The following is a 57009-nucleotide window of genomic DNA, read 5'->3' on the forward strand; positions in this document are numbered from 1 at the left end:
TTTGCGTTCGCTGTATAGTTTTGAAACAACAAGCCTGAGGGTTTGTTAGTTAATTACATATGTATAAAAGAGACCCCTCATGGGGTCTCTTTTGTTTTAATCGCTGATTATGCATTCTTCTCAAGAGCTATCGGCTCTGCTGTGTTCTTATGGCGCGCGTTGGTGAATGCTCTAAAGGCTAAGAAGACCTCATGAAATATAATCGGCGCATCAGGGTGTTGAAAATCTGTGAGAGTGCGTATGCTTTCTTGTTATCTTAGGAGCATGGAGACTTTACAATCTGCCCCAGACCCGAAGGATTTGACGCTATCGATAGATGAGAGGCGTGAACTTATCGTCTGGGCGGCAGATTGTATGTATCGGATACTGCCTATTTTCGAGAAGCAGTATCCTGCTGATCCTCGGCTTCAGCAGGGGCTTGCTGCGGTCGCTGAGTTTAACCGCGGTGCATTATCTGTTGGAACTATGCGTCAACACGCCTTGTTCTGCCATGCTACGGCTCGGGACTGTGAGACCCCGTCTGCGCAAGCCGTAGCTAGAGCCTGCGGACACGCGATTGCCATAGCTCATATGGGTGCCCATGCACGCAATATTGAGCGATATACTCGCAAAGTGCTTTCGGGAGAACCTTTGACCGAAGAGCTCGAATGGCAACGGTCACATATTCCTGCTCGATTCTTCAGCTATGTTTTTGCGCGCTAAGCAGCGTATACCACACGTAGAATTTCGAAAGCCAGAGAAGTCCTTTTTACCGGTCTGTGATAGCGTGCCTGAGGCTTCATCACGGGAATACTAATACCAATCGTTGCACATTCTTCTGAACGAGTTTCTGGAACGTTTACTGTATCAAGTACCGACGAATACCTGTTCTCGCGTTAGAGTGAATGTATGGAGTATCCGCTTTTTTCAGACCGACAGCAGGAACCGTATCTGGGAGACGACACCTCAAAATACCGGACGGTGGCGCTCACCGCCGAGGTTAAGCTGCCTTTAGCGGAACTATGGCTGGCGTGCACCGAGTATATCCATCTGTGGTGGCCGCGGGAGCTTCTGCGGGACGAAGAAAGCTATCTGGAGCTTACGGATACAGTTCTTACCGAAGAAGACCCGCAGGGGTATGTAACAACTCTTGCTGAGGTAATCTACTATGAGCCCGAGGACGTGTTGGGCTTTTTGCCTCTGCCCGATACTAAACTGCATCAGCTTCTACGTGATGACAGCGGGTTTAGCCTACTTTTCGACGAAGACGGCGCAGAATCTTCGCTTATGGAAATCACCTCTGGTTTAGCGAAACCCCGTGAACTTGCGGCTGAGTACGACGAGCTGGGTGTTTATACGATCCAACGTTATGGCGCAGAACTTATTTTGAAGGCGTGCGCCCGATTCTTTGGGGCTGAACTTCGAGCAGAGTCTCTTGTATCGGGTATGCTTGACAGCTATGAGCGCTAGGCATGCCGTATCGGAACGAGGCACCGCAGAAAGTAAGTACAAGAGGCTGAACACGATATTACCGTTCATCGCTCTTTGTCGATTGGGCAGTGGCTGAACCTGCTGGCAATCCCGATCTTGGGGCAGCTGATTCAAACTGTTTTCTTCGCTGCTGGTGTTCGGTTTCTTCTCATGGTTTGCTTCTGTGGCGGTTACCGACCAAACCATCGAGCTGTGAGTAGGAACCAAGCCCGAACATCTGAAAATTTTAGACCTTGAAGTCAACTACAACGCGGTCATGCTTAAGGTGACGATGATCGTTGCGGTATTCTCTGGGCTGAGCTTTGTGGCGACGACCAGCAGCGACGGTCGGCACGCGCTTGACTTCTTAGAACCGATGGTGCTGCGTCTGCGAAAAATCCTGATAATTCGAGATATATACTCTCCATTTTCAGGTACGGGCGCCGAAGAGACACTGGAGGGCTATGAACTGTGGTCCGCATCGGCGCAAGAAGATAGTACAGAGCCCGTTGCATCTATCGATAAGGAGACGGTGAAGGATAATGGACTCGAAGAAGCCACTGAATCCGGGAGTACAGACTCATCCGGAGGTGAAGATAGGTTCACAGCGCCTCGATCACAATGCCGCCAAAACGGGCATTCTTTGCCTCGCAGGTTATTCCATCAACGTAGCAGGTTGAACTGGAGTAGGTTTCTTGCAGCCCGGTATTGGCGTAATATCCGTAAAATCCGCCAAGTAGCGTTAAGCGTTATACCCGAGCTATTGGGAGTCGGCAGCGCCTGTATATCGTAGAAAACGACCGGGCGGCCAGACCGGTCAGTCACCCGTGCAGAACATTCGGGACAGAGCGAGCGAGGATAATATTCTAAAGTCTTCATGGGCTTGGAACAAACGGGGCATGCAATTTCCATGAATGGTGGCTTGACCATGGCGAATATCCTTCGGGTGGTTAGGTGACAATGTAGACACGTTGGAGGGGAATATTCCCACTGCTTTTATCTTAGAGGTGTGTATCCAAGGTGAAAATGGTGTACGCCAAATAGGACATAGGCAGGGCGCAAAGGTCTGAAAACCCCGTAAACCTAGCTAAGTTATTTCAACGTACGTAAGATGTTCTTATGACACGTTTTACGACCGACCACCTCAAAACATTCGTCACGGTCATCGAATACGGTACCTTTGATGCTGCTGCCGACGTTCTTGGGGTTAGCCCCTCCGCAATATCACAGCGTGTAAAAACAATGGAACAGCTGGCCGGTAAAGTCCTGCTGCAGCGCACCAACCCGGTGACTCCGACGGCTTCTGGACAGAGCGTGTTACGTATTGCCCGGCAAAGTGAATTTCTGCAGCTTGAGCTGGAACGAGAACTCATGGGTGAGGGCGGATTCCAGACAGTCTCTATAGCCCTGAACGCCGATTCTTTAGCAACGTGGTTTTTGGAGGCCATACGCACGCTCGCTCAGGAGGACGAAATTTTCTGTGACCTGCGGCGTGAAGGCGAATTTCATTCCTCAGCCCTTCTGCGTACTGGGGAAGTTATGGCCGCCATAACCTCACAGCCCGGAAAAATCCCCGGATGCTCGGTAGATTACCTGGGCGTGGCGCGTTACTGGTGTGTGGCATCGCCAGCGTATGTGGATCGTTACCTTCCGGGGTTCCCCGCGAAGACTACCCGTGATGATCTGAACCGGGCACCCGTGGTGGAATACGATCGTAAAGACTTTGTGCAGGATGCTGCACGCGCTCTGATTGAGGAAGACCTAAAACTGTCCAGAGCCGAATTCGAACAGAGCCCAACGCTCTATATTCCTTCGTCACCGGACTATGCGCAGGCGGTCTATGAGGGTATTGCGTGGGGTCTGCTGCCGGAGGCACAGTGTAGCGAATATTTCGCCGCCCAAACACTTGTGAAACTTGCTCAGAAGCCCGTGGAGTTCCCACTGTACTGGCAGCACTGGAATATCAACTCGCCCGTTCTGGAAAAAGTTAGCCGTCGGGTTGCTGATGCGGCCCATAAAGGGCTTTTGGATTCATGACAGATAGCTGGGGTGAACGACATCAAACGCACCGCACTCACTGCTGTATCGCACGGATTCACCCTGTGGCTCATAACGCTCAACTTCGTGGCGGTATTCTACTGGTTATGACTTTACTTCCACGATCGCCTTGGCAACATTCCTGGTGGTGTTGGCGCTGTTGCAGATTATGTGGCGGCCTTTATTTGCTACGTTGATGACAGTACATTGCTGCTACACAAACCATTGTTTTTACCAGCTCTTTAAAACCTCAATCGACTAGTATATATGCTTATATTGGAATATTTGCATATATAGATCTTGGCAGCGTTTTCTACTGCACGTCGTATCTACGAAGCGCGCTAGAATCTTGTTCGCTGGGTACTGTTCTACGTCATCTTTGCGCTCTGTACAGGGATTCTCGGGTGTATACCCCCGTATATGACACAGCATGTGGAACAACTCAAAGAAAGCGCATGCCGCAGACCGACCCATGCAGCACACAGCGCTGACCCAGACGATGGTGGAGCTGATCGTCATGATCGTATTCGTGCGGATTCTGCAGCCCCTGCGCGAAGAACCAGTCGCAGAGCCTCAGCACGATTAAAAGCAAGAAGAACGCGGCGGGCGCATCCCAGGGATACGGCACCGCCTCGCTTATACGTGATCTAGCGGAAGAAAAGAGTCGCCAGCCAGAATAACGCCGCAGCGACGATAAACCCGATCAACGCCCAGCGGCGCAGCCTTGTCTCCACGCGGGCGGCACGAATATCCGCACGTTTTGAAATATCCTCGGTACTCCGCATGGGATCGGAGGTAGAGCCATGCGGGGCATCCTGAGATTCTTGAGGCGAAGGAGACCCATCTGATTCGGACATAGCCCTAACCTAACGCCACCGAGTCATCATGACCATACCCACCATCATGGCACCCACGCCAATAGTCACATTCCACATGCCAATACCGGGCACAGGAAGTCGACCCTCAAAAATGTAATACGCAATAATCCAGAGAATACCCAGCGCAACGAGCGAAAACATTACCACTCGATACCACAGGGGAGTACCCTCTCTCTGTGTTCCGCTCGTTTCCATCTCGCGAGCGACCTCCAACAGACGGAGCTCGCTCGCATCTTCTTCAACGGCCTTAGCCGATTTCTTGTCTTGTGACTTCTTTGACTTAGTATTGGCAGTCTTTTTCGACTTTTTCGCAGCCGACTTAGGGGACATATTTTCCTCCGCCTCAGATGTATGGGTAACCTTATGTAGTACGTTAAAAACTATCTTTGCAGACTCGCGGGATGATTTCACCTTTCACCGGCGTTGTCATTAAAGAAAGTGTAATGACTGGGACGGTAACATCCCGCTATGGAGGACACCCAAAACTATGGCGCATGCATCCGCGAAAGCGCATCAGGCAGTTCAGCCTCATAAATCTATTCTGCGGTGGACCATCCAAATCACGGGTGAGCTTCTGATCACCGTTGGTCTTGTGCTGCTGCTCTTTGTCGTGTGGCAGCTCTGGTGGACCAATATAGACGCAAACCGTTCACAGTCCCAAGCCGTCGATTCCCTGACGCACGAGTTCAGCTCTGCCGCGCCAGTCGAACAGTGGGATCCCCAAAATCCACCGGAGCCTGAAGCCGAACCCGAACACGGAAAAGGATTCGGGGTTGTCTACATTCCCCGGTTTGGTGCAGACTACCAGCGCCCCACCGCGCAGGGTACCAGCGCAGACGTGATCGATACCCTCGGTTTGGGACACTACGACGGAACCGCCATGCCGGGTGGCGTGGGCAACTTCGCGCTTGCAGGGCACCGGCAGACACGCGGGGCAGTGCTCGACTATATCGACCAGCTGCAGGTGGGCGATCACATTTATGTGCGCACCAAAGACGGCTACTACACCTACACCGTGTACGAGCATGTGATTGTGCAGCCTGACAATATTGAGGTGATCGAGCCGGTTCCGAGCAAGCCCGGACAAGAGCCCACGGAGCGCATTATGACGCTCACGACCTGCCACCCGCGTTACGGTGACACAGAACGTTATATTGTGCATGCCCGTTTTGAATCCTGGCAGCCTAACTCTGCTGGCGCGCCTGCGGAAATTGCCCAAGCAGCCCAGAACCCCGCCTAACCCGAGAGGATATAACATGTACGGTTGGATTTTTCGTCATCTTCCCGGACCTCTATGGGTTCGCATTATCATTGCTATTCTGCTTATCGCCGTGATCGTATACGCCCTCATGGAATTCGTGTTTCCGAATTTTGCCGAGTACGGTCCGTTCAACTTTGACGTTACCATCAACCATTAGCGGCGCTTGCCAAAGGAGAAGCCATGACCCGCATCCTGGTTATCGATAATTACGATAGTTTCGTGTTCACCCTCGTCGGATATCTGCAGCAGCTCGGAGCCGAAACAACCGTAATCCGCAATGACGAGTACGACCTTGATACCGTTCTCACAATGGCTGCCGAGTACGACGGCCTGCTGATCTCTCCGGGGCCGGGTGCGCCTGCAGAAGCCGGGGTCATTATCGATACCATTCGCTGGGCTGCGCAGACCCATAAACCCCTGCTTGGCGTGTGTCTGGGGCATCAAGCTATCGCGGAGGCGTTTGGCGGTACCGTCACGCACGCCCCCGAGCTGATGCACGGCAAGACTTCAACCCTGGTCCACGAGAACGACTCGGTGTTCAAAGGCGTACCGAGCCCCTTCACTGCGACTCGTTACCATTCACTGGCGGTTGTCCCAGAGACTATGCCTGAGGTCTTGGAAACCACCTCGACGACTGAGAGCGGCATTATTATGGGGCTGCGGCACCGGGATGCGCCTATGCATGGCGTGCAGTTCCACCCGGAATCCGTGCTTACCGAGAGCGGTTATCTGATGCTGGGTAATTGGCTGGAAGAAACGGGGCTTGAGGGGGCCGCTGAGCGTGCCAAATCGTTGTCCCCACTAATTGCCTAGCGGGCAGCGGTAAAGGCGCCTGACAGACCCAAGTAGGTCTGTCAGGCGCCTTCTCTATGTGTGCGGTACAGCCGAAGAAATATATGTGGGGCGTGCTTTAGATTCAAAATCTAAAGCACGCCCCACATATATGACCAGGATTTACCTGAGCAAACCAGCCTTACCTTTCTTCTTTCTCCTCATTTTCCTTGCCGTTTTGTACGGCCTTGGATGAAGGAGCAGCGGCACTTGGCGTTGCAGAAGGTACAGGAGCGTTGCCCTGCTGGCCCTGTTGGCCTTGCTGCTGTTGATTCTGCTGCTGATTGCCCTGCTGGCGCTGAGTGTTGTTGTTATTATTCGTCGACGGGGTAGTCGCACGCGGTGAGGCAGATGCGGTCGCCGCCGGGGCAGCCGCCACACGAATAGTAACAGTGCTGTTCTGGGCCACCAGAGTACCCGCAGCGGAGCTCTGAGAAATCACCGTATTCGGTGCCGCAGAGCTTGTCTGAACGGTCTCAATATTGGTGTTGAGCAGAACATCGGACGCAGTCAGAGCTTCAATAGCCTGATCCTTTGTCAGACCCACGAGCGAAGGAACCTTGACCTTACCGGAGGACAGCACCAGGTTCACGTTGCTGCCAGCCTCGATCGTGGTCTTACCGTTGGCATCGGTTTCAGCCTTCTCAGGCTCCAGAGAAACTACCATACCGGCGGGAACGGATGCGCTCTCAACGGTGCTGACGCGACCATCCTTAAGGCCGAGCTCCTTCAGAGCGTTGCGCACATAGGCTTCGCTCTGACCCTGCAGGTTATCGGGCAGGGTTACACGCTCGGGACCATTCGAGTAAGTTAGCGATACGGTAGAACCCTTAGCCGCCTTCGTACCCTCGCCGGGGCTGACACTAATAACATCGCCCTTCTTCACGTTCTCGGAGTATGCCCCGCGGCTCTCCACGGCAAAGCCAGCATTGCGCAGCTGGTTCTCGGCATCGTCCTTCGACTGGTTCATCACGGTAGGAATAGCGACCTGCGGAACTTCATTGAGCTTGCTCTGGTAGTACAGGAACGAGCCGATACCCAGCAGAAGCGATGCTGCAATAGCAAGACCAACGAGGAAACGAACCCAGGTTCGCTTACGGGGTTGCTCGGCGGGAAGGAACTCTTCCTCTTCAACAAATTCTTCTCCGCCGTACTCATCGTCATCAAAGAAACCGTTGAGGTTCGCATCTTCTACAGGAGTCGAAACCTGCGGCATGGTCGTGGTGTAGGCATCGAAATCAACCTCACCCGTACCGGTGCCTGCCGCACCTGCCGCGGGAGCCTCAAGAGGCGCAAAAGCGGTGGTCATGGAGTCATCGGGAACCTGTTGCGGCATACCGCCGCCAACCTGCAGACCCGCTCCCTGACGGATCGCCTGCGAAAACTCATCGGCGGTCTGGTAACGATCATCCGGGTTCTTGGCAAGACCTCGAAGAATAACTTCATCAAGCTCAGGGGGTACGCTCAGCGGACTAAAGGTACTCGGTGCGGCGGGAGTCTCGGTAAGATGCTTCGCCGCCAAATCGACGTTAGTTTCCGCATCGAAGGGGGAACGTCCAGCAACCATTTCATACAGTACGCATGCTGCCGAATAAAGGTCGCTTCTCGCATCAACTTCTTTACCACTGACCTGCTCGGGAGACATGTAGCGTGCGCTACCCATCACCACGTTGGCCTTTGTCAGAGCCTCGCCAGCCTCTTCAATAGCTCGGGCGATGCCGAAGTCCATCACCTTAATCTGACCCGGCTGCCCCTTCGCGGCGTCTTCCTCGGTTCGGGGAAGCACCATAATATTCGCGGGCTTAATATCGCGGTGGATAATACCCATCGAATGACTGTATTTTAGAGCGCTCAAAAGCTGCTCTGCGTACCCCACCGCATCACGCACGGGAATGTACCCGCCCGACGACAGGACGCTGCGCAGCGTCCTGCCATCAACGTATTCCATAACGATGTACGGGATCTTAGCCTCGTCATCGTCGACGGCATCATCAACACCGTATCCGCTGTTGGGATCTGACGGGGAATAAGCGCCCGTGTCGTACACCGCAACGATACCGGGGTTGTTCAGGGATGCGACAGCCTCCGCCTCACGTTTAAACCGTGAACGGAAGGTTTTGTCTTGGGCCTGCTCCGGGCGCAGGATCTTCATCGCGACCTTACGACCGAGACGAGTATCCTCCGCCGCGTATACGGTAGCCATCGCACCGGTACCGATAACATCGAGTACCTTATAACGGCCATCTACCGTTTCAGGAACCAACAGGTCCATACGTTCTCCTGGGGTAAAAATAGTTTTTGATGTGAGTGGACTCAGACACTAACGCCCAGTACGAGGACTAGAAGAAGTCGACGCGCCTGAAGGCGTAGCTGCGGATGGCGACGAGTCAGAATCCGTCCTCGTACCTGAAGACTCATTAGCTACATACATCTCTACCTTACTAGGAACTGACACTTTAGTGCCAGAAGAAGGGCTGGTGCGCAGCACCGTACCGGGCTGTGCAGTGTCCGAATGCTCGAAGTGAAGGTTCACGTCAACACCAAGCGAGGTAATCGTCCGAGAAGCCTCTTCGTAGTTCTTCCCATCAACATTAGGTAGGGTCGCGCCCCTGGAACCGCTTGAATAACGCACGGTAATGGTGCTGCCTTCGTCTACCGAACCAGCCGGTGAAATCGACAGAACGGTGTTGGCTGGCTCTTCAGACTCAACACTTTCAGTCCTGGGCGAAAGACCCAGGTTCTTCAGGTCATTGACGACATCCTGAAGGGGGCGACCCTCGTAGCTGCGTGCCTGCAGGTTAATTTTCTGCTTCTGAGTACTGCTTGCAGCCGAGGACTCCTCGCTCGGGGTGGCTACCGTGACGGTACCTTCCGCAGAGCTGGGTGTTGCCGAGCTGGTGGTATTCGTATCAGGGGTTGCACGGCTGTTGGCCGCCCAGACAGCCCAGAGGATACCGAGAATAAGCACAAGTGCCGCCACAATAGCGACGATCCATACCCAGTTGCGTTTCTTCGGACCCTGTTGTGCCGTACGTGCGGCCGCAGCCTTTGACCCGGGCTCAGGAATCGGAGCGGTCGAAGGACCGGGCGTGAAGTGCGACCCAGATCCGAACTTCGGAGCGGCGGATGCCGAAATAGGCTCGGCGATCAGGGAGGTCTGGGCAGTATCCAGATTCTCCGGCAAGAACGCCTCCAGCGTGGGTACGGCCTTAATCGCCGCAGGAATATCACGACGGCGAATAGCATCAATAGCGGATGCCAGCGCGGTAGCATCCTTAGGACGCTCCGCAGGATCCTTAGCAAGCAGGCACATAATCAAGGCGCGGGCGGGCGCCGGGATGCTCTCCGGCAGCGGCGGTGGCGGATCGTTCACCTGGGCTAGAGCAATCGCGATCTGTGATTCACCCGTGAACGGTCGGTGACCAACCAGGCATTCGTACCCGATAATACCCAGCGAATACATATCGGAGGACGGGGTTGCAGGTTGACCGGTTGCCTGTTCGGGCGCCAAATACTGGGCTGTACCCATCACCTGCCCGGTAGCGGTCAGCGGAACCTGGTTCGCAAGCCTAGCAATACCGAAGTCGGTAACCTTCACCCGGTCATCCGGGGTGATCATCAGGTTACCGGGCTTCACATCGCGGTGCACGAGGCCCTGAGCGTGCGCAGCAGCCAACGCGCGAGCCGTCTGCGCAATAAAGTTCAGGATGCGATCCGGCGGCAGCGTGCCGTCGCGCTCGATGATGCTCGACAGCGGCTCGCCCGGAACCAACTCCATCACCAGGTATGCAGAGTTATCCTCTTCACCGTAATCGAACATATTGGCAACGCCGGGGTGGTTCAGAAGCGCGGTATGGCGTGCCTCCGCACGGAAACGCTCCAAGAACCCGGGGTCACCCGTATACTCCTCTTTCAGGATTTTAACGGCGACGGTGCGTCCGAGAACCTTGTCGCGAGCTTTCCAGACCTCACCCATACCGCCGATAGCGATACGTTCGGTTAGGGTGTAGCGCCCGCCCAAGGTGATATCAGCCGAAGGCCTCACTTGTTCAACACCGCCTCAAAAAGTTGTTTACCTGCATTTGTCGAAAGCTGGGAACCGGTTGTTGCATCCATATCCTCATAGACCACCGCAATGGCGATCTGAGGATCATCGGCGGGTGCAAACCCGGTAAACCAAGAGTTATTCAAACCACCCGTAGTTTCTGCGGTACCGGTCTTACCAGCAACCTTATACCCGGGCACGCCTGCGTTACGGGCAATACCGTTATCCACAGAGTTCACCATCCATTGTTTCACCTGATCGGCGACTTTAGTAGAAGTTGAGGTGCGCAACTTCTCGGGTGAGAACTCGTAGAGCACGCTCAAGTTACTGGTTTTGACAGAACGAATCATGTTGGGCTTCATCTGCACACCGCCGTTAGCGATCGCAGCAGAAGTCATCGCCACCTGCAGCGGGGTGGTGCGTACATCGTACTGACCCACGGATGCCTGCGCCAGCTGGCTCTGCGACATACCCTTCGGGAAGCTCGACTTAGCCACCGCCAGCGGAATCTTCAAATCCTGACCATAACCAAAGTTTTCGGCAGTCCTAGAGATCCTATCTTCACCCAAATCCATTGCGATCTGCGCAAAAGGAGTGTTGCAGGACTGCGCCATAGCCCATTCAATCGTAGCCTTGGTGCGTCCTCCACACTGACCACCCGCATAGTTCGGAAGCGACACATTGGTTCCCGGAAGGGGAAGCTGTGCGGGGTTATCGATCGTGGAGTTCGCATCATATTTGCCGGACTCCAGAGCCGCGACGGCATCAATAATTTTGAAGGTTGAGCCGGGTGAATAGGTGTTACCCGCAATAGCACGGTTGTAAAGCGGGTTATTCGGATTCGAGTTCAGTTCCTCATAGTTGCTGACTACCGTGGACCCATCGTGGGATGCGAGCGTATTCGGGTCATATGAGGGAGACGAGGCCATCGCCAAGATTTCGCCAGTCTTGGGGTTAATCGCCACAATAGAACCCTTACGGCCCTGAAGCAGGTTGTTAGCAAGCTCCTGAAGCTTAGAATCCACGGTGAGCTCGACGCTCGCACCGCGTGCCGAAGAACCCGAGAAGAGCTGAGCAACACGATCGTAGAACTGGCTGTCGGAAGTACCCGAAAGCTCCTTGTCCATAGCGGACTCGACACCGGTAGAACCGTACACTGACGAGAAATAACCAGTCAGCGCCGCATACTTTTCCGGCTCAGAGTACACGCGTTGATAGTTATACTCATCATCCGATTTCACCGACGAGGCGATTTCGGTTCCATCGACCACGATAGAGCCACGGTTGGCACCATAGTTATCGTACAGAGAACGCGAGTTCCACGGGTTATCTTTGAGAGATTCGGTGTCGAAGAATTGGATATAGCTCAACGTACCCATGAGCAGGATAAAAACGCAACCTGCGGCCATCCACATGCGGCGAATTGCCCTATCCATTGCGGTCACCTCCTGCTTGTTGAGTTGAAATACGGGCGAGAACGCTGGTTGCGCCCTCAGATTCATAGCTGTAGTCTTCGTGGTCGATACTTTCGGGAACGTCGAACCCGACCACGACGTGAGGCGCTCGCGCGGTATGCGAAATCGAAAGCCACAACGCCACGATAATCCAGTTAGCCACCAGGGATGAACCACCGGCAGACATAAACGGTGTGGTCAAACCGGTCAGCGGAATTAACCGGGTTACACCGCCAACCACCACGAAGAGCTGAAGCACCATAACCGTGGAAAGGCCCGCCGCCAAGAGCTTGCCGAAACCGTCACGAGTGCCCAACGCCGCGCGGTAGCCACGCGAGATGAGGATGAGGAACATCATCAAAATAGCGCCCAGGCCGATCAGACCGAGTTCCTCACCGAGAGAAGTAATAATCATGTCCGAGTTAGCGAACGGCACCAAAGAGGTAAGGCCCTGACCCCATCCACGGCCAAAGAGACCGCCGTAGGACAGACCGAAAATACCCTGAAGGATCTGACCGGAACCACCGCTGGAGGACATATAGACCTCGGGATCAAAGGCGTGCATCCAGCCATAGATACGGGCGTGCACGTGAGAAATGGAGTTGTAGGCGAAGTATCCGCCAACCACCACGCCGACACCGCCGACTACAAGCCAGGAAATCTTGCCGGTCGAGAGGTACAGCATCGCCATGAACAGCCCGAAGAACAGGATTGCAGAACCCAGATCCTTCTGGAAAACCAACACGCCGATGCTGACCATCCAGGCCAAGAAAATTGGGGTCAAATCGCGCAGACGCGGCAGATTGATGGGCCCCAGACGCTTACCCGCGGTGAGAATCAAATCGCGGTGTGTGGACAGGTAGCCCGCAAAGAAGATTGCCAGGGTAATCTTTGCAATTTCGCCGGGCTGGAAGGTACGCCCGCCGAGCCTGATCCAAATCCGTGCGCCGTTGATTTCGGTACCAAGGCCGGGGATAAGCGGCATGATAAGCAGGATGAAGGAGAGCACCAGCGAAATATAGGTAATCTTACGCAGCACTCGGTGATCCCGCAGGAAGTACAGCACAACGGAGCAGAGGATCATTGAGAAGCCCGTCCAGAACAGCTGGGACTCGCCCACTGGGGCCTTCTGCATGGCGGGATCCTTGTCGATGCGGAAAATCATCGCCAGCCCGATTCCGTTGAGCGCCACAACAAGCGGCAGAATAAACGGATCGGCGTAACGCGCCCGGAACTGAAGCACCAGATGCGCGATGAGCGCGCACACGCCCAGCACCACGGTACCTTGAATCCACGGGTTCTTCCCCATATCCCACGCCGTTTCGGGGTCAATCAGGTACATGGAAAATGAGCCGATGCCGACCGCAACCACGAGCAGAACAAGCTCAATCAGGCGACGCGAACGGGGTATGTGTGCATCACGCAATAGCCTAGCCACGATTACCACCTTCCGTTGCTGAAGTTTTTTGACCTGTCTGCGCGCCGGACGAAGCCGCACCGGAAGGCTGTGTATTCCGGTCATCCTGCAGATTCACCTGAGCCTGCATACGGTTTACGATAACCCGTGCATCGTCAAGATTATCCGCGTGAATCGTATTCTTCAAAAGCGTGCGGGTATGTTCGGGCAGCTGTGAAGTTTCCACTTCGCTTTCCTCGACCACATGGGAGAGATGGATTGGCCCCAACGACTGCGGAACTCCGTTATAGACGGCGACCTTACCGTTATTTTCGCCAACGTAGTAGCGGCCCTCAACCCATTTCAGCCCGCTCCAACCCGCAATGAGCGCCAGCACAAGGATTACGGCTGCACTCACCAGCAGAATCGGGCGCCGACGGCGTCGAATTGGGTCCGCCAGAAGCTCTTCAAGCTCGTCCGGCAGCTTTGCGGGTTCCTCGGTGCTCATCGGTACGCGCTGCGCCAACGAGGCTCGATGCTCCAGGGTGCGGCTCGTCACCGCCGGAATACGCCCGGTCTCTGTTGCTACGGATGCGCTGCCCACCAGCTGATGTGGGCGAGAGCCAAGCTCGTGGCGCAAAATCGCGGCATTTGTGCGGGCAAAGTACACCGCATCCTGATCGCTTGCGTCGCCGTCGTGGGGGAAGGAATCTGTGAGGTCACGGGCGCGGCGGAACTTCTTGAGCGCGCGGTCGTGATCGGACAGACCCTCTTCGGCGTTTACTTCCTCGGTGATTTCCTCAAGCTCAGAGGTTGTCAGTGAGGTATCGATCTCGCCGGTCTCTGGCAGGGCAGAAGGACCTACAGGTTCGTCGGCGGGAAGCTCCTCACGATCGATAACCTGTACAACCACGACCGTCACGTTATCGGGTGCGCCGCCGTCGAGAGTCATCTGGATAAGAACGTCCGCGATCTCACCCAGATCATCGGTGGAACGCATGACGGCTTCGATCTCTTCATCAGAGACCACCGCCTCTAAACCATCGGAAGCAAGCACCCAGCGCTCACCGGGAATGGCTTCTAAAGTCTGCAGTTCAAGCTCGGGAGAGGCATCGACGTCGCCAAGCACGCGCATAATCACGTTGCGGTGCGGGTGATTCTCTGCCTCTTCGGGAGTGATGCGGCCCTCGTTGAGAAGACGCTGCACGAAGGTGTGATCGGTGGAAATCTGCTCGAAACCGCCGTCTTCATCGGCACGTAAACGATAGGCTCGCGAGTCGCCAATATGGGCCATCTCGATCTTTTCGCCGTCCACCAGCAGAGCGGTACAGGTGGTACCCATACCCGCAAGGCGCTGATCACTGGTTGCCAGATCATTGATAATGGCGTTGGCACTTTGGATTTCGTCGGCGAGGTATATGCCGCCGGTACCGTCAAAGTCGGGGTGGTCCAAAGGGGTCAGGTTCAAAACGGCGGTAGCGGATGCGACGTCACCACCGACGTGCCCGCCCATGCCGTCAGCAACAACAGCAAGATAACGCCCACCGTACCCGGAGTCGTCATTCTTGCTGCGTTTCACGCCCGTATCGGAACGGGCTTCAAAGCGAAAGGCTATCTTCAACGATTACCCCCTCAGCTGCATAGTCGTTCCGCCCACACGGAAATCGACACCCGGCTCAATAGCGGTAGCGCGGGTCAGCTTTTGGTTGTTTACGAATGTGCCGTTGGTTGAGCCCAAATCCTCCAAGAACCAGCGAGAACCCTGTGGGAACAGACGGGCATGGCGACCGGAGGCGTAATCGTCCTGCAACGAAACCTCAATATCATTGGCGCGACCGATAGTAACCGGGGAGTCACCCAACTGCATCATAGCTCCCGCCTGCACTCCCTTGGTGATCACCAAGCGGGAAGGACGTGCAGGAGGAGCTGCAATATGCTGCGGTTGCGGCTGCGAGTCTGCGGCAGATTCTATGGGTACGGAGCGGAAGTTCTTGCCCAGCCCCAAATCGCGGCGGGCGGCTGCCACCACGAAAAACACAAAGAACCAGAGCAACCCCAAAAACGCAAAGCGCAGTATGGTTACAGTTAGCTCGGATGCCATTAACGTATACCTCCAGAGGCAATTGAGCGGAAGAGAACTCGGGCTCCGCCCAACTGTAACACCGCTCCATCTTGGAGAACGGTAGGGGTTTTCAGCGGAAAACCATTCAGCCGGGTTCCATTGGTTGAGCCCAAGTCGGTGGCAACATAGTTGCCTCCCTGGCGGGAAATCTGTAGGTGGCGGCGCGAAATACCCTTGTCAGCCAGCCGCACGGATGCGTCGGAGCCGCGACCGATGACGAGAGGTGCCCCAGAAAGCTCATACCGCTGCCCGTTAATATCCACAAAAGCATGATGCGCCGCAGCACGTTGCTGCTGCGGAGGATTCTGCGGGGAACGCGGTTTCGGTGCGGACGCGGCGGGTGCCTGCTGTTGCTGCTGAGGCTGTTCCGTGCGGCGCGGCGGAGTAGCCCGCGGTTTTGTAATTCTGGTCGGCAGACCGGTATCACGAGCCGGGGCAACGGGGGCGTAGTCGGAGGCGCCGTGGGCGGCACCGGCGGGAGGAACATAGTTCGTCGCGCCCGAGGGAGGGGCCTGGAACGCCTCAAAACTGGGCACAACCTCGAACTCGTCGGCTTCGAGATCGGCAATAGGGCTGAAGGTAATACGTACAGCCCCAATCAGTGAATACCCCTGCGCACGCGCATGTGAAATAGCAAGATTGCACAGCTCAACCGCGAATGGGTTGCCCCACTCTCGCACGCGCGAAAAATCGGCGCTCGAAAAGCGAACGTTGAAGATATTTGGTGCCATCGTGTGACCGCCCTGGTCCACATATGAGGCATCATCCATCGACGTGCGAATACGGTTAGCTACATCAGCCTTTGCGAAGGTGCCAAAGCCTTTAGAAAAGCCGACGGTACGACCGATGCCTTGCTCCAGTCGTTCCAACTTATCAAATAACTTCATTGCCTCCTCCTTTATGGCTCGGGCCGGATGTCACCCCTGGCATCCCGTGGTTGGGAACCCGAAGGGTTCAGTCTAGCTTTTGTAGCTGTGCATTTGCTGTGTCAGGTGTGAGTGCACACACCCAACTCTATTCTAGGGGATAGTGTGACTACCATGCCGATAATATACTTTTTACTCGTAAAATATAGACTCGAAAACCCCAAATGTTGCCGACACAACAAAAATCCCCGGCTCATCAGAACCGGGGATTGCTGGTGCGCGAGGGGGGAGTTGAACCCCCACGCCCTCACGGGCACACGGACCTGAACCGTGCGCGTCTGCCTATTCCGCCACTCGCGCAAGTGTCATACGACTCAAAGAGTCGCAGGCAACATATAGAACTATACAGGCTCCGTAACAGACCGTCCACTTCGGTATTCGTGAACTTACTCACCGAAGGTTGAAATTGTCATAGGATATGTTATCTTCCTTCGTCGTGAGGGCGCGAGGCGGTATCGGTCTGGTTCGCGGCGGCCGCATCCTTTTTCTCGCGATGCACGCGCAAAAACCACGCCAGTGCACCAAAATAGGGGAGCACCAGAATGAACAGAAGCCATTTGAGCTTCTGAATCTCGTTGAAGTAGGGGCTGCGATGCACCGTAAAAATGCAGTACAGCACCGAAGCAATCCAGATAAAAATCAGGGCAAGCACTGTGTACTGGTAGATTGCCTGCGCCGTCGGATTCTGAAAAAGCACAAGAGGAAACACCGAAAAACCTAAAGTCAGCACGTCTTTAGTATGCCAGAGGATACGCCAAGCGCCCGAGAACATAAAATTTATGTCCTCGGGCGCTGCGGGGAGAGTTATCTAGGTGAACCGTTATACATTCGCAGCCTTCTTGGCGCGTTTGGCCGCAGCCGCCGCATCACGCTCAGCCCAGAACTCGCGGGTGGTCACCTCATCGGTGCCGTCCCAAGCCGCAAGATTCTTAATCTCAGGCATATCGGATGCCTTGAAAATAGGCTCCACACCGGATTTGCGCTGCCGCTCGTAGTTCTTGAGCACCGCAACGACCTTCGGCGAAAGCCACACCACCGCAATCAGGTTCACGATCACCATGCCCGCGTTGAGCATATCCGCTGTGGTCCACACCAGCTTCAGCGATGCGATTGCCCCGAAGAATACGAAGCCCAGTACCATCAGACGGAACGCCGTCAACGCCCCGGGCTTTTCAGTCACGAAGCGAATATTCGATTCGCCGTAATAGTAGTTGCCGATGACCGATGAGAAGGCGAAGAGGAAAATCGCGATGGTTAGGAAGTGGGTGGCCCAGGTGCCGAGTTGGTGGGCAAGCGCATCCTGAGTCAGTCCAGCACCGCGGGTATTATCGCCGCCATAGGTTGGGTTTGACAAGAGCACGATAAACGCAGTGACAGAGCAGACCAGCATCGTATCGAAATACACGCCCAAAGCCTGTACGTAGCCCTGCTTTGCGGGGTGCGAAATAGTTGCGGTTGCACCCGCGTTCGGGGCGGTACCCATGCCGGCCTCGTTCGAGAGCAGACCGCGCTTCATGCCCCAAATAACGGTGCCCATCGTGCCGCCCACTACGAACTCGCGCAGACCGAAAGCACCCTGGAAAATCATGAGCAGAACGTTCGGGATTTCGCCCACATTGAGCACAACCACGAACAGTCCCAGCAGCATGTACAGAACCGCCATGAACGGCACCATAAACTCGGTGACCGTAGAAATGGTGCGGATACCGCCGAAGATAATCGCAGCCGTCAGTGCGGCAACGAAAAGGCCTACCACGATGCGGAAACCCATATTCTCGGTACCGGAAATACCGATATTCAGGGAGTTCGCACCAGCTTCCACGATCGCATTGGTTTGTACCGCGCAGAACACAAAACTATAAGTTAGCACGATAAAGCCCACGAAAATCAGGCCCAGCCAGCGTGCATTCAGGCCGCGCTGCATATAGTAGGCAGGACCACCAATATAGGAATCCTTGCCGCGCTCCTTATACAGCTGGCCCAGCAGGGATTCGGCGAAAGCGGATGCGCCGCCCACGGCAGCAATGACCCACATCCAAAATACGGCGCCGGGACCACCCATTGCAATAGCGACCGCTACGCCAGCAATATTGCCGGTGCCCACGCGGGATGCCGCCGAAACGGTGAACGCGCGGAATGAGGAAATGCTCTTGCTCCCATCGGCCTCGTGACCGGACGGGTCGGTGAGTACGCGCAGCATCTCGGGCAGGGAACGCCACTGCACGGCGCGGGTGCGGATCGTCAAGAACAGGCCCACGACAATCAAGGCAACGAACAGAAAGTTTTCCCATATCCAGCTTTGAATGCTGTCAACCACGCTGGTCGCACCAGCGGTAGAGGCGTTAATGTCCTGAATAAAATTTACAAGTGAGTCCACAGGTTTTCTCTTTCGTCACGGCATAGAAGCGTAATAGGGATAGCAACTATGCGGGCATGAAGGCGCGAAGGTGCAAACCGGGTAGACCGCACGCCAGGGAAAGAAATTCCCTTTAGAAATTACAGGTACTTATTGTTCCGTTGATGAAGGGTTTACGGCAATCTCATTGGGGGTCTTGTCCACATTTGTAACGAATAATTAATATAGCCGGAACACGGGTGATACTCCGTTTGACAAGCAAAAACATCAAAAAGTTATGACTGAACCACAATTCATATCAAACATCGTTTAATAGACATAAAAACACTCTCTAGTGGAGAAAATGAATCTTTGACTACATGCTACTTCACGGGTTTAACAAACGGGAAAGAAAGCACCCCGCGAATCTGGGTCTGCGCCATGAGCATCGCCAAGCGATCAATGCCGATGCCCAACCCGCCCGTCGGGACAAGCCCGGTCTCAAGGGCGTACAGAAAATCCTCATCAATCTGCATGGCTTCCGGGTCTCCCGCTGCAGCCTTGAGAGACTGCTCGGTCAGGCGGCGGCGCTGTTCTAAAGCATCCGTCATCTCGGAATAGGCGGTTCCCATCTCCATACCGTTAATCACCAAATCCCAGCGTTCCACCAAGTGCGGCTTGGTGCGATGCGCACCCGCCAGGGGAGAGGTCTCCACCGGAAAATCCGTATAAAACGTGGGGAACACAGTTTTTGACTCTACCAGCTCACCATAAAGCTCCTCAAGAATGGCACCCGCGCCCATGTCATCACGCACATGAATCTGATGCTCATGCGCCAGCTCAAGCAAAGTCTCAAAATCTGTTTCACTCGAAATATCGCGCCCCAGCGCACGCGAAAGGGCCTCGCATACCGAAACTGCCCGCCACTCACCCGAGACATCCGTGAGAGTACGCTCGGTACTGCCCTTCTCGCCCAGCGGAAGTACCTCAGAACCATAGACGGCCCGGGCGGCATTCTTGATGAGCGTTTCGGTAAGCTTGCGCATGACCGTGTAATCTGCGTAAGGCTTATAAGCCTCCAACACCGTGAACTCCGGGTTATGGGTGGCGTCCGCGCCTTCGTTGCGAAAATCCCGCCCTAACTCATAAACAGCGCCCAAACCGCCAACCACCAGGCGTTTAAGATACAGCTCAGGCGCAATGCGAAGCGTCAAATCCGCACCATAGGCGTTAATAAAGGTTTTGAAAGGGCGTGCGCTCGCACCGCCATGAATAGTATTCAGAATCGGGGTCTCAACCTCGGTGAACCCTGCATCATCGAGCGTGCGGCGAATGGCAGTGATCAGTGAGGAGCGCATCCGAAGGTTTTCAAGCTGCTGCGGATGCACCAACAGGTCGGTCGAGCGTTTGCGGATGCGCGCCTCCGGATCATTCAACGCCCCGTACGGAATGGGGTGTAGACACTTCGCCGCCATCTGCCAGCCGTGCACAATGACGGATGCGGTCCCGGTGCGGCTAACCCCCGCCGTGCCGGTCACAAGCAGAATATCGCCCGTATCAACGGCGGATTTGAGAAGCCGAAACTCGCGCTCGCTCACAAGGCTGCGCTCGGCGATAATCTGTACCTGTTTGCCTTCCTCAGACAGGGTCAGGAAGATAACCCCGCCGTGGTTGCGGATAAACCGCACTCTGCCCGACAGGGTAAACTCCCCGCTTGGAAGCGTATGGTCACTCAGCCCATCGTGCACCTGCACCGTCGAATACTCGCATGTAGCCCCCAGTGGGTACGGGTTCATACCGGCATCCCGAAGCATCTGCAGGTGACGAATACGGTGCTTGGTCTGATCGCTGAAGCGGTGTTCGGGGGCCTGCGCCTCGCCCGGATGCATACGCTCGATCTCGTGAACTCGCGCGATCTGGTCTTCAGTCAGGCGGTGCACTTCATGGCGCTGTTTACGTGCCGAAAAATCGGGCAGGAAGCCCTCGGCAACCCCAGCCGCTGCCGCAACGTTCAGAAAGGCCAGCGTCGGTTCCGCAACCATATAGCGCGGCATCCACTCCGGGGCGAACTTGAGGTTGAAGCGGTACAGTCTCTCCAACTGAAGGAACCTGTCTAAAACCCCCAGCGACCGAGAAGCGAACCTGCTCCAAGCATTAGCACCGAACTGATCTGCGTTCTCATACACATGGCGGAACATAGCAAAGTTCAGTGAAACACGCGTGATGCCGTAGTCGGGGGCATCCTCCATAAGCTGGGCAACCATATATTCCACGATGCCGTTGGGGCTGTCAGGGGAGCGGCGCATCACATCCAGCGATATGCCGGTGCGGCCCCACGGCACGAATGAGAGGAGGGCAACCATTGTGCCAGCAGAATCATGCGCCGAAACAAGCAGATTGCGACCGTCTGCGGGGTCTGAGAGCCTGTTGAGCGCCATCGAGAACCCGCGTTCAACCTTGCCGTGACGCCAAGCGTTCACGTTATTTTCCACCTCGTGCAGCTGCTCGGGTGAAAGCTCACGATGCCTGCAGATTTTCAGCGTGTAACCGACCTTACGCACCCGCTGGTGGGCGTGGCGTACCTCCGTAAGCGAGGTATTGTTCAGGCTAAAACGTGAGACCTCTAGAATGGCTTCGTCCCCCATGCGGATTACGCCCAGTCCCCGGCGTGCGAAAGCTCTGGCGCCGTCTTCACTCACGCTGATGGCGGCGGGAATCCACCCGTAGCGGCGCACCTGGTGCATCCACCGGTCGATTGCGGAACCCCAGGATGCCGGATCGCCCACCGGGTCGCTGGACGCCAAACATACAGAGCCCACTTGCCTGTAGGTGACAGCGGCACGCATATCCGCCGAGAAGATCACCTGCTTATCGCGGCGTGTTGCAAAGTACGAGAGTGAATCGTTCCCGCCATACTCCTGTAAAAGTTCGCGCAGGCGCAATTCCCGATCGGCGGTCCAGGTATTGGGGACGCGGTACCCCCGCACCACCACATACACCGCGATCAATGCAAAAATTCCGTAGAACACGGATGCTGCCCCCACCACCGTGGCACCCGGGTTTGCACCCTTGAGTTCGGGAAAACTATCGAGCCCTAACCCCTGTTTGAGCAGGTGGGGAACCGTAACTCCCGGCACGTGATGCCCAAAATACCAGGCCAGCAGGGTTGTCACCGTTAGCCCGCCGAGGAAGACCACGGTTGCCAATACCCATGAAATTCGGCCTATATGCGCCGGGAAGGCAGAGCGTGCCAGGATGAGAAGCGGAATAAAGATAGCCGCCACAATAATAGCGACGGTGTCGAGTGTGGAGGAGAAAAATTCTTCGCTCGGCATCACGTTATCGGGGAAGAAGAGCAGAAGCGCACTTCGCGTTCCGATGAGGATGCCGATGACTTGAAAGAAAATGACGGCGTAGAGGGCGGCTCGTTTACGGGTGATCAGAGCGGATGTCATGACCACCATGATGACCGCGCTCACCAGCGTATGACTTGATGGGATGTTGAGCAGGCTCGCGGTGATTTCCCACCAGGTGAACCCGTGGCCCCTGCGAAGCGGGGAAATAATCCAGGTGAAAAGTGTCAGAATTGTCGCGATTGAGTAGATACCGATAACCCAGCGGGCGATGATTTCCGCATAGCGTGATGTCGTGTGATGGGCGTCTGCGCCCCGCTTCTGATGTGCCATAAAACGTTCTCCACCAATCACTCGGTACATTTCATTCTACGGACATGCCGTGTGTATGCGTAGAATCTGAGGACGTAAGACAGCGCACCTTTGGGTTGGAGACTGAAAGCGCTGCCAGGGGTCGCCATGCAGGGAGTGCTTTGAATGCCATATGGTATATGCGGTAGACTCCCCGCCATCGATATGTTCCAAAAATAGAATATATCTGAAAGGGTGCAGCATGGTTAGAGGCGTTGGGCTGGATGTTTAGAAAAAAGCTCTCAAACCTGCGAAATATCAACTATATTCTGGAATGAGAATATAAAAATCCGGTGGTGATTCTTAGGGGTGTCACCACCGGATTCTTAATAGTAGAGCAGGGTATTCACCGATCTCTCTCCACCGAAGACAGACCGTCTAGGATTGTGATTTACGCTGCTGGAACACGTCCGGAATGCCATCCATATCGGCATCCACGCTCTCCTTTTCCGCCAGTAAACGGTAGTGCTTATTGCGGCGGGAGAGAATCAGAGCACCCAGAATTGCGGCGGTCACTGAACCGAAGAGAATAGCGATTTTGGCGTCTTCACCGTGCGGCGATCCACCGGTGAATGACAGTTCTGCCACCAGAAGCGATACGGTAAAGCCGATACCGCCGGTAACCGCAAGACCTATGACGTCAATCCACTGCACATCCGGGTCTAGGTTGGCGTGCCTGAACCTGGTAACCAGCCAGGTGGTTCCCGTAATACCGATGGTCTTGCCGAAAACTAGGGCGAACATAATACCCAGGGAGACTGAGTCGGTGAGGGCCCGCTTAAGACCGTCAAAACCGCCCATAGCAACACCGGCGCTAAAGAAGGCGAAGACCGGCACGCAGATACCCGTGGAAAGCGGGCGGAAACGATGCTCGAAAACCTCGGCGAGACCCGCATCTGCACCCGCAGCTTCGGTACGTTTATTGAATTTAACCGGAACGCAGAAACCAAGCACCACGCCGGCAATGGTTGCGTGAATACCGGATTCAAGGAAAAGAGCCCACGTGATAAAGCCCAGGGGCAGAAGCAGAATCCACGCTGCGGCGGGCTTGAGGTGCAGCATTTTTTCGCCACGATAGGCGATAAAGGCAAACAGCGAGATAGGGATGATCGCAAGGAGCAGGTATTCGCCGTGGAATGTGCCGGTGTAGAAGATCGCAATAATACAGATAGCGATCAGATCATCAACCACCGCCAGGGTAAGAAGGAAGATGCGCATTGCCGAGGGCAGGAACGTTCCCACGCCCGCCAATACGGCGACCGCGAAGGCAATGTCGGTTGCCGTGGGAATGGCCCAGCCATGTATAGCGGTGGGGCTGCTGAAGTTGATAGCGGTGTAGATGATGGCGGGGGTAATCACGCCGCCGAAGGCTGCTGCGATGGGAACGATCGCGGTTGCCGGTGATTTGAGGTCACCGATAGCGAACTCTTTTTTGAGTTCAAGACCGGTCAGGAAGAAGAATACTGCCAAGAGACCGTCTGCCGCCCAGGTGCCTATCTTCATGTGAAGGTGGTGAAACCCTGGAACTTCGGGACCTATAACGGTATCGCGCACCCCAAAATAAATATCTGCCAGTGGGGTATTGGCAAGAACTACCGCGAGGACGGTCGCCACCAGCAGGATGCTGCCGCCCACGGACTCCGTGCGCAAAATATCTGCAACTCGCTTAGAGTTGCTGTAGGATCCGCGGCTGAAAACTGTATTTTCTGAGTTCGGTGTCTGTGATTGGGTCATATTCTCTGTAGTTATCCTCCGGATAGGAATAATTCTTACTATTCTAACGCTCCTACCTAGGAGATGGTATTTTTTGCTTCTAAAGGTATAAATATACTTAACAAATATATGCCATTTTGGGCATATATTCTATAACGTAAGCGAAATTTCAGGGTCAATATAAATATTCTCGCCCCTGCCGTAATATTGGCTCGGAGCGAGAATATAAAAATTATGCAATTATGAGGTGTGAGGCACCTTAGGACCCTGCAACGGCAGGAGCGGAGCTGTCTTCGCCATGCGACTCATCGAGCTCACGAGCCACATAGTTTTCGATGTCGAAGAGGTTTCCGTTTGCACGCTTCACAATGGTAACGAGAGTTTCCATCGATGCAACTTCCTCAACCTGTTCCTTCAGGAACCAGAGGATGAACTGCTCACCCAGAGCATAGTTTTCGTTGCGCGCTGCGGAGAAAAGAGTCTCGATCTGACCGGTGACTTCCTTTTCCTGCGCTAGGGAAAGATCCACGATTTCCTGAACATCCTTAAAATCATTCTTGACGTTCGGAACTGCGGGAATCTCAACCTTATGGCCGCGATCCAGCTTGTACTGAACCATCATGAGGGCGTGCCCGCGCTCCTCCAAAGACTGGCGGTAGAAGTAACGCGCCAACTGGGGAAGGTCCTCACCATCAAGCCAAATCGCCATTGAAAGGTATTGGTGGGATGCGGCAAACTCGTGACCGATCTGTTCGTTGAGCAGATCGTAGAAGGACTTAGACATAACTTTTCTCTCCTTGAAATTAGGGTGTGTGTTCTATTTGCGTAGGGCACAGTGCAACACTGTCGAACCCATCATAGAGGGCCGAATCAGCACTGTATAGAGAGAAAAGGCTAATCTGGAGGCGTATTTAGGGGTTCCTGAGCTCGGCCTATCACACCACAACAGAACCGTTATGATGTGCTCGCAAGCCCCGGAAAATCCGGGTGTATTCGTTCGTGCAGGTTAGGCGGGGTAACTTCCGCGCCGCAAACTCGACGATGAAATAAGTTTAGAAGGCTTATCGCCCAAGATGCTTTCGCCGATATTAGCTAAAGCACGCACCTGATCTTCCGTGAGGTGGTCGAAAATCTCGTGACGTACCTGTGCTACGTGACCGGGTGCCGCATCCTGAAGCTTCTGCAAACCCTGAGGAAGCAGATGGCAAATGCTGACGCGGCGGTCTTCGGCGCTGAGTGACCGGGACACGTACCCGTCTTTCTCCAGTCTGGCGACCACGCGCGAAAGACGCGCTGGCAGAGTGTTTGTGACCAGTGCCAGCTGCGTCATTGTTAACTCGTGATCCTCTGACTCTGAGAGTCCAACAAGTACCATGTACTCGACATAGCTCAAATCGGCATCCTGCTGAAGCTGATTATCGAGCTGCCGTGTGAGGTTGAAGATGATCGAGCTGATAAACAGCCATCCCTCACGTTCTTCTTCATTTAGCCATTTGGGCTCCGCCTTCTCTGGAAGATCGCCAGAGACGGTGGTTGCTTGTTTGGGCATGAGTGTTCCTCCTCGCACCTCCAGCTTTTAAACTGAGCGCATATATAAGGTGTGTAAAGTTCATTGTACTTGTTAAGACAGCAAACCCTCAGATATTGCTCAAAACTTGGTATGTCTTTCCTTAAAGTACACACTGACGGCACAAATTTGTCCGAAATACGTTACACCATTGTCGGCGTGTCTTCGACAATTTGCCCGGGAAATAGCGCTTCCCGAATGAAATCATTGTAATGATTACCTGTAAAAAATACTTGATAATTCAAGGTTTTACACGTAAAGAAGGTAAAATTTTGAGGCTACTTAGGTAGTACTCGCCAGGAATATTACAAAATGATTAAAAAAATTTGGGAAAAAATACCATTTGGGTTTGCACATGATAAATAAGCGTGTACACTGGTATGCATAACGGGGTCGAAAAAGAAGCCCGCGGGGCGAGACCGGAAGCTCAAACCGACAGGGTTCGACTCTCTATTTATCGGTGATTGTCGTCGGTGTGCAGGTAACCTGCATTTCTACCGGCGGTTGTGCGGTGCGGGTACTGTTCGTGGTTGGGCGGTTCCCGCGCCGTTCTTTTTAAGAATACCCTACGTACCCCGTCAACACTAGCAAGAATGCCTTATAGGTGGGCAAGTGCACATCAAAAAGATTATGCGGTGTCTACCTCTCTAATCCCCCGATATTTCGGGGGTTTTCTATTAATTTTTCCCCAATGGTCACGGTCTTTCATGCCTTTCTGCACGGCGTGGTGCATGGTGGGCCGTGCGAGATCGCACGCAGTACGCCAGATCCATACCTTAACTACCCCGGCAGAGCAGGATGCGCCCGGCGTGTCGCGTTCCTGCGCATTCTGACATTCACAGGCGTGCATGACCTCTCTCGATACGTGGAACGACAGGGGCAGGCAGTGTAAGCGTGCTCTGGGAGATGCGGCTGATATGACCCCCAATGAACTCTTCCCAGGGCTTTATCCACAGTACTTTTCCACACTGTGGAGAACTTACACGACTGTTATTAGGGAATCTGGATCACACACGCATTAAGCCCACTGTGTCTTAGAACGCGCCCGTTAATCCGTGCAAATACGCGAAAATAACTCTGCTATGAAAATCTTCGGTGGACGCATCCAGAATTTTGAGGCTGTCGAGACAAGTTTTAAACAGATACTTTCCACACCTGTGGAAAACTTTGTGAACAATTTCCACCGGTCATTATCCACAGAATAGGTTGTGCATTATGCACACACTAAATTCTGCTTGTGAAAACTATATGCGGTACTAGCGTGTGAGTTTTTATGGGCGAAAAGACGCTAAAACACAGCGAACACGGTAAAAATTACACGTAACATAACGACACTAATTTTCGGCTTTTGGCGTCATAAATCGTCGCTATCTATGCGCGACAGAGAATATCATTATGGGTTATCCACAAAGTTTATCCACAGCGTGGATAACTTACATACCTGTTATTTGCGGGTCTGAACCCCGCAAAAATCCGGCAGATATCCCGAAATTGTGATGAATTTGAAATAAAATCCACGGGTTTATCCACCCCTGTGGAAAACTTTCTCCACCCTATGCACAGCATCCCCGCACAACGCCCAGAACCCACTGAACTCGCAGGCAAACGCTGGTACCCTTGTAACGACGCCATCTTCTGAATGAAAGGGCATACACTATGGCTGAAAAGTACACTCTTCCCGAGCTCCCCTACGACTACGCGGCGCTCGAACCCCACATCTCCGCAAAGATCATGGAGCTGCACCACGATAAGCACCACGCAGCCTATGTTGCAGGCGCAAACGCAGCCCTAGAGCAGCTTGCCGAGGCACGCGAGAACGGCTCCTACGGCAACGTTTCCAAGCTGTCCAAGGATCTTGCCTTCAACCTGGGTGGTCACACCAACCACTCCATCTTCTGGAAGAACCTTTCCCCCGAGGGCGGCGACAAGCCCACCGGTGAGCTTGCAGCGGCTATCGACGAGTTCTTCGGTTCCTTCGACAAGTTCCGTGAGCACTTCACCAACGTTGCTCTCACCATTCAGGGCTCCGGCTGGGCTATTCTCGCCTGGGACACCGTGGGCAAGCGCCTCATCATTGAGCAGCTGTACGACCAGCAGGGCAACATCTCGGTTGCACTGATTCCCGTTCTGCAGCTCGATATGTGGGAGCACGCCTTCTACCTGGACTACCAGAACGTGAAGGGCGACTACGTCAAGGCATTCTGGAACATCGTGAACTGGGCAGACGTCGCTGAGCGCTTCGCACGCGCAGTTTCGCAGACCAAGGGTCTGGTGCTTCCCGAGTAGTCCTCAAGGATATTAACGATGCGCTCGCGCTCAGGGCGTATCGTATACGGGCGGGTGCCCGGTGCCTCTTCTAACGAAGGCGCCGGGCACTTGTTTTATCTGCGGCTAACTGCGAGTTACATGTTGTAACTCTGAGAGTGACAATACGGACGTCTGACTGGGTTGAAAGTTACAAATCTGGTGATTTTGGGTGACAAAATGTAACTTTCAGACGGGTTTTTGTCACTTTGGCATGAAAAACGCGAGTGAAGGTGACAAAAATGTAACTCTCGATGGCAATTGTGTAACTTTCACCGAGGAGTCAAACAGGTTCCCTTTGAATTTTGCGGACTTCCGAAGGGGCACACATACTCGTGGCATGCTCTCGAAAGCGTAAAAGCGGGAGCGGGTAAAACTGGGACGGGCCGATGCTCGCTAGGCCGCGCCGAGTTCTTGGGCGAGAAGCGCCATTTTGCGACCGCGATCCCAACGGTAATCCCCGATCACCCCGCTCTCACGAATCACTCGGTGGCAGGGAATAATCATGGCAACCGGATTGTGCCCCACAGCGGTTCCCACGGCACGGGCGGCACCGGGGCGGCCAATACTCTCAGCCACAGACCCATAACTTTGCACGGCACCCTGCGGAATATTCAAAAGCGCACGCCACACCTGCACCTGAAACGGCGTACCCTTCAAATGCAGGGCGATGCGCTCCCCGCCTCCACCGAAAATACTTAACGCCTGCTCGTGAAAAGGATGCTCGCCCTCATGCAGCTGCGCATTCGGGTATTCGGCGCGCAGGTTCGTGAGAGCCGCATCCGGGTTATCGGCGAATGCCATATGACATATGCCTTTATCCGTTGCGGCGATCAGCACCATGCCGAAAGGGGACGCGGCGTAACGCCAGACGATGCGCAGGTTCGCCCCGCCGTTCTTGTACTCGCCGGGGGTCATGCCCTCAATGGTGACGAACGCGTCGTGCAGGCGCCCCGTGCCGCTGAACCCGCTCGACCAGGCCGCATCGAGCGTGTTCTGCTGCCCAGCGAGCGCCGCCTTCGCCTGTTCAAGGCTGATATGCTGCAGCATTTTCTTGGGGCTCACCCCCGCCCACTGCTGGAACTGACGCTGCAGGTATTCGGGGCTCACATGAACCGCCTGGGATACCTGCGCGAGCGTGGGCTGATCTGCGGCGTGGTCATACAGGTACTCGATAGCGGCGGCTATGCGCCCGAACTGGACGGTCTGCTCGATCGGGTCTGTGCTCACTGCGGAACGGTCTGTGATGCTCAAAGATTCTCCTAGTTCAAGGTCTTAACACTAGAGAATACGGATGTTCCGGGCGGAAAACGACCCGATTCTTGACCTTGTGCGCGGGAGGCGTAGAAGCGGGAATATTCTCATCGCTCCGGAATAAGAAACTTCTCCCGGATTTGTGGGGTTGGATGAAGTGGCCGATTAGTCACCCTGTCTGTGAAGCGAAAAGCCGGGCGAAATGTGAGTTGCGCGCCATTAGTTCGGTGTAGGTTCCCGATTCGACGATTGCGCCCGCATCCATCACGTAAATACTGTCGGCATGGCGGAGGGTCCAGGCGCGGTGCGAGACCAGAATCGTCATGTGTCCCGCCGCAATCTCGCGCAGAGAGGCGAAAATATCTTCCTCCGTTTCGGCATCAATCGCGCTGGTGGGTTCGTCCAGAACCCACAGGTCGGTATTGCGCAGAATCAGGCGAGCCAATGCGAGCCGCTGCCATTGCCCACCCGATAGACCAACTCCGCCCCACTGTTCACCCAGTTGAGTGTCTAAACCGGCAGGCAGAGTCTGCACGAACTCGGCGGCGCGGGCCTTTTCGAGTGCGTCCCACAGCTGCTCATCAGTTGCGGAGCGCCCGGAAATCCCCATGAGGAGATTCTGCCGAACCGTCAGCTCGTAGCGTCCAAAATCCTGGGTGAGAATAGTCGCCAGCCGGTGCCGTTCGGCGGAATCGAGAGTATCCACCGGGGTGTTGTCGAAAAGAACACGTCCCTCGTGAGCGGCAAGCATGCCCAGAATCCCATGTATTAGCGTGGTCTTGCCCGCACCGTTTGCCCCCACGAGCGCGATTGTTTGACCGCGCTCAATCTCGAAGGATACCCCGCGCACCGCGGGTTTTTCAGCGTTGGGGTAGGTGATGGATAGGTTCTCGATGCGCACGCGGCTAAGCGGTGCATCAAGAGTGGCGGCCACCTTGCGAGACGGGTTTTCGGAGCCTTCCAGAAACTCTCGATACCGTGTAATTCCGTTAGCCCCAGCACCGAGCGAGCTCATATCGTGACTCGCTGCAGTCAGCGACATCATGGCGGAAAGCGCGCCCACTATCGCACCAGAGATGATACCCGCGCTCGCCCCGGAGGACACCAGAAAACCTAGCGCACCCACCAGGAATACCGCGCACATTACCCCCGATATTACCTGCAAACGCAGGGCATATGCGGTAAGTTTCACCTCTTCGTCAGCGGCCAACCCGCGTTGCCGGTTAGCCCGTGCCGCAAAGAACCAGCCTGCTTTCAGGGTCGAAAGTTCTTCGGCGGTATTCGGGTAGGCTATCTGGTTGGTAGCGTACCAGGCCCGGTGGTTATGCGCATAAATGCTATCCCAGGCATGCTCGTTGCGCTGTGTGTACAGCCCCGCTACGAACGCCACCGGAATCAGGCAGAGCAGAAGGCATGCCGCCGCCGCAGAACTGACGCGAGCCACCATGACGCAGAGCGAACCCACCATAAGAAACGTGAAGAGAAGTACTCCGGTGCTGGTTACTTGGGTGTGCAGGTGACCGTTGGCGACCGCATCCTGGGCGGCACGCGAGCGCTGCGAAAATGAGCCGCGCGAAATCTGCTCGGGGGTAAGGGAGGCGAGCCTGCGGGCAATCGCCCGGATACCTGTTTGCGCCATACCCGCCCGCAGCGACATATCCAGCGAATTAGACACCTGCTGCAGGGCAAGGTTACCCGCCAGCACGCCCCCGGTTACGCCCGCCCACATGAGTGCAGTGTGCGCATCCCCGGCGCTGAGCGAGTCGGTGATTGCGGCTATGAGGAACATCTGCGCGCTGGGCAGAAACGAGAGCACTGTGAGAAGGGTGAACGAGCTGAGTACAAGAATAGGATGCGCCCGCAGCGCATACCGCAGGGCCCAGAGAGTTTGTCTAATCGTTTTTAACACGATGGTGTTCCTTCTTTCGTGAACCCGGTGTCGTCTGTGGATCCGGCACCGTCAGCAACTGACAAGTTCGACGGCGTGTGTTCCGGCGCATCCTCTATCTGTGAGGCGAAAATTTCGGCGAACCGCCCGCCAGCGCCTAATAGTTCGGCGTAGGTTCCCGATTCGACGATGGTTCCGTGATCCACCACATGAATGACGTCCGCGTGTTTGAGAGTCCAGGCTCGATGTGAGACCAGAATTGTCATGTGATCCGCCGCAACTTTGCGCAGGGTAGCGAAAATCTGCTCTTCGGCGGGGGCATCAATAGCACTGGTTGGTTCGTCTAGAATCCATAGGGCGGTATCACGCAGGATCAGGCGCGCCAGCGCGAGCCGCTGCCACTGCCCGCCCGATAGCCCGATGCCGCCCCACTGTTCACCCAGTTGAGTGTCTAAACCGGCAGGCAGGGCCCGTACGAACTCGGCGGCGCGGGCTTTGCTGAGCGCGTCCCAGAGATGCTGATCGTTTGGCGGTTCCTGGCCCTGCGCGTGAGTGCCCAACAGTAGGTTTTCCCGCACGGTCAGCTCGTACCGCCCGTAGTCCTGGCTGAGCAGGGTGGTGTGCTTAAAAACCTGTTGCACGCTTAGCGACTCGGTTGGATCATCGCCGAAGAGCACGCTGCCCGCGGTGGTGGGAGTCAGCCCGAGAAGTCCGCGCACCAGCGTAGTTTTCCCCGCGCCGCTGGCACCGACCAAGGCCACCATCTGCCCGCGTTTTATATGCAGGTTCACGTGGTGCAGCGTTGGTGCATCCGCCCCGGGATAGGTGATGCTCAGACTGCGTACAGTGAGTTCGCGCGGAGAATCACCGGTTGCGGGCGGATTATGATGCGTTGTCTCTGAAGCAAGCACGTAGCGTGGATTATCCGCAAACGCGCGGTACTGAGCGATCGACATTGCCCCGTTCGAGACCTGCCCGAAGGCGTAGCCAACATCCTGCGTGGCCGCGATACAGGTGAGCGTGCCCACCAGCGCACCGGCAATCTCGCCCGCGCTCGCCCCGGAGCTAATCAGGCAGTAGAGCGCACCCATCAGCAACACCGAGCAGATGAGCCCGGCGAACCCCACCACTATGCCGCGCACCGCCTCCAGATTGTATTCCCGCCCGGTGGCACGATCTCGTGCCCGCGCCACACCATCGGCGAAGAAACCACCGGCCTCCAGGGTCGCGATCTCGCGGGCTGTGCTGGGGTGGGTGAGCGCATCCAGAAAATATGCCTCTTCACGGCGGTCCTCATAAACCTGCCCGTAGATGCGGTAGTCACGCTTTGCCAGCAGAACCATCGCGGCAGAGAGCGGAACCATGCACCCCGCCACGAAGAACGCAGCCGGAAGGCTCGTGCCTGCAATTGTCGCGCACAGCAGCAGAACCATCGCCACGGCGGCACAGAGAGTCACCACGGAATTTGCCTGCGTGGGAATCTCCTGCTTCGTAAGAGATTCACGGGCTGCACGAAGATGCTTCTGCATCTCGGGTTCACTCATCACCTCAGGATTCACCCGCGCCAGGGTGGTATTGAGTTTCTGATGCGCGGCAGCATTCACGCGCGCCTTCGTCATGGTGAAGAGCGACATGCTCGCCCGCTGCACCAGAAGGTACGCCGCCACGAGGGCACCGATTACCGCGACCCACGTAAGTGATGCTGCAGTATCGCCAGAAGCCACCGAACCCACCGCAGCATTCACCAGCACCACCTGAGCGCTCGGCATGAACGTGAGAAGCAGGGTCGTACAAACCGCGGCAAGGAAGGGAATGGGCGCCGTGTGAAGGGTTATACGGAATGCCCACGGGATGGAACGAAGAATGTTTATCATGACATTTCCCCAAGGGTTTTCACCGAAAGGCTGAGCGTGCGGTCGATGCGGATACGCTCACAAAAATCCTCATCGTGGCTAACGATGATCAGCGCGCCGGTATAAGCATCAAGCGCCTGCACCAGCCAATCCACCGACGAAATATCTAGGTTATTCGTGGGCTCATCCAACAGAAGAAGCTGCGGCACCGGGTCGGTGAGTAGAACCGTCGCCAGCGCGGCGCGAAAACGTTCGCCTCCAGAAAGGTTCCCAATATGCTGATGCACGCTCTCGCGCCTGAACAGCAGCCGCGCCAGTTGATCGCGAAGATGCTGTTCGCTCGCCCCTGGGTTCGCCCGCTGCACGGTTTCAAGGAGGGTGCGTTCAGGATCAAGCGTGATGCGCTGCGGCAGATACGCGGCGTTGCCCAGGCGGTAGAGTACCCGGTAAGCGGGCGGCACGGGGGAGCGGTAGCCGAGATCATTCGTATGCGCTATCGCGTTGAGAAGCACGGTCTTGCCGCTGCCGTTTGCTCCCATGATACGCAAATGCTCGGGCCCGGTCAGGATAAAAGCCTCGGGAAACTCTTGGCTGCGGGACGAATAATCAACCTCATAAGGTTGTGTTTCACGTGAAACGGTATTTTGGGTGTGTGCATTCTTAAATTCGGCACTCTGTTGCGCAGACGCGTAAGGGTCTTTCCCCGCCCGCCGTAATTCCAGCACTTTCCGCCCTGCTGGGAGTGCATCCTGAGCGAGTTCCAGGTAGATACGCTCCTGCACGCGCAGGTTCTCTTGGGCTTCTTCATAGATAGACTGTGTCTTGGAAAGGTCTGAGCTACGGGTTCCGCGTAGCTTGTTTGCTGCTTGGCGCGAGGCATCTTTAGCAAGAGCTCGAATCGTATCTGGTTGGTCGTCTTTCCAAACATGGGAGGTATTGCGTGATATAACTTCATGGGCACGAATCCATTCTTTCTTAGCCTTACGCATCTCATTTTTCGCCTCGTTCACGCGGCGATGCGCGGCGCTCTGCTCGGCCTTTCGCGCCGCTCGGTAGGTGTCGTAGTTGCCCTCATATGTGTGCAGATGCGCCCGTCCCTCACGGTCGGCGTGCAGCTCGGCGATTGCATTCATGCGTGCGAGCAGATCGCGATCATGGCTGATGATCAGCGCCGGGCAGGTGAGGGTTTCAAGAGTCGCGAAAAGCCGCTTCTTCGCGGCGGAATCCAGGTTATTCGTGGGCTCATCCAACAGAATAAATTCGGGGTTCGAGCGCAGAAGCGCGGTGAGCGCGGCAGTGACCGTCTGACCGCCCGAAAAGGTGGTAAGGGGGCGCATCAGAAGGTCGCGAATGGCGTGCGGGTCGGCGGCATCCGTGGTGCGCGCAGGACTAAAACCGTACTCGGCAAGGACTGCGAGGGTGCGCTCTTCAACATCCCAGGCGTCGCCAATGGTGTCATAAAGGCTGGGGGAGTAGTCGCCCGATTCCAGGGCATCAAGCGCTCGCAGAATTTTTGTAATTCCAAAAATATCGGCAAGATGCTGATGCTCGCTCAACCCCAAATCTTGCGGCAGATACGCTATGCGCGGTGGGGCGCCGATTGTGCCGTGACTAGGCTTTATCTCGCCAAGAATAAGCCTGAAGAGGGTAGTTTTCCCGGTGCCGTTATCGCCAATAAGCCCGGTGAGCGGGGCGGAAAATACGGCGGAGAGGTCGGTGAAAAGCGGGGGTTCACCCGGATGCGCATACGAAATATGGTCGAGTGTAATGTGTGGCATGGGCCGAGTTCCTTCGGGTCGGTGCTCGGATCCCCGCCATCGCAGCGCGCGTTAGGCGTGAGGGCATGAAAAAACCCGAGCACGGTGTGTAGATACACGTAAGCCCGGGTAGTGGGGTGAGCGTGTAAAAGCGCTCTGACCTGGTGTTTTGATCCGGGCTATGCTCGGGAGCCGTTCATGTGCGGGTGCCTCCTCGTGTGCCGATGCGCTTCCGTGCGCCTCGGTGGAATAGATAGGGACAATCCGGAATGTGACCCGGATAACCTCTAGTGTAGGGAGTGGCGATAGCGCCTGTCAATCATGGGGCGTATTAATCTTTCGGCTTGCGCGCCACTATCGCCAGGTGGTCGCGGTGCCGCCCAGCGCGGCGGGTGTGAACTTCTTCCACCGTAAACCCAGCCTTCTCGCACAGTGCGGAAAACTCTGGGACGCTCACATAATAGGCGGTTGTCACGGCGTGCGCGAAGGGCAACCCGTGGTCGCCCAGAAACATCCCCAGAAGAAGGCTTCCTCCCGGAATCAACAGCCGATAGAACTCAGTGAGTGTGCCGGTAAGGTGAGCTGGAGGCGTGTGAATGAGCGAATACCAGGCGAGAACTCCCGCAAAAGACCCGTCAGTATAGGGCGTGTGTGCCATATCCATGACCTCGAAGCTAAGGTTTGGGGCGCTAGAGGCGGCGCGGGCATGGGCAATAAATTCGGGGGTTACATCTATGCCGGTGACGGATCGGTCTGCGGAGGCGAGCAGGCATGCCCAATGCCCGGGGCCGCATCCGGCATCAAGAATACTGCCTGGCACGGATGCGCCCCACGACTTGATTAGGGCAATATCAGTCGGTTCCATCTGATCGAGCGACCCCAGCGCCTCACAATATTCCGCCGCCCGCGCCCCATACCTGCTGCTGACTGTCATTGTTTCCTCACGTGGTGTTTATTGTGCAACGCGATAGGTCGTGTTCCGGTTTCTTCGGTCGCCTTCACGCACAACAAGGGAGAGGACAAAAACGGGAGCGTTTTCTTCATGCAGGAGCAGTTAAACCTGGCTCGTTACCTCGCCAGCTTCAGAACGTTATTTATTCCCTCGCGCGCTCGGAATAACGTCCCTCAGCGTATGAAGAAAACACTCCCGGATTTAGAGTGTCTGATATTCCACCAGTTTTAAATCTGGCACCAGTACTCCACGCGATCGAAATAACGACCCCTGAGCGACGCAACTTGCCGCTCCCAGAACTCGTCTAAGACTCGCGGCGTTCGCGGTACATGCCCAGCGGGCCCGCATCCGCATAAGCCTGCGCAGTGTTGTAACGGTATAGGCGCGGCGGGCGGTGGCGGGTACCTTCAATGCGCCGCCCGGTATCAATAATCGACTTTGAGGCTGCAATCTGGCGGCGGAAATTCGCGGGATCCAACGGACGGCCGAGAATTGCCTCGTACACCTCACGCAGCTGTGCCAACGTAAACTCATCGCCCAAGAACGAGTGCGCAATACGCGAATATTCGACCTTATTCTGCAGGCGGTACAGGGCGTACTCCACAATCTCGTTGTGGTCGAAAGCCAGCTCGGGAAGCTCATCTACCGGGAACCAGCGAATATTTTCGTGCACGCGAGTCTGCGAAACCTCAGTCGCCGGGATCGAGGCCCAATAAACCACCGAAACCACACGCTCATGATCCGCCCCAGGCGCCGGAACCGGCGTGCCGTTGATGCGCGCCGCACGCGCCTCCGGGGCACGCAAAACATCACCGAACGCATACAGCTGCTCAAGGTACCCGGGCTCAAGACCGGTCGCGCGCTTGAGCGTGTACCCCGCCGCCTGCTCTAGAGACTGCTGGGACTGCAAGGGGCCGCCGGGAAGCGCCCACTGACCCTTATAGGGCTCGCGCAGGCGGCGCACCAGCGGCAGCCAAAGACTTGGGCGCGCACTATTCTTTTTGTGGCGTAATGCAAGAATCACGGTAGAAACCGCTAATGAAACCGAACTGTGGTCGGCCTCGTGCTCTTCGGGGACCTCAGCTGCGTAATGTGGTGATGAGTTCATCCATGACTCCTGTACTTATTTTTGTGTGCCCTATAACCATTTTAAGGGTAAAAACGGCGTTACACGACTTACGGCGCGCGCATCCGGCGGATACGCGCGCTGCATGGTTGGACTCTTGAGGTAAAGCGGCTAATTCTCGATGTTCAGCTCGCCCATAGCGCCCCAACTATCGCCGTCGATCTGGCGGGAGATAATCTTCGGAGTCTCTCGCAGAGCCGGGCGCATATCGGTCATAGCTTGAGCGAAATGTGCGGAGTTCACATGAGCAGCCGCGCCGTCGTCCTCGAACGCCTCTACCAGCACGAACTCGTTCGGATCCTCAACGCTGCGCGACCACTCAAACCACTTGTTGCCGGGTTCGGCACGGGTTGCCTCGGTGAAGTTGCGGGTTAAATCCAGCCATTTTTCGGTGTATTCGGGCTTGACGGGAAATTTCACAACAATAAAAATCATAACGACTCCTAATACGCAAGATACGGAACACTTCTATTCTTTCACAGGATGCACTCGCGCGGGCAGAGCTCTAACGCGCGAGCAGGTCGGATTCCGCCGACAAGGTAGGGTTTTCCTACCTTCTCGGGCCAAAAACCACCTGCTCGCGGCTAGTCGTGGGGTGTTCACGGGCGTAGGGTTAAAGGTATGACTAATGCACAGATAAAGTTTCTTGAGACGGATCCCGCCATGATCTCCGCTGAAACGGTTCTGCGGGCGGCTGCGAGCGATGTGTACGCCCTAATCGCCGACCCCGCCCGCCACACTGAGCTTGACGGAGGCGGTTCGGTGCGTGGGCTGATATCCGGCGACACCCCCGAACTGCGCGAAGGCGATACCTTCACCGAAAAAATGTTCCTGGGTTTCCCATACCGTATGTCTCCTACGGTCGTGCGCGCCGAGAAAAACCAGATCCTCTCTTGGCGCATGCCCACCGACCACTACTGGACCTGGGAGATTGCAGATAACCACGACGGCACCGTGACCGTGCGTGAAACCTGGGACGCTTCCGAAGCGAAATTTTTTGGGTTTATCCCCGCTGCGCCCGTATTCCGTAGGGTTGGTGTGTTCGCGCGTAACCGCCGTAATATTGGGCTGTCGCTGGCGAAACTGCACCGCACTTTCGAGGAGTAAGAGGCTGTTTCTTGCCTGCTTCTTCCCTGCGAGCAGATAGTATTTCGACGAAAAGATAGCAACCTGCTCGTCGAAATACTATCTGCTCGCGGTGTTATACCGCCGATACGAACACTACCGCGCCGCGCGCCTGAGAATGTCGAGCGCATCCAGCAGGATATCCCGATCGGCCTTGATGCGTTTGCGTGCCGCCGGGTTTGCCATGCCTCCCGCAAACGCTGCACTGTAATACATGCCGTCCCCCAGCAAAAGCACGGTGCGCGCCATCTTATCGTCCCCAATCTCCGCGCGAATCAGCTCATACCACTGCCCCTGAATCTCGTCCATGAGTTCGCGTGCCGCCGGGTTCTTATCCTGTGCCAACCGCGAGAGGGCAACCAGGCATATATCGAATGGGGTGCCCTGAAAGGTTGAGGTGTTGATGTAATAGGCACTGGCCCCCTCGGGTGCGGCGCGCATCTTCTCAAGGTCTTCGTCTGCGTAGGTGCGGGTGCGGTCTAAAAGCGCCTGAAAGAGCGCCTTTTTCGAGCCGAAATGATAGAGCAGACCGCCCTTAGAAACTTTCGCTTGGGCGGCGACCGCATCAAGGGTGGCGGCACGTTCACCGGCCTGTACCAGCAGGTGTTCATAAGCGTCTAGAATCTGCTCGCGCGAGTTGTTGGCGCGGGTCGCACGGGGTTCGGATGCGCTGGCTGGGGTAGTCATAATCACCATTCTACGGATTAGAAACTTTACCGTCTAGTTGGTATAGTTAGTGTGTCCGTGGTTGCCTGTATGGCGCATCCTCACTACCCCAAGCAAAGCCTCTAGCAGCAACCCCTCTGCGAGCTATGAGCACTTGCCGCCCGGCGCATCTGCCGCAAGTGCCGAAAACTCCCAGATGCGTGTGAACACAACGATGAACAACTCATACCCCGTCACCGAGGCGCTGCCTATTCACGCGCCCGATCAGAAAATCAAACGGTGGATTGCCTTGACCGTGCTCATGCTGCCGGTGCTGCTTGTCTCGGTCGATAACACCGTGCTCGCATTCGCCGTGCCCTCAATCGCGCAGGCGCTCGAACCATCTTCCAGCGAGCAACTCTGGATCGTAGACGCCTACTCGCTCGTGCTCGCAGGGCTGCTCGTGCCTATGGGAAGCCTGGGGGACCGCATCGGGCGGCGTAAAATCCTGCTGATCGGTTCCGTCGGGTTTGCAGTTATCTCGGCACTCGCCGCATTCGCACCCACCGCCCTGTTGCTTGTCATCGCCCGCGCCGTACTCGGGTTCTTCGGCGCCATGCTCATGCCCGCCACGCTCTCACTCATTCGCAACATCTTCCGTGACCCGAAAGAACGCCGCACCGCAATCGCCGTGTGGGCGGCAGGCTTCTCCGCCGGTGCAGCGCTCGGCCCTATCGTGGGCGGATTCCTGCTGAGCCATTTCTGGTGGGGGTCGGTGTTCCTCATGGCGGTACCCGTACTCGTACCGTTCCTTGCCCTCGCACCCATGACCGTGCCCGAGTCGAAAGACCCAAACCCCGGCCCGCTCGATATGGTGAGCATCCTACTGATTATGATCGCCATGATCGGCATAACCTTCGGTCTCACCCATATTTCTGAGGCAGGCGTGGATGCGCTCGCGCTCAGTACCGCCCTTATTGGTGCCGTGTTCGGGTTCTTCTTTGTGCGCCGTCAGCTGCGCCGCGGGCGTGCGGGAACCACCCCCATGCTCGATGTTCGGCTCTTCAAAAACACCGTGTTTACCGGGGGGATTTTGGCGAACCTGTTCGCCATGTTCGTAGATGTTGGGTTCCTGCTCTTCGTCTCGCAGCATTTGCAGCTGGTTTCGGGGTACTCTCCCATGCAGGCTGGACTGTTCCTGATTCCCGGGCTGGCGTGCACCATTGTTGCGGGCCTGTACGCCGCTAAGCTCGTTTCACGATTCCACCCGGCGGTGATTGTGTCTTCAGGGCTTGCCTTGGGTGCCCTCGGGTACCTGTTTGTGGTGTTCTTCGGTTCGCGCAACGACCTTCTGCTCATGCTTTCCTTCATGTTCCTAGGGTTGAGCGTGGGCGCGGCGCAGACCATCTCGAATGACCTAATTCTTTCCAGCGTTCCAGCGAATAAAGCGGGTGCTGCATCGGCGATTTCTGAGACAGCCTACGAGTTCGGCACCGTGCTGGGTACCGTGGTGATTGGCGGCATGCTGACCGCAATTTACCGTGCACAGGTGACGGTTCCCGCCGGTCTTAATGCGGATGCGGCCCATGCGGCAGGTGAAACCCTCGGCGGCGCGACCGCAGTTGCCGGGCAGCTTCCCTCGGATCTAAGTGCCGAGTTGCTGCATTCGGCGCATGCCGCGTTTGACTCGGGTGTGCTGGTGACCGCAACCTTTAGCGCCGTGCTTCTGGCGGTGCTGTCGGTCTTCACTTACCGGATGCTCCGCTCGGCACCCGCCGAACTGGAGAAAGCAGAGCACTAGAAAAACTCCGGTGCTAAAAAGAGCCTTTATGTAAATAAAGCGGTAAAAAATACTCTTTATTCACATAAAGGCTCTTTTTATCGCGGAGGTAGGCGCCGGAAAGACCGCAGAAGACCCATAATTCAGGGAAGGAAATTTTACCTGGAAACCAAATGAACGCAGCAGGAAGAAGCTCAGATGTTACGGTAGAAGTACCAGCTTCAGCGAGTAGGTGCCGCGTCAGCTTACGCGTTCTTTGCCGCCGCATACGCGCATCCAGGCTACTAGGATGCGCACAAGGGCAGCCGCTACAGTCGCCGCGCGCCGGGAGGATAACCACGTGGATATTAAAGACTGGATGGCGCCTATGGTCACGCTCGCCATCGGTGCCAGTACCATTTTCATCTCCTATAAAAACTACCAATCACAAACCCAGGCCAAACCCTCGGAACTTGCCCGCTTAGAGCTGTGGAGCAAATTGCTTGCGGAAGCGGGAATTGATATTGGCGACCTGCCGCCCGAGGATGAACTTACCGCCGAACAGCGCGAGATCCTTGAAAATTACCGGGTTTTCCTCAAGCGGGCATCCCTCGAATCGAAGCTGCGTAAGGTCGGTATCGAGAATAACCGCCTGTTCAATCTTCTGATGAAGCGCGCGCATTCTCCCGTAAAGCCTACCCCCATCGGGTTTGGCGACTCCATTATTTACTATCGTCTTATTCTGTGGCTTTTCGCATTTATTTGGATTCCGATAGCCACTATTTTCTTGGGTATTCCGGTGCTGATCTCGTTCGGTGCGTATTTGTACCGCATGTTTGTAACCCGCAGCGGTGGTAGTTATGTGGACTATTCAATTCCGGTTGGCTCGCTCGTCATTATCATTATTGGGCTTCTCGCCGTTGGCGGGCTCTGGTACCTACAAAACAAGATTCGTTCGGCGATTATCGCCAATAACGTGTATTTCTATTTCTGGGACACCTACGGCGCCAAGCGAGGCAGCCGCGATTCCGTGCAGGCGTACACCGAGCGGCTGACCGCAAAAACCTACTCTGACCTGCTCTTTATCGGGCAGCACGAGTTCGCGCAGCAGTTCCGCGAGAACATGTACATGGCGGGTATTCAAGAGATTGATGAATATCCGCGCGTGCTCAGCGATGTGGGCATGATTCCGCGTAACCACCAGGTAGTTGAGGCGACCGCAGACTACAACTGGCTGGACCGCATCATCAACTGGATGCGCGCCAAAATCGGCATGGAACCGAAACCTGCACGCGTTATCTACACTCTGGAACGTAAACCGCCGAAGGGTGCGGGGGCAACTGCGACATCCGGGCTTGACGTGCAGCTTCATGAGCTCAAACCGGGCAAGAAAAAGCGTTTTAGGCGCAAGCGCAAGAAGGGTCGGGTGCTTATGCAGGCTGAACCGGCGACGGATGCGGTGCCCCTCTATACCGAGCACCCTGACGATGCGGCGAATGACGCCTCGGAGGCTGAGTCCGCGGCAGCTTCGCAGCCTCAAGTGGTGAACGGTCCAACTCTGACCGACGAATTGGTAGAAGACCTCAGTACCGGGCAGATCCCGCTGGTTCAGGTTCGCAGAGAGCAGGGGCAGAAGAAGTCGTCGCAGAATGCGGGTTCCGGGGATGCTGGCTCGGCAGAAACGTATGACATAGATAGTGCCGCTGATAGTGCCCGTGCGGATTCCCCGAAATCGTCATCGGAAGGTTCGTCTGAGTAATACGTGCGTACTTGGATCATAAAAAGGCTCTTTGTTTAAACAAAGAGCCTTTTTAGTATTAAATAAAATCAAAACTATTAGATTAAAATATTATTTTTTAAGAATGTTCAGGGAGATTCCACGGAATACCCAGGCTATAAGTTTAGGGTGAATCCATGACTACTAATAAAGACCTTCCAAAACCTGAGCATGGAACTATCCAGGCTCAAGATATTCATGAGATAGAGAAAGAATCTGAGGCAGATTCGACTGAGGAGCAAAATTCGTTTCATGCTGGTTTTATAACTGTGCAGATCATTAGGCTAGTGCTCGAAGCTGCGCTTCTCCAGAGTACGTTAATTTCTTCCCTTTCTTATAATATTAGGTCTAGTGGTTTTCTAGGTTTTCTTTTTATTCTCACTCTTTTTTCGCCCTTTATTATACATATTCCATTGCAAATTGTGGCATGTATAAAGATGATTTGGGGAACTAAAACCGCGTGGATCTTGGGGACAAACGCCTATGGTCTGCTCGCTGTTGCGCCTCTTGCTGCTTTTTATACATCGTTCATTATAGGGGTAACGGCTTCAAATGTGGATGTTCAACCATTACGGTGGATTCTAGACGCCTGTGCCCTTGAGGCGATTATAAGTGTTTTCATGATTATTGTAGTGATTATATATAAATGGAAAAGGAAAAAATTATCATCTCACAACAAAAATATGGGTGTGGATAAAGGTTCAATATCGAATAATACTTTATCTGGTTTCAAGAGCGCGGTATACGAAACGGACGATTTAAAAACTCTGAAGAAGCACCGTGAAGAGCCGGTAGTAGAGGTTCCTTGGCAGCACGTTAACGTTAGGTCACAGAAGAAAGATTAGGGCGAACACCATGAGTACCGATAAGAATTTTTCAACCGCTGATAATAATGACCCGCAGCCTCCCGTGGAAAAGCAAAGTGCATCGAATAATCCGGAGAATTCCCAACAAGAGCCAAAATATACACAGCTGTATGGCTTAGAAGGTGCCGACGGTAAGATGTCCCAGGCATCCCCGGGGTCTCATGGTGCTGAGGGAAAGGAAGAGCCTCATAAACGCATATCACAACAGTTTGATATAGACCCCAACACCCGCGAGCCTCTTCTCATCGCACAGGCTATCAAGAATATTCTAATTATTATTCCTGCGCTTATCATACTGGTTTTTCTTGTCGGTGGATTTATTTTCGGTTTGATTCATGAGATTGATAATATTTCCCTGACTATCATAACTATTTTAATCATTATTGCACTGCCCTATATAGTTCACGTTATCTTGCAGATTGTCGCGTTTATGCGGTTTAGGAAATCAGTCAAGTTTCGGTGGATACGAGGTGTCAATATTTACGGCCTTATTGTTGCCCCGATCTCCGAGGTTACCTATGTGCCGTTTATGCTAGAGCGGATTCTTAGGTCATATTCATCTGACGGGAGCTCTCTTGCAATAGTGGGGGTTATGGTAGCCCTTTACGAGGTTATTTTGGGCATCTTAATGATTGTTGTCACGACAAATAGTATTAAAAAGACAGACAAATCTTCAGAACAAAAGCAGCATGAGGTATCCGAAGGGGTGCCTGATGAATCGCTCTAGAATCCCTTTGCCTTCGGCTGCACTTGGCGATTCCACGCCCAAAATCCCGTTCCGTAAATTCCTTTTGGGTACACGCGTAAGGTGAAGACAAGTCGTCGTTAAGAGCATACGCGGTGCTATGGTTGAGCTACCAACGACACCACCGAAACACATAGAGAGGAGAGCATGATGCGGCAGCTTTACGCGGCGCAGAAAATCTTCAAAATTACCGACCACTATGTCGTCACCGACGAAGGCGGGTACACGGTATATCAGGTTGATGAGAACTACCGGGTTCTTGGCAAAAACATGAATGTGACGAACGTTGAGACCGGCGTGCAGTTCACGCTGGAGCGGCAGCTTGGGCTCGGTACCGTTTTCAATGTTGGCTTTTCCACCGGCGACCAGCTGCATATGCGCAAACGGTTTAAACTCGCGGGGCTCAACATAGAGGCCTACCTCAACCAGACTCCGCTTCAGATCGGGGGTAGTTTCTGGGAAGGTAACTTTGAGATTGTTCTTGAAGGAGGTATCGTCGCCGCTATTCACAAGCCTAGGTTTAAGATGCGCGACAAATATCAGATCACTGTGTACGACCAGCGTTTTCAAGACGTTGCTATTGCAGTTCTCATCGTTGTTGATTATCTATCTGATCAGCGGCAGAAGAACAGGCCTAGAATTAGTTTTCACGGATCCTAAAGTCCCTATGCGTCAGGTTTGATGAGGCGCGAGCAGATAGTATTTTGGCGAGCAGATAATCGATTGTTATCTGCTCGCCAAAATACTATCTGCTCGCAGGGATTAAAGCGTGCTTATAGATATTTACTTATTGAAACACCTAAGAAAAAATATTTAAAACATGAAGTGTTTATAAAAACTTACGAAGCGTGGCGTTATATTTTTATGTGACATGCCCGAATAAGAAATATGACATTTAAAAATTTTGAACAATGACCACTCTGACATAGAGCATAAAATACATGAATTTTTGTCTCGCGCGATGCAGCAAAACAGCCTCAAAGGGTTGAAAACTCGCCCGTGTAGCTTCTACGGTAGGGGCAGAGGCGTTCAGGAAAGCACTGCACAGTAAATGCATTATATGAGGTGGCCAAAAATCACTTTGAGATGTGTTGCTGGTATGCAGCTCTTGCAGATATATTCTGAGCGCTCTAATAAAATCCTCGCTCCGGAAGAGGAAATGTCATAATCCCACGCCTTCTTTTATGAGGCGTTCACAGATAGTACGCATTCAAAATTCGCTTTTGTAGCTCTACAGTGGCGAGTGCGTGTATCCAACCACCATGTGAAAGGAAGATAAGTAACATGACTCTCGAAAATACCGGACTTTCTCGCCGTAAGCTGTTGCGTACTACCGCCATTGGTGTACCTGCCGCTGGTCTACTCGCTTTCGGCTCGACCCTTGTGACCGCACCGAGCGCAAATGCTGTTGATGTTGACGGCTACTGGGGCTCGGGAACATCATTAGGATTCCAGCAGTTTATGAATACTGTCAGGGGTTCCGGTTTAACGACTGATGGTGTAATCAGCTCGCAGCCCTCAAGCTTTGCCCCTTCCTGCTCCGGCATCGTCGGTGGCTGGGAGTGGGTGGAGAACTCTCAGGCATCTGGTTCCCCAGCAATTGTGGAGATGCAGAATTGGTTGGGTGTAAGCGCAGATGGATTATTTGGTGCTGAGACCGTGAGTGCTTTGCAGACCCACTACGGTTTGACGGTTGACGGGACACTGGACGGACCTTCGCCTACGATTCAGGCTCTGCAGAACGAGATAAACCAGTACGTCATCAGCGACCATACCAACGACCATATGAATGATGTGATAAAGAAATTATTTAATTAGCAACGCACACGTCGATATCGCACTCGATGGGGCGGAGGTTGATACCGTTGCTCCGCCTCATCGAGGCTTTTTAACTTCCTGCACCTGAAAAAATATATGTAAAGGAGGACATTCCTGATGACTCTCGAAAATCCTGGACTTTCTCGCCGTAAGCTGTTGCGTACTACCGCTATTGGCGTTCCTGCTGCTGGTCTGCTCGCTTTCGGCTCGACCCTTGTGACCGCACCGAGCGCAAATGCCCTTCAAGCTGATGGCATCTGGGGTGAAGGAACGACAGTTGCGCTTCAGCAATTCCTAAATCAGGCACTTGGGGCAGGTCTTGAAGTAGATGGGCTGATCGGTAGTCAGCCTGCCTCTGCACAGGAAGAATTGGCTGTTTTTGGATCCGGTTGGGACTGGGTCTCGGATAGTGATGCTTCCGGGTCTGCAACTATCACCGCTATGCAGAACTGGCTGGGAGTCTCAGCGGATGGTCTGATAGGTCGGCAGACGCTCTCTGCTCTGGGCAGTTACGAGGATCCGGAACTCGGTCGGGAAATAGACGAGCTAAACCGTGAGTTGGGTGAGCTTGGCCGATTTGTTGAGGGAGTCGGCGAAGACGTGCAGCGTAAATACGAAGACATTAAAAATAAGCTGAAAGAACTCTACGAAGAAGTTATCCGTAAGTTGCAGGACATGCTCGATAAATTATCAGGTAAACCTGATCCTGAAGCGCGTAAATGGTTTGAAGAGCATCGGTAAAAGTTTTCGCGGTACTTGGACGGGGCATGTTTCTGCTTAAGAATTTTGCCCGACAAGGCATTTTTCAGCTCTCTGTACTTGAAATATACGCAAAGGAGGGTATTCCTGATGACTCTCGAAAATTCCGAACTTTCGCGCCGTAAGCTGCTGCGTACTACCGCTATCGGCGTGCCTGCTGCAGGTATGCTCGCTTTCGGCTCGACCCTCGTGACGGCAACGAGCGCGAATGCGATTGATGTTGACGGCTACTGGGGTTCGGAGACCTCGACAGGTTTTCAGAAATTTCTGAATGCCTTTCTGAGTGCTGGATTAGACGTTGACGGCATGATCAGCTCTCAGCCTTCGAGCATGGCTTCTTCCTGCTCCGGCATCGTTGGTGGTTGGGAGTGGGTAGAAGATTCTCAGGCCAAGGGATCTCCCACTATCGAGTTGATGTTTATGTGGCTGACTCATGATCCAGACGATACTCTTGAGGCAAAGACGCAAGAAGGGAATGCGTCTTTGGCCCGAGAAGGCGAACCTTTGCACAACAACCAAATTTCGCCTACACACATCAAGCTCATGCAGGATCATTATCGGCTTACCCGCAGTGGCATTCTGGAGGCTCCATCGCAGACCATTAAGGCCTTGCAAAAGGAGATCAACCAGTACGTTGGCTAATCCAATGTGACAGTTCTTCACGTGTCGGGAGGGTGGATCGGTCATCTAGTGGTATATCCATCATCCCGACAAGGAAGACCTCTTCCAGCTCTAGCTTTTTGTATCTGAAAATACGCGAAGGAGGGTATCCACTATGCCGAATGAACATTCTGGTATTTCGCGTCGTCGTTTGCTGCGCACCGCATCCGTAGGCGTTCCCGCCGCAGGCGTTCTGGCGCTAGGGTCCAGCATCGTCAGCATTCCGGCTGCTCAGTCGCTTGAGGCTGATGGTTATTGGGGTTCCGAGACAACCTCGCAGCTTCAGAAGTTTTTCTTCAATATATTTGCGCAGGAACTCGGTCAGCCTACATACGGGTATGAAGACGGTGTCGTGAAATATCAGCCTGTATCGCAGCAGTCCGCAAACCCCGGGCTGGGCAGCGGATGGCAGTGGGAATCCGATGGGGGAGCGCAAGGCTACGACTTCACCATCTATTACCTGCAGCGTTGGCTGGGCGGCGTGGAAGCTGACGGAACGATTGGCCCCAATACCATCAAGGCTCTGCAAAATCATTACGGTCTCACGGCAGATGGTCGCCTAGATGGACCTTCAGAGACTATCAAGGCTTTGCAGAACGAGATTAGCCAGTACGTCGGTTAGCTCTGCGTGAGATTTGATGATGCGTGAAAAGCACGTTGGTGCTTCTCTGCGGACATATATTTTCATCCTGAAGGAGAATAAAATGACGAACGAACATTCTGGTATTTCTCGCCGCAGGCTGGTGCGTACCGCTGCTGTAGGCGTACCCGCCGCGAGTTTGCTGGCTTTCGGCTCCACTCTGGTGACCGCAACAAGTGCGAGTGCGGTTAGCGTTGATGGTTACTGGGGCGAGGAAACCTCTGCAGGGCTCCAACGCTTTATGAATGCCGTGCGTGGGGCCGGGTTGTCGGTGGATGGAGTTATTAGTTCTCAGCCATCAAGTATGGCTCCATCCTGCTCGGGTATCGTCAGCGGTTGGGAATGGGTCGATGATGCACAGGCCTCTGGTTCCCCAACCATGCTGGCCATGTATCAGTGGCTAGGATCCGGAACTAGCTCGCAAAATATTTTCCTCAAAGTCCAGAGCTGGGGTGCGAATGTAACTGGCTACAGCATCACAGGCGTTCATATCAAGCTTTTACAAGAGCATTATGGCCTGACGGCGGATGGAACTTTAGATAGTCCATCACCGACTATTGAGGCTTTGCAGAATGAGATTAATCAGTACGTCGGTTAAAACCCGGTGTTGCTCTTTCACCGGTTTTTTATAGTGCACAGTCCTTATTGAACTATTTAGGAGAAAAAATGATACTTCGTAAGTCTGATCGTCCTCGCCGTAAGTTGATGCGCGTAACCTCGCTTGTGGTTCCTGTCGTGGGTGCTCTGCTAGCGCTTGGCTTTATGACGGCTCCGGCGGCTAATGCAGCGATTGCTGATAACTCGACAGGCGCAATGCAAGCAGAATCTGAGAAGCTTCATCAAGAAGCCCGGGACGCTACAGATCTAGCAAATAAGTTTGACCAGGATAACATCGCGATTAATGATTCTGCCGCTGCGGATCTGCGTGATGCTGCGCAGAAGGCTGAAGCGATGGCTCAAGAACGAGACCAGGCAGTTCAGGCTGTTGAAGATGCTGATCGTGACGCCGCCAGCCTCTTTGAATAAATAATTCGCAACTAAGTTGTGTGAAGAAGTGATATTGGGGCTTGTGAGCTTTTGACTGGTGCCAAGATTGCTTCAAACCTTTTATGAGCCTTAGTTGAGGAAGGAGTATTATGACTCTCGAAAATACCGGACTTTCCCGTCGTAAACTGTTGCGTACTACCGCCATTGGCGTACCCGCTGCGGGTATGCTCGCCTTCGGCTCGACCTTGGTAACCGCGACGAGTGCGAATGCGCTTGAGGTTGATGGTTACTGGGGAAGTGAAACTACACGTATGTATCAGAGGCTCGCTGAGCTTGAGGTGGTAGATGGCATCGTCTCAAGTCAGCCTGCGTCTCAAGCGAGTGCTAACCCTGGGCTGACGAGTGGCTGGGATTGGGTTTCTGATGATGCCGCCTCCGGTTCAGAAACCATCAAAGATTTGCAGCGCTGGCTCAAAGTGACCCAGGATGGGCTCATGGGCTCGCAGACTATATCTGCACTTCAGGCGCGTTATCACCTCCCTCAGGATGGGGTATTGAGCGAGGAGTCTCCCACCATTAAGAAGCTTCAGTCAGAGCTTATCGCGGTTACCTATGACTAATTCAACATACTGAAAATACATCGGTTACCCGATTTTTCTCCGCAATTTCTATATATGTGAGGAGGATAAAAATGATGAACGAACATTCTGGTATTTCTCGCCGTAAGTTATTGCGTACTACCGCTATTGGTGTTCCTGCTGCGGGTATGCTCGCCTTTGGCTCGACCCTTGTGACCGCGACGAGTGCGAATGCGCTTGAGGTTGATGGTTACTGGGGTACGGAGACGACGGAACTTCTCCAAAGTGTCCTTATGCAAGGGGTTCTTGGTCAGAGCGATCTTCTTCCTTTTGGGGATCCTTCGGGGACTATTTCTTCTCAGCCAATATCACGTGCTGAGGAGAACCCCGGTCTGGCTTCAGGCTGGCAGTGGGTTTCCGATGAACAGGTGAAGGGTTCAGGTACTATCGCTAGGTTGCAGCGTGAAAAGCTGGGCTTCGAGAAAGGCGATGGGATTATTGGTCCTCAAACGATTAGTGCTTTGCAGACCTGGCTTGGGCAAACCGCTGACGGCGTGCTTGACGGACCTTCGCCGACGATCGAGGCTCTGCAAAACTATCTGAACTCTCAGGCAATTGAGGCCTAAAAGATAAATTATCGCGAAAATGGCGTGACATGTTCTCACCTCGTATGTGGTGATGTGAAGAAGGAATATTATGACTCTCGAAAATACCGATCTTTCCCGCCGTAAGCTGTTGCGTACTACTGCCATTGGCGTACCCGCTGCGGGTATGCTCGCCTTCGGTTCGACCCTCGTGACTGCCCCGGCAGCAAATGCTCTTACAGATGATGGGTACTGGGGCTCCGAAACAACGGTTGAGCTGCAGAAGCGTCTCAACAGCATAGCTGCCGTAAACTCTGCGGTGGAGGGCGGTCTTTCCCTCGATGGGCAGATCGACAGTCAGCTCGCATCCCAGTCAAGTGCTAATCCCGGTTTGACGAGCGGTTGGCAGTGGGTTTCTGACGATGCCGCCTCCGGCTCAGACACCATCAAAGATTTGCAGCGCTGGCTCGGGGTGGGTGCTGATGGTTTGATCGGACCCTCTACAATCAGTGCTCTGCAGAGCTGGTTGGGCCAAACCGCAGACGGGGTTCTTGACGGTCCCTCACCGACCATTGTCGTGTTTCAGCGCAAGCTTATTGAAGGTAACTACTCTTAAGGCGTGAGAACCTACACAGCACACAGTCTGTAACCTGCTCGACAACACGGTAGTGCATAACCGTACCCTGACTAAAAAACGTGTTCAGGTGAGTTACGGTTAAAAACTACCAACCGGTTTACCGGTTTCGCATCATGAGGTGCGGCGTTGGCGCTTATCCTAATGGCGCTGACTCTGCACCTCATGGTGTTTTAACACCGCATAAATAAGGAGGACATATGACTGAACTGGGTACCTCACGCCGCCGATTCCTGCGCGCCGCCGCTGTTGGCATTCCCGCTGCGGGCGCGCTCGCGGTTGGTTCGACTCTGACCGCTCCGGCTGCGAACGCTGCGCAGACTTCGTCAACCCCGTCGAATCAGAACCAGAACCCCGAAGCTCAAGGCGCGGCAACCAACGCGCAGTACCTCAGCGAGAAGGCGAAGAACTTCCATATTCTGCTTGATATGTACAAACAGGCTGGCGACGCGGTAGACGCAACACAGCTGACCCAGGAGGCGCAGCGCATCCGGGGTGCGGCGGACGAATCAAACAGCCCGTTCCCCAGCAGGCCCGTCTCGTGGGCTGGTGTTCAGCTGGAACGGGACAGGATGCAGCTCGCCGCCAAGATCAACTACGCCGCCATGCGTGCCGAAGAGCTAGCCGATGAGCGTACCCGCGCTGGCGGGGGAGTGCCGCAAGGTCGGGATGCGGTACGCCAGGCTGCACAGAGGCGCGTGATCTATCGTGTGCTCACCAGCGCATCCCGAGACACTGATGCGCTGGTGACCAAGCTCGAAAACCTGGCGAAGGGTCGGTAAAGCAACGCTCGTCTTGAGCAGATTCCTGCATAAAAAGGCTCTTTATTCCAATAAAGATGGGGAAAACCCGCTTTATTGGAATAAAGAGCCTTTTTACAGTGCGCAACCCCCGGTAAACATGGCTGGCTCCGGGAAAGAGAACGAAAGGAACCCCTCCGGGAAGGACGGTAAAGAACCCGGAGGGGTTAGCTTAGGGGGGGGCTTACACCCTACTTCTTAATCGGTTCGCGCGAGATAACAACCTTCACCGCATTATGCTCGGCGGCATTTGCGAACAGGTCGTATGCCTCCTCGAACTGGTCGAAGGTGAAGTAGTGGGTTGCCATCGCCTTTGCGTTCAGGCGGCCCGAACGCACCATATTCAGCAGGTTGCCCACGGTGTTGCAGTTCACCAGACCCATGTTGATGTTTACGTTCGAGATCCACATGGTGTTAATCGGCAGCTCCACCGGCTTGCCGTGCACACCCGCGTTCGCAATATTGCCGTAGGGGCGCACGATCTTGGTGCAGGTCTCGAAGGTCTGCGGCACGCCCACAGCCTCAATCGCCACATCCACGCCCAAACCGTCGGGGGAGAGGGCCTTAATCTTCTCGATAAAATCCGGATCGGCGGCGTTTACCTTATCGGTTGCGCCCAGTTCCAGCGCCTTGTTCATGCGGTTATCGTCCATATCGACGGTAATCACACGCCCGGCACCACACAGGTTTGCCGTCATGATCGCGCCCAGACCCACCGGACCTGCGCCAATAACCGCAACCGTATCGCCCGGCTTGGTGTTGCCGTTGAGAATACCCATCTCGAAACCGGTCGGAAGCGCATCCGTGAGGAAGAGAACATCTTCGTCGGTCAGTCCCTCGGGAACCATGTGAACCGACGTCTCAGCGTAAGGAATGCGCACATACTCAGCCTGGGTGCCGTCAATCATGTACCCGAAAATCCAGCCGACACCGCCCACGGTCTGGCAGTGCGAAGGCTTATTGTCCTTACAGTATGAGCACTTGCCGCAGTTCGTGACCGCCGGAATAATGATGCGGTCGCCAACCTTCAAATCGGTGACCGCAGAGCCGACTTCGGTAATCGTGCCGATAGCTTCGTGGCCCAGGATGCGCCCTTCTTCAACCTCGGGAACATCACCCTTGAGGATGTGCAGGTCGGTGCCGCAGATGGTGGTGGTATCAACGCGAGCAATGACGTCGGTGGGTTCAAGGATGGTGACGTCTGGAACTTCTTCCCAAGCTCGCTTGCCTGGACCGTGGTAAACAACTGCCTTCATGGTGACTCCTAACTGAGATTTTATGAGGGGCTGTAGCTACAGCATCATCGCTTATAGTCTCAACCTATCAAGAGTTCTTTATAGGTTGTACCTTCATTAAACCGGAAAAATCCCTAACTTCCTAGATGTTACGCGGATTACATTTAAAGTTATGGTGACTGTAAGAATGGCATGCTTATGCGCGATGCGCTCTATACCGTGAGCAGGTGGTTTAGGTGCGCCGTGAACGTCGAAAATAGCCCTACGCTTACGGCCTCAGCCGTTGTTCCGGACTATATCTGTGCTGTATAGTTAGGGCAGTGATGAACCCATACTGGCAGGTCTGGGTACCTCACTGCGATGGCGTTCATCAACTAGATCTACCAATTGATAACGTCTACTAGGTTAGCAATCGCCCGGATCACGCGTGCTAGTGCATTTAAGACACGCGCGATGTCACGGGCGATTTTGCGTTTAAACGTGAGCAGGTGGTTTTTGGTACGAGCAGGTAAGATTTTCCTACCTGCTCGGTCAAAAACCACCTGCTCGCGTACATGCACGAGGGGGAGCGATACCGCACGGGTACCGCCTCATAGCTTAGATACTTGCGCTATGACCCACCTTCACGTGGCTGTGACGATCACGCTCAGCATCGTGATAATCCGACTTGAAGCCCTTGAGTACTACCTCAATATCGTTCTCCTTCGCATAAACATTGGAGAAGTCCTCAATCAGCTCCAGCACATCGCTGGCGATATACGAAGAGTTCTCGGCATTGATCGTGACCTTCGAGCCGGGGCGAATATTCTTCAGCGTCTTCTTAATAGCCGCCTTGTTCAAGAACGACACCTCTTCCGCCAAATCCAGCGTAATTTCGTCGGCCTCTGCAAGCTCCTCACGGCTGAGGTAGTAGGCGCGCTTCATATTGCCCTGCAGCACGAAGAAGATACTGATCGCCAGACCAATACCCACGCCCTCCAGAAGGTCGAGGGCAACCACAGCATCACCGCGCGGTGCCGGTAAAAGCCCTCATGGGCGGCAGAAAAACACGACGATAAACGCAGGGCCACGCGCCTCGTAAATGGTAGGGTGGTTGCTAAAAATAGGCTGCATATGGGGGATAGCATGGCGGAAAACTATACATACCGGGATATTGCCAGCGGTGAAGCATTCCGCGAGCACCTGGGCTCACTGGGCTGGTCGAAACCACGCAAAAATCAGCCCGGATTCACCCAAGAATACGGTGAAGACCTCATATTTCGGGCTGCTTTTCTCTACGCAACATTCAACCATACGCCGGGGAACTACAGCGGCATCCCGGCGTTTTATGTGATGTCTAAAAAATGGCGTAAAACCCTGCGAAAAATATCGGCACACCTCGATCAGCCTCTTAAATCTGTGCCCTCCCCGCATGACGGCGATATGTACTTTATAAGCGTTGGCCACCCCCGCTACCACGAATTTGTAGATCACGAAGCGAGAATGACTTACCTGAGGCCCGACGGGACACTCAATATAGAAGCATTCACTCGTTTCAGCACCGCCGCTCATCGGTTCATGGAAACCTTTGATCTGGCGGACTATGTGGCGCTCACCGAGCAGGAGCTGCAGCAGCAGCGCCTCGATACTGTGCTGCCGGATGTGCTCGGGTATTTGTCCGTAAACACGATGAACGACCTGCGCGATGAACTCTACCGGAACGTACACGCACATCTTACCGACCGCGGCGCCACGCTCTTCGCGGATCAGCACGTGCTGCGCCGCCGGTGGGATGTTATCGCAGACTATTTCTCGCTGACCTGACAGGCGACGGTGAGAGCCTTGAGACGGGCACGGCAAAGCCTAAACCGGCAGGGAACGGGCGGTCTCAGGAATGCGCCTGACTCGCTGGCGCATCCAGGTAAACACCCACACCAGCACGAAAGCGGCGACCATCGTCAGCACAATCGTGCCGCCAGTCGGCAGGTTAAACGCCCACGAGAAGTACAGCCCCACCGTCGAACACAGCACGCCGAAAACCGGTGAGAACAGCATCATAGTGCCTAAACGGCGGCAGGTAAGCCGCGATGCGCTGGCCGGAACCACAATGAGCGCAAGCACCAGTACATTCCCGAGCGTCTGCAAAGAAATCACCACGGAAACCGTCACGAGCACATACAGCAAAATATCCAGCCACAGCACCGGCAAACCCAACGCGCGAGCACTTTCACGATCCAGGCTCACCGTCACCAGCTGCCGATGAAATAGCCACAGAAGCAGCAGAATCCCGGCGGACATAGCCGCCGCCTGGGCAATATCGCTGCCTGAAACCCCCACAATCGAACCGAACAGGAAATCCTGAATCGACCCCGAATACCCCGGTGCCAGCGAAATAATCACAATACCCAACGCGAACGAACCGGCAAAGAAAATACCGATTACCGAATCTTCTCGCAGCTTCTGGTTCTGACTAAAAATAGCCACCAAAACCGCCGTGATAACGCCCGCGATCAAGCCCCCGAACACCAAGTTGCCGCCGATAACGAACGCAACCGCCAAGCCGGGAAACACCGAGTGGGCAACCGCATCACCAATAAAAACCATGCCGCGCATCATCACATGGCACCCCACCACGCCCGTCACCAAAGAAGCCAGCGTCACTGCGGCGAGGGCGCGCGGCAGAAACGCCAGGGAAGGGTTGAAAAGGTCAAACAGGAAATCGAGGGGAGTAATCATGCTGCTGCCTCCTGCGAGGTTATACGATGACCGGCAGGATGCCCCTGCCGGGTGCCGCCGGTCGAGTCGCCGTCTGCGCCCGGTACAAGTATCTCGGGCGATGGGTTTGTGCCCGCGCTTCCGCCTTTACCTGTGCTTTCACCCTCGCCCGCAAGTTCGCGCCCGTGCACCCAGGCGTAAAGCTGCTGCGGCGAAAAATCCTCGGCTTTGCCGTCCAAACTCAAGGAACCGCGCACCCCGCACAGCCGCGAACAAGACTCCTGCGCTGCCACAATATCGTGGGTAGACATCAGAATCGTTACACCCTCACCCGCCAGCTGCCGGTACAGCTTAGTGAGCGCGGACTGGGTGGGCGCATCCACCCCCGTGAAGGGCTCATCAAGAAGCAAAAGTGCCGGTTCAACCGCGAGAGCACGCGCCAGAAGCACCCGCTGCCGCTGCCCGCCGGAAAGCTCGCCGATGGGACGGTTCTTCAGCGGCATTAAATCCGTGCGTTCTAGGGCGTGAAAAACCTTAACCCAATCCGCGGTTTTAGGGCGACGAAACCAGCCTATCTCGCGGGTTCGCCCGGTCATGACCGCATCCTCGACGGTGATCGGGAAATCCCACTGAAACTGGTGCTTCTGCGGCACATAGCCGATGCGCGCCCGCGCGGTGCGTGCAGTACTGCCCAGCACCCGAATACTCCCTGAGGCAGGATGCAGCAGCCCCATAATGGCACGTAACAGCGTGGTTTTTCCGGCACCGTTCGCCCCGAGAAGACCCACAAATTCGCCGGGGTTCAGGGTGAGCGAAAAGTCCCGCAGCACCGCCCGCCGTCCGTACCCCGCGTAGAGGTTTTGGATGCTCAGCGTCGGATTTTCACTCTCTGGCGCAGGGTCGTTTTTGGAGCCTAGCACGTTGGTACCTTTACTCATCCCGCGTGCCCTTTCCACTCGCCATGAAGCGCTCGGCCTGCGCCTGCGCGGCCTTATTACGGCGCATCATGAAGAGCCCCGCTGCGGCAAGCACCGCCACAGCCCCCGCGCCGAGCGCCACCGGCAGGACAGGGAACCCGCCGGATGAGGCTCCCGGACTATCGGAAGCAGCCGCAGAGTGCGCGCCCTCCGAGTCGCCCGCCGGTGCCTGATCTACGGCCTGCTGTGCCAGAGCGTACACCTCGTCCGCAGTCACCGAATCCCCGATGGCGAACTTCATATAGCGGGTATCGGAAACAACCGAACCATCCGCAAGTTCCGCACGGGCCGTCACCTTCAGCAGATAGGCGCCGGGCTTGGTAAACACCCAATTGGCGTGGGTATGCGTGTTCTTCTCAACCCATATATCCTGCGGCTTGTGCTTGGACGAATCCCACAAAACCTGCGGCTTCGAGAAGTTCCCATTCTCCAGGTACAGCGTGAACTGCCCCGGTCCCTGAACCTGCTCTAGGGTGAGGGTGACCCCGCGCGAGGTTTTCTGCACAAGCCCCGGGTCCTGGGTGGTCCAGCCAGGCCAGACGACCCCCTTCGTCTCGGTCTGCGGAATCACATACACCTGCTCGCCGGGCTGTGCACCCACAAACGAATAACGGTCATCATCAGGAACCTTGCGCAGAGCCGCATCGGAGCCGCGGTACAGCACATCATCCACGCTGCGCCAGATGGGTGTAGCGGCATGATCGTCATGGATCATGAGCTGAAACTTACCGTCGGTAAAACGTGGACCCATATCAACATGCCCGCTCGAAATTTCAGTGCGTCCCGTGCCCACCGGCTGCTCGGGTGAGAGCGTCTGCTGCAGAGCCTTCTGCTCTTTACTGAGGTTATCGCTCGTGGCTGCCGTGCTTGACGA

54 protein-coding genes and 1 tRNA gene (1 of these 55 only partly in view) are annotated in these 57009 nt (G+C 54.9%); 26 read left to right on the top strand and 29 right to left on the bottom strand.

Translation table 11 applies throughout. The features are described from left to right. The first annotated feature begins 264 nt into the window (after positions 1-264). The 5 genes from HMPREF3016_RS02475 (at position 265) to HMPREF3016_RS11030 (ending at position 4072) form a co-directional block, all read left to right on the top strand. A complete protein-coding gene (locus tag HMPREF3016_RS02475; protein WP_070739911.1) occupies positions 265-702 on the top strand; it encodes a putative immunity protein in 438 nt (145 codons plus the stop codon). Between the two features lie 186 nt (positions 703-888). Next, a complete protein-coding gene (locus tag HMPREF3016_RS02480; protein WP_070739912.1) occupies positions 889-1449 on the top strand; it encodes a hypothetical protein in 561 nt (186 codons plus the stop codon). 277 nt (positions 1450-1726) lie between these two features. Further along, positions 1727-2242 carry a hypothetical protein gene (locus tag HMPREF3016_RS11230; RefSeq protein ID WP_246828427.1) on the top strand — a complete coding sequence of 172 codons (516 nt, stop codon included), beginning with the start codon at positions 1727-1729 and terminating at the stop codon, positions 2240-2242. A gap of 326 nt (positions 2243-2568) precedes the next feature. After that, positions 2569-3486, top strand: a complete 918-nt coding sequence (locus HMPREF3016_RS02490) for a LysR family transcriptional regulator ArgP (RefSeq protein ID WP_070739916.1) — start codon at positions 2569-2571, stop codon at positions 3484-3486. A gap of 430 nt (positions 3487-3916) precedes the next feature. Continuing rightward, positions 3917-4072, top strand: a complete 156-nt coding sequence (locus HMPREF3016_RS11030) for a hypothetical protein (RefSeq protein ID WP_168165978.1) — start codon at positions 3917-3919, stop codon at positions 4070-4072. A gap of 61 nt (positions 4073-4133) precedes the next feature. Here the strand turns inward: HMPREF3016_RS11030 and HMPREF3016_RS02495 are convergent, their stop codons facing one another. Continuing rightward, entirely contained in the window at positions 4134-4343 is a 210-nt protein-coding gene (locus HMPREF3016_RS02495; protein WP_048751099.1) for a hypothetical protein, read from the bottom strand. A 9-nt stretch (positions 4344-4352) separates the two neighbouring features. After that, positions 4353-4694 (bottom strand): cell division protein CrgA, encoded by a 342-nt coding sequence (locus tag HMPREF3016_RS02500; protein ID WP_070619749.1) that lies wholly within the window; start codon positions 4692-4694, stop codon positions 4353-4355. A 157-nt stretch (positions 4695-4851) separates the two neighbouring features. Between HMPREF3016_RS02500 and HMPREF3016_RS02505 the strand changes: the two genes are divergently transcribed. The 3 genes from HMPREF3016_RS02505 to HMPREF3016_RS02510 are packed head-to-tail and all read left to right on the top strand — an operon-like array spanning position 4852 to position 6438. Further along, positions 4852-5604 (top strand): class E sortase, encoded by a 753-nt coding sequence (locus HMPREF3016_RS02505; protein ID WP_048780287.1) that lies wholly within the window; start codon positions 4852-4854, stop codon positions 5602-5604. Between the two features lie 16 nt (positions 5605-5620). Then, complete coding sequence (locus HMPREF3016_RS11035; protein ID WP_004006314.1) at positions 5621-5782, top strand: hypothetical protein; 162 nt, start codon at positions 5621-5623, stop codon at positions 5780-5782. A gap of 23 nt (positions 5783-5805) precedes the next feature. Beyond that, positions 5806-6438, top strand: coding sequence for an aminodeoxychorismate/anthranilate synthase component II (locus HMPREF3016_RS02510; protein ID WP_048751101.1), 633 nt, complete (start codon positions 5806-5808; stop codon positions 6436-6438). A 160-nt stretch (positions 6439-6598) separates the two neighbouring features. On the opposite strand, the gene pknB is transcribed toward HMPREF3016_RS02510, so the two are convergent. From pknB to HMPREF3016_RS02580, 14 genes are all read right to left on the bottom strand, one after another. Beyond that, on the bottom strand, positions 6599-8728 hold the full coding sequence (gene pknB, locus HMPREF3016_RS02515) for a Stk1 family PASTA domain-containing Ser/Thr kinase (protein WP_070739918.1): 2130 nt from the start codon (positions 8726-8728) through the stop codon (positions 6599-6601). 48 nt (positions 8729-8776) lie between these two features. After that, on the bottom strand, positions 8777-10501 hold the full coding sequence (locus HMPREF3016_RS02520) for a protein kinase domain-containing protein (protein ID WP_004006317.1): 1725 nt from the start codon (positions 10499-10501) through the stop codon (positions 8777-8779). After that, positions 10498-11937 carry a peptidoglycan D,D-transpeptidase FtsI family protein gene (locus HMPREF3016_RS02525; protein ID WP_004006318.1) on the bottom strand — a complete coding sequence of 480 codons (1440 nt, stop codon included), beginning with the start codon at positions 11935-11937 and terminating at the stop codon, positions 10498-10500. The genes HMPREF3016_RS02520 and HMPREF3016_RS02525 overlap by 4 nt, the downstream gene beginning before the upstream one ends. Further along, positions 11930-13402 (bottom strand): FtsW/RodA/SpoVE family cell cycle protein, encoded by a 1473-nt coding sequence (locus HMPREF3016_RS02530; protein ID WP_179291544.1) that lies wholly within the window; start codon positions 13400-13402, stop codon positions 11930-11932. The genes HMPREF3016_RS02525 and HMPREF3016_RS02530 overlap by 8 nt, the downstream gene beginning before the upstream one ends. Then, positions 13386-14972, bottom strand: coding sequence for a PP2C family protein-serine/threonine phosphatase (locus HMPREF3016_RS02535; RefSeq protein ID WP_004006320.1), 1587 nt, complete (start codon positions 14970-14972; stop codon positions 13386-13388). Before HMPREF3016_RS02535 ends, HMPREF3016_RS02530 begins: the two co-directional genes overlap by 17 nt. A gap of 3 nt (positions 14973-14975) precedes the next feature. Next, positions 14976-15452, bottom strand: coding sequence for an FHA domain-containing protein FhaB/FipA (locus HMPREF3016_RS02540; protein ID WP_070739921.1), 477 nt, complete (start codon positions 15450-15452; stop codon positions 14976-14978). Further along, positions 15452-16360 (bottom strand): FhaA domain-containing protein, encoded by a 909-nt coding sequence (locus tag HMPREF3016_RS02545; protein WP_048780282.1) that lies wholly within the window; start codon positions 16358-16360, stop codon positions 15452-15454. Before HMPREF3016_RS02545 ends, HMPREF3016_RS02540 begins: the two co-directional genes overlap by 1 nt. A 252-nt stretch (positions 16361-16612) precedes the next feature. After that, positions 16613-16699 (bottom strand) — tRNA-Leu (locus HMPREF3016_RS02550). Positions 16700-16820: 121 nt separating this feature from the next. Further along, a complete protein-coding gene (locus HMPREF3016_RS02555) occupies positions 16821-17171 on the bottom strand; it encodes a PLD nuclease N-terminal domain-containing protein (protein ID WP_070739924.1) in 351 nt (116 codons plus the stop codon). A 48-nt stretch (positions 17172-17219) separates the two neighbouring features. Further along, positions 17220-18776: an alanine/glycine:cation symporter family protein gene (locus HMPREF3016_RS02560; RefSeq protein WP_070739927.1), complete on the bottom strand. Its 1557-nt coding sequence runs from the start codon at positions 18774-18776 to the stop codon at positions 17220-17222. A 341-nt stretch (positions 18777-19117) separates the two neighbouring features. After that, positions 19118-22420: a bifunctional lysylphosphatidylglycerol synthetase/lysine--tRNA ligase LysX gene (gene lysX / locus HMPREF3016_RS02565; protein WP_246828428.1), complete on the bottom strand. Its 3303-nt coding sequence runs from the start codon at positions 22418-22420 to the stop codon at positions 19118-19120. Between the two features lie 396 nt (positions 22421-22816). Then, the gene (nhaA, locus tag HMPREF3016_RS02570) at positions 22817-24172 is read right to left on the bottom strand and encodes a Na+/H+ antiporter NhaA (protein ID WP_070739930.1); all 1356 of its coding nucleotides are present in this window, start codon (positions 24170-24172) and stop codon (positions 22817-22819) included. A 238-nt stretch (positions 24173-24410) separates the two neighbouring features. Next, positions 24411-24935, bottom strand: coding sequence for a ferritin (locus tag HMPREF3016_RS02575; RefSeq protein WP_070739934.1), 525 nt, complete (start codon positions 24933-24935; stop codon positions 24411-24413). A gap of 222 nt (positions 24936-25157) precedes the next feature. Continuing rightward, positions 25158-25700, bottom strand: a complete 543-nt coding sequence (locus HMPREF3016_RS02580; RefSeq protein WP_004006328.1) for a MarR family winged helix-turn-helix transcriptional regulator — start codon at positions 25698-25700, stop codon at positions 25158-25160. Between the two features lie 1674 nt (positions 25701-27374). Between HMPREF3016_RS02580 and HMPREF3016_RS02585 the strand changes: the two genes are divergently transcribed. Next, positions 27375-28004 (top strand): superoxide dismutase, encoded by a 630-nt coding sequence (locus tag HMPREF3016_RS02585; RefSeq protein ID WP_004006329.1) that lies wholly within the window; start codon positions 27375-27377, stop codon positions 28002-28004. 414 nt (positions 28005-28418) lie between these two features. Here the strand turns inward: HMPREF3016_RS02585 and HMPREF3016_RS11440 are convergent, their stop codons facing one another. The 7 genes from HMPREF3016_RS11440 to HMPREF3016_RS02620 form a co-directional block, all read right to left on the bottom strand. After that, positions 28419-29276 carry a bifunctional transcriptional activator/DNA repair enzyme AdaA gene (locus HMPREF3016_RS11440; protein ID WP_070739935.1) on the bottom strand — a complete coding sequence of 286 codons (858 nt, stop codon included), beginning with the start codon at positions 29274-29276 and terminating at the stop codon, positions 28419-28421. A gap of 169 nt (positions 29277-29445) precedes the next feature. Continuing rightward, on the bottom strand, positions 29446-31185 hold the full coding sequence (locus tag HMPREF3016_RS02595) for an ABC transporter ATP-binding protein (RefSeq protein WP_070739938.1): 1740 nt from the start codon (positions 31183-31185) through the stop codon (positions 29446-29448). Next, entirely contained in the window at positions 31179-33038 is a 1860-nt protein-coding gene (locus HMPREF3016_RS02600) for an ABC transporter ATP-binding protein (RefSeq protein ID WP_070739941.1), read from the bottom strand. The genes HMPREF3016_RS02595 and HMPREF3016_RS02600 overlap by 7 nt, the downstream gene beginning before the upstream one ends. Further along, positions 33035-34795, bottom strand: a complete 1761-nt coding sequence (locus HMPREF3016_RS02605) for an ABC-F family ATP-binding cassette domain-containing protein (RefSeq protein WP_070739944.1) — start codon at positions 34793-34795, stop codon at positions 33035-33037. Before HMPREF3016_RS02605 ends, HMPREF3016_RS02600 begins: the two co-directional genes overlap by 4 nt. A 310-nt stretch (positions 34796-35105) precedes the next feature. Next, positions 35106-35708, bottom strand: a complete 603-nt coding sequence (locus HMPREF3016_RS02610) for a class I SAM-dependent methyltransferase (RefSeq protein ID WP_070739946.1) — start codon at positions 35706-35708, stop codon at positions 35106-35108. A 322-nt stretch (positions 35709-36030) separates the two neighbouring features. Beyond that, positions 36031-36834, bottom strand: coding sequence for an NUDIX hydrolase (locus HMPREF3016_RS02615; RefSeq protein ID WP_004006338.1), 804 nt, complete (start codon positions 36832-36834; stop codon positions 36031-36033). A gap of 129 nt (positions 36835-36963) precedes the next feature. Then, positions 36964-37287, bottom strand: a complete 324-nt coding sequence (locus HMPREF3016_RS02620; RefSeq protein WP_048751111.1) for a putative quinol monooxygenase — start codon at positions 37285-37287, stop codon at positions 36964-36966. 186 nt (positions 37288-37473) lie between these two features. Between HMPREF3016_RS02620 and HMPREF3016_RS02625 the strand changes: the two genes are divergently transcribed. Beyond that, positions 37474-37959 (top strand): SRPBCC family protein, encoded by a 486-nt coding sequence (locus HMPREF3016_RS02625; RefSeq protein WP_048754697.1) that lies wholly within the window; start codon positions 37474-37476, stop codon positions 37957-37959. 114 nt (positions 37960-38073) lie between these two features. On the opposite strand, the gene HMPREF3016_RS02630 is transcribed toward HMPREF3016_RS02625, so the two are convergent. Beyond that, entirely contained in the window at positions 38074-38664 is a 591-nt protein-coding gene (locus tag HMPREF3016_RS02630; protein WP_070448440.1) for a TetR/AcrR family transcriptional regulator, read from the bottom strand. Positions 38665-38857: 193 nt separating this feature from the next. Between HMPREF3016_RS02630 and HMPREF3016_RS02635 the strand changes: the two genes are divergently transcribed. From HMPREF3016_RS02635 to HMPREF3016_RS02710, 15 genes are all read left to right on the top strand, one after another. Next, positions 38858-40423 (top strand): MFS transporter, encoded by a 1566-nt coding sequence (locus HMPREF3016_RS02635; protein WP_048751119.1) that lies wholly within the window; start codon positions 38858-38860, stop codon positions 40421-40423. Positions 40424-40691: 268 nt separating this feature from the next. After that, positions 40692-42140 (top strand): NADH dehydrogenase, encoded by a 1449-nt coding sequence (locus HMPREF3016_RS02645; RefSeq protein ID WP_070739955.1) that lies wholly within the window; start codon positions 40692-40694, stop codon positions 42138-42140. 155 nt (positions 42141-42295) lie between these two features. Next, the gene (locus HMPREF3016_RS02650; RefSeq protein WP_070739958.1) at positions 42296-43003 is read left to right on the top strand and encodes a hypothetical protein; all 708 of its coding nucleotides are present in this window, start codon (positions 42296-42298) and stop codon (positions 43001-43003) included. 10 nt (positions 43004-43013) lie between these two features. After that, positions 43014-43751, top strand: coding sequence for a uracil phosphoribosyltransferase (locus HMPREF3016_RS02655; protein WP_070739961.1), 738 nt, complete (start codon positions 43014-43016; stop codon positions 43749-43751). A gap of 165 nt (positions 43752-43916) precedes the next feature. Then, the gene (locus tag HMPREF3016_RS02660; RefSeq protein WP_070520301.1) at positions 43917-44429 is read left to right on the top strand and encodes an LURP-one-related/scramblase family protein; all 513 of its coding nucleotides are present in this window, start codon (positions 43917-43919) and stop codon (positions 44427-44429) included. A gap of 624 nt (positions 44430-45053) precedes the next feature. Beyond that, entirely contained in the window at positions 45054-45587 is a 534-nt protein-coding gene (locus HMPREF3016_RS02665) for a peptidoglycan-binding domain-containing protein (protein ID WP_070739964.1), read from the top strand. A gap of 117 nt (positions 45588-45704) precedes the next feature. Next, a complete protein-coding gene (locus HMPREF3016_RS02670) occupies positions 45705-46328 on the top strand; it encodes a DUF4795 domain-containing protein (protein WP_004006348.1) in 624 nt (207 codons plus the stop codon). 108 nt (positions 46329-46436) lie between these two features. Beyond that, the gene (locus HMPREF3016_RS02675; protein ID WP_070739968.1) at positions 46437-46988 is read left to right on the top strand and encodes a chemotaxis protein CheA; all 552 of its coding nucleotides are present in this window, start codon (positions 46437-46439) and stop codon (positions 46986-46988) included. 133 nt (positions 46989-47121) lie between these two features. Continuing rightward, positions 47122-47628: a peptidoglycan-binding domain-containing protein gene (locus HMPREF3016_RS02680; protein WP_070739971.1), complete on the top strand. Its 507-nt coding sequence runs from the start codon at positions 47122-47124 to the stop codon at positions 47626-47628. A gap of 82 nt (positions 47629-47710) precedes the next feature. Then, positions 47711-48244, top strand: coding sequence for a hypothetical protein (locus HMPREF3016_RS02685; RefSeq protein ID WP_048752763.1), 534 nt, complete (start codon positions 47711-47713; stop codon positions 48242-48244). Positions 48245-48312: 68 nt separating this feature from the next. Then, the gene (locus HMPREF3016_RS02690) at positions 48313-48672 is read left to right on the top strand and encodes a hypothetical protein (protein WP_239661949.1); all 360 of its coding nucleotides are present in this window, start codon (positions 48313-48315) and stop codon (positions 48670-48672) included. Between the two features lie 110 nt (positions 48673-48782). Next, complete coding sequence (locus HMPREF3016_RS02695) at positions 48783-49253, top strand: lysozyme family protein (RefSeq protein WP_070739974.1); 471 nt, start codon at positions 48783-48785, stop codon at positions 49251-49253. Positions 49254-49324: 71 nt separating this feature from the next. Further along, the gene (locus HMPREF3016_RS02700; protein WP_070739977.1) at positions 49325-49837 is read left to right on the top strand and encodes a muramidase; all 513 of its coding nucleotides are present in this window, start codon (positions 49325-49327) and stop codon (positions 49835-49837) included. 70 nt (positions 49838-49907) lie between these two features. Beyond that, positions 49908-50411 (top strand): peptidoglycan binding domain-containing protein, encoded by a 504-nt coding sequence (locus HMPREF3016_RS02705; RefSeq protein WP_070739980.1) that lies wholly within the window; start codon positions 49908-49910, stop codon positions 50409-50411. A gap of 218 nt (positions 50412-50629) precedes the next feature. Further along, positions 50630-51211 (top strand): hypothetical protein, encoded by a 582-nt coding sequence (locus HMPREF3016_RS02710; RefSeq protein ID WP_070739983.1) that lies wholly within the window; start codon positions 50630-50632, stop codon positions 51209-51211. Between the two features lie 209 nt (positions 51212-51420). Here HMPREF3016_RS02710 and HMPREF3016_RS02715 read toward each other — a convergent pair whose 3' ends face one another. Both HMPREF3016_RS02715 and HMPREF3016_RS02720 read right to left on the bottom strand, forming a co-directional pair. Further along, on the bottom strand, positions 51421-52485 hold the full coding sequence (locus HMPREF3016_RS02715; protein ID WP_048752740.1) for an alcohol dehydrogenase catalytic domain-containing protein: 1065 nt from the start codon (positions 52483-52485) through the stop codon (positions 51421-51423). Between the two features lie 576 nt (positions 52486-53061). After that, on the bottom strand, positions 53062-53463 hold the full coding sequence (locus tag HMPREF3016_RS02720; RefSeq protein ID WP_004006358.1) for a SulP family inorganic anion transporter: 402 nt from the start codon (positions 53461-53463) through the stop codon (positions 53062-53064). 126 nt (positions 53464-53589) lie between these two features. On the opposite strand from HMPREF3016_RS02720, the gene HMPREF3016_RS02725 reads away from it, so the two are divergent. Continuing rightward, complete coding sequence (locus tag HMPREF3016_RS02725) at positions 53590-54267, top strand: hypothetical protein (RefSeq protein ID WP_070739986.1); 678 nt, start codon at positions 53590-53592, stop codon at positions 54265-54267. Positions 54268-54306: 39 nt separating this feature from the next. Here the strand turns inward: HMPREF3016_RS02725 and HMPREF3016_RS02730 are convergent, their stop codons facing one another. The 3 genes in view from HMPREF3016_RS02730 to HMPREF3016_RS02740 are tightly spaced (each overlapping or abutting the next) and all read right to left on the bottom strand, a layout consistent with a single transcriptional unit that may run on beyond the window. Next, a complete protein-coding gene (locus HMPREF3016_RS02730; RefSeq protein ID WP_070739988.1) occupies positions 54307-55179 on the bottom strand; it encodes an anchored repeat-type ABC transporter permease subunit in 873 nt (290 codons plus the stop codon). Continuing rightward, complete coding sequence (locus HMPREF3016_RS02735; RefSeq protein WP_070739991.1) at positions 55176-56096, bottom strand: anchored repeat-type ABC transporter ATP-binding subunit; 921 nt, start codon at positions 56094-56096, stop codon at positions 55176-55178. Before HMPREF3016_RS02735 ends, HMPREF3016_RS02730 begins: the two co-directional genes overlap by 4 nt. Beyond that, positions 56089-57009, bottom strand: the 3' portion of a protein-coding gene (locus tag HMPREF3016_RS02740; protein ID WP_083315867.1) for a choice-of-anchor M domain-containing protein. Its footprint extends 123 nt past the window's final position; only the last 921 of its 1044 coding nucleotides appear in the window; its start codon lies off the right edge, out of view; its stop codon occupies positions 56089-56091. The genes HMPREF3016_RS02735 and HMPREF3016_RS02740 overlap by 8 nt, the downstream gene beginning before the upstream one ends.

This window comes from Rothia sp. HMSC065D02 (assembly GCF_001815285.1).
GTDB lineage: Bacteria > Actinomycetota > Actinomycetes > Actinomycetales > Micrococcaceae > Rothia > Rothia dentocariosa.

Excerpts from the sequence above, each read along its gene's own strand:
- HMPREF3016_RS02475 (WP_070739911.1), top strand. The coding sequence starts at position 265 with ATGGAGACTTTACAATCTGCCCCAGACCCGAAGGATTTGACGCTATCG.
- HMPREF3016_RS02480 (WP_070739912.1), top strand. The coding sequence starts at position 889 with ATGGAGTATCCGCTTTTTTCAGACCGACAGCAGGAACCGTATCTGGGA.
- HMPREF3016_RS11230 (WP_246828427.1), top strand. The coding sequence starts at position 1,727 with ATGCTTAAGGTGACGATGATCGTTGCGGTATTCTCTGGGCTGAGCTTT.
- HMPREF3016_RS02490 (WP_070739916.1), top strand. The coding sequence starts at position 2,569 with ATGACACGTTTTACGACCGACCACCTCAAAACATTCGTCACGGTCATC.
- HMPREF3016_RS11030 (WP_168165978.1), top strand. The coding sequence starts at position 3,917 with ATGTGGAACAACTCAAAGAAAGCGCATGCCGCAGACCGACCCATGCAG.
- HMPREF3016_RS02495 (WP_048751099.1), bottom strand. The coding sequence starts at position 4,343 with ATGTCCGAATCAGATGGGTCTCCTTCGCCTCAAGAATCTCAGGATGCC.
- HMPREF3016_RS02500 (WP_070619749.1), bottom strand. The coding sequence starts at position 4,694 with ATGTCCCCTAAGTCGGCTGCGAAAAAGTCGAAAAAGACTGCCAATACT.
- HMPREF3016_RS02505 (WP_048780287.1), top strand. The coding sequence starts at position 4,852 with ATGGCGCATGCATCCGCGAAAGCGCATCAGGCAGTTCAGCCTCATAAA.
- HMPREF3016_RS11035 (WP_004006314.1), top strand. The coding sequence starts at position 5,621 with ATGTACGGTTGGATTTTTCGTCATCTTCCCGGACCTCTATGGGTTCGC.
- HMPREF3016_RS02510 (WP_048751101.1), top strand. The coding sequence starts at position 5,806 with ATGACCCGCATCCTGGTTATCGATAATTACGATAGTTTCGTGTTCACC.
- pknB (WP_070739918.1), bottom strand. The coding sequence starts at position 8,728 with ATGGACCTGTTGGTTCCTGAAACGGTAGATGGCCGTTATAAGGTACTC.
- HMPREF3016_RS02525 (WP_004006318.1), bottom strand. The coding sequence starts at position 11,937 with ATGGATAGGGCAATTCGCCGCATGTGGATGGCCGCAGGTTGCGTTTTT.
- HMPREF3016_RS02540 (WP_070739921.1), bottom strand. The coding sequence starts at position 15,452 with ATGGCATCCGAGCTAACTGTAACCATACTGCGCTTTGCGTTTTTGGGG.
- HMPREF3016_RS02545 (WP_048780282.1), bottom strand. The coding sequence starts at position 16,360 with ATGAAGTTATTTGATAAGTTGGAACGACTGGAGCAAGGCATCGGTCGT.
- HMPREF3016_RS02555 (WP_070739924.1), bottom strand. The coding sequence starts at position 17,171 with ATGTTCTCGGGCGCTTGGCGTATCCTCTGGCATACTAAAGACGTGCTG.
- lysX (WP_246828428.1), bottom strand. The coding sequence starts at position 22,420 with ATGGCACATCAGAAGCGGGGCGCAGACGCCCATCACACGACATCACGC.
- nhaA (WP_070739930.1), bottom strand. The coding sequence starts at position 24,172 with ATGACCCAATCACAGACACCGAACTCAGAAAATACAGTTTTCAGCCGC.
- HMPREF3016_RS02575 (WP_070739934.1), bottom strand. The coding sequence starts at position 24,935 with ATGTCTAAGTCCTTCTACGATCTGCTCAACGAACAGATCGGTCACGAG.
- HMPREF3016_RS02580 (WP_004006328.1), bottom strand. The coding sequence starts at position 25,700 with ATGCCCAAACAAGCAACCACCGTCTCTGGCGATCTTCCAGAGAAGGCG.
- HMPREF3016_RS02585 (WP_004006329.1), top strand. The coding sequence starts at position 27,375 with ATGGCTGAAAAGTACACTCTTCCCGAGCTCCCCTACGACTACGCGGCG.
- HMPREF3016_RS02600 (WP_070739941.1), bottom strand. The coding sequence starts at position 33,038 with ATGATAAACATTCTTCGTTCCATCCCGTGGGCATTCCGTATAACCCTT.
- HMPREF3016_RS02605 (WP_070739944.1), bottom strand. The coding sequence starts at position 34,795 with ATGCCACACATTACACTCGACCATATTTCGTATGCGCATCCGGGTGAA.
- HMPREF3016_RS02610 (WP_070739946.1), bottom strand. The coding sequence starts at position 35,708 with ATGACAGTCAGCAGCAGGTATGGGGCGCGGGCGGCGGAATATTGTGAG.
- HMPREF3016_RS02615 (WP_004006338.1), bottom strand. The coding sequence starts at position 36,834 with ATGAACTCATCACCACATTACGCAGCTGAGGTCCCCGAAGAGCACGAG.
- HMPREF3016_RS02620 (WP_048751111.1), bottom strand. The coding sequence starts at position 37,287 with ATGATTTTTATTGTTGTGAAATTTCCCGTCAAGCCCGAATACACCGAA.
- HMPREF3016_RS02625 (WP_048754697.1), top strand. The coding sequence starts at position 37,474 with ATGACTAATGCACAGATAAAGTTTCTTGAGACGGATCCCGCCATGATC.
- HMPREF3016_RS02630 (WP_070448440.1), bottom strand. The coding sequence starts at position 38,664 with ATGACTACCCCAGCCAGCGCATCCGAACCCCGTGCGACCCGCGCCAAC.
- HMPREF3016_RS02635 (WP_048751119.1), top strand. The coding sequence starts at position 38,858 with ATGAACAACTCATACCCCGTCACCGAGGCGCTGCCTATTCACGCGCCC.
- HMPREF3016_RS02645 (WP_070739955.1), top strand. The coding sequence starts at position 40,692 with ATGCGCACAAGGGCAGCCGCTACAGTCGCCGCGCGCCGGGAGGATAAC.
- HMPREF3016_RS02650 (WP_070739958.1), top strand. The coding sequence starts at position 42,296 with ATGACTACTAATAAAGACCTTCCAAAACCTGAGCATGGAACTATCCAG.
- HMPREF3016_RS02655 (WP_070739961.1), top strand. The coding sequence starts at position 43,014 with ATGAGTACCGATAAGAATTTTTCAACCGCTGATAATAATGACCCGCAG.
- HMPREF3016_RS02660 (WP_070520301.1), top strand. The coding sequence starts at position 43,917 with ATGATGCGGCAGCTTTACGCGGCGCAGAAAATCTTCAAAATTACCGAC.
- HMPREF3016_RS02665 (WP_070739964.1), top strand. The coding sequence starts at position 45,054 with ATGACTCTCGAAAATACCGGACTTTCTCGCCGTAAGCTGTTGCGTACT.
- HMPREF3016_RS02670 (WP_004006348.1), top strand. The coding sequence starts at position 45,705 with ATGACTCTCGAAAATCCTGGACTTTCTCGCCGTAAGCTGTTGCGTACT.
- HMPREF3016_RS02675 (WP_070739968.1), top strand. The coding sequence starts at position 46,437 with ATGACTCTCGAAAATTCCGAACTTTCGCGCCGTAAGCTGCTGCGTACT.
- HMPREF3016_RS02680 (WP_070739971.1), top strand. The coding sequence starts at position 47,122 with ATGCCGAATGAACATTCTGGTATTTCGCGTCGTCGTTTGCTGCGCACC.
- HMPREF3016_RS02685 (WP_048752763.1), top strand. The coding sequence starts at position 47,711 with ATGACGAACGAACATTCTGGTATTTCTCGCCGCAGGCTGGTGCGTACC.
- HMPREF3016_RS02690 (WP_239661949.1), top strand. The coding sequence starts at position 48,313 with ATGATACTTCGTAAGTCTGATCGTCCTCGCCGTAAGTTGATGCGCGTA.
- HMPREF3016_RS02695 (WP_070739974.1), top strand. The coding sequence starts at position 48,783 with ATGACTCTCGAAAATACCGGACTTTCCCGTCGTAAACTGTTGCGTACT.
- HMPREF3016_RS02700 (WP_070739977.1), top strand. The coding sequence starts at position 49,325 with ATGATGAACGAACATTCTGGTATTTCTCGCCGTAAGTTATTGCGTACT.
- HMPREF3016_RS02705 (WP_070739980.1), top strand. The coding sequence starts at position 49,908 with ATGACTCTCGAAAATACCGATCTTTCCCGCCGTAAGCTGTTGCGTACT.
- HMPREF3016_RS02710 (WP_070739983.1), top strand. The coding sequence starts at position 50,630 with ATGACTGAACTGGGTACCTCACGCCGCCGATTCCTGCGCGCCGCCGCT.
- HMPREF3016_RS02715 (WP_048752740.1), bottom strand. The coding sequence starts at position 52,485 with ATGAAGGCAGTTGTTTACCACGGTCCAGGCAAGCGAGCTTGGGAAGAA.
- HMPREF3016_RS02725 (WP_070739986.1), top strand. The coding sequence starts at position 53,590 with ATGGCGGAAAACTATACATACCGGGATATTGCCAGCGGTGAAGCATTC.
- HMPREF3016_RS02730 (WP_070739988.1), bottom strand. The coding sequence starts at position 55,179 with ATGATTACTCCCCTCGATTTCCTGTTTGACCTTTTCAACCCTTCCCTG.
- HMPREF3016_RS02735 (WP_070739991.1), bottom strand. The coding sequence starts at position 56,096 with ATGAGTAAAGGTACCAACGTGCTAGGCTCCAAAAACGACCCTGCGCCA.